The organism is Bradyrhizobium macuxiense, assembly GCF_007993935.1.
Lineage (GTDB): Bacteria > Pseudomonadota > Alphaproteobacteria > Rhizobiales > Xanthobacteraceae > Bradyrhizobium > Bradyrhizobium macuxiense_A.
Map to the genome: position 1 here is coordinate 277,720 of NZ_VITY01000009.1, position 55,323 is coordinate 333,042.

The window sequence follows — 55,323 nt, forward strand, 5'->3', positions numbered from 1 at the left end:
CGTTCTACTACGGCATCATGGCCGACCTCTCGCCGCCGGTGGCGCTTGCGGCACTCGCGGCGGCGCCGATCGCCAAGGAGAATCCGGACAAGATCGGCTGGGAGGCGATGCGGATCGCGCTCGCCGGCTACGTCATTCCCTTCATCTTCGTCTATTCGCCGGCGTTGATGTTGCAGGCGGGCGATCCGATGGCCGCGCAACTCGGCTTCTACGGCGCGGTGGCGCTCGCGACCTTCAAGGCGCTGGTGGCGATCGCCCTGTTCGGCATCGTCGCGATCGGCTTCCTGTTCACGCGGCTGAGCTTGATCGAGATCGCGGTCGCGTTCGGCGCCGCGCTCTGCCTGCTCGGCGACTTCCGCTTCTCGGATACGGCGGGCTTCGCGCTCGCTGCCGCGGTCGTGCTGTGGCAATGGCGGCAGCGCCCGCGCGATGCGGTGGCGGCGGCTTGAGCCTCTGCCTTGCATCCGCCGGTGTCGTGAAGGCGCTGCAGGTCGCGGCCTTCACGCTCGCCTGGACCCATTCGATCGAGAAGACCGCCTGGCAGGAAGACTGGCTGGTCACGCCGGCCGGGCTGACACTGCAACAGGCGCGCATCAAGGGCACCGGCGCCGGCATGGAGCCGCCGCCGGAGGCGCATCTAGTCGATGGCTGGTTTCAATGGTCGCCGCCGCCCGCACTAAGGGCGGAGGTCGTGCTCGGCAATTCCGGCGCCGCCGGCGAATGGCACCTGTGCTCGGTGGGACGCTGCCAGACGCTATCGGAGATTTTCGAACATCCGATCGGTGCTAATGTCACGACGATGAGTGTGTGTCGCGATCCGTAGCCCGGATGAAGCGTCAGCGTAATCCGGGGCCGGTGTTCCCGGATTGCGCTTCGCTTCATCCGGGCTACGGTCCAGATGCAAGAACAACAAGGGAGAAAGACCGATGGATCGGCTCAAGGGCAAGGTTGCGATGGTGGTCGGCGCGGGCTCGATCGGGCCTGGCTGGGGCAATGGCAAGGCGACCGCCGTCACCTTCGCGCGCGAGGGCGCCAGCGTGTTCTGCGTCGATCGCAACGGCGCGGCGGCCGAGGAGACGGTCAAGATCATCACCGAGGAAGGCGGCAAGGCCGCCGCCTTCACCGCCGATGTCTCGCGCGCCAGCGAAGTCGAGGCGATGGTCGCGGCTTGCCTCAAGACCTATGGCCGCATCGACGTGCTCGACAACAATGTCGGGATCGCCGAGGTCGGCAGCGTGGTGGAGGTTGCGGAAGCCGAGTGGGATCGCGTGTTCGCGGTCAATCTCAAGAGCGCCTATCTGTCGATGAAGCACGTCATTCCGGTCATGATCAAGCAGGGCGGCGGCTCGATCATCAACATCTCCTCGATCGCCTCGATCCGCCATGTCGGCATTTCCTATGTCAGCTACAATGCAAGCAAGGCGGCGATGAACCAGATGACGCGCTCGACAGCGGTCGAGTTCGCCTCCAAGCATGTCCGCGTCAACGCGATCCTGCCCGGGCTGATGAAGACGCCGATGGTCGCGCATTCGGCGGGCCTCGCGCAAAGCTACGCCAAGGGCGATGTCGAGGCGATGTGGCGGGCGCGCGACGCGCAGGTGCCGATGGGCCACATGGGCGACGCCTGGGACGTCGCCAATGCCGCGCTGTTCCTTGCCTCGGACGAATCGAAATATGTCACCGGCATCGAGCTCGTGGTCGACGGCGGCATCACCTCCAAATCTGGTGCATGAAGTCGGGTGCGTGAGCGGCTAAGCCTCGACGCTGAGCTCGGCGCGGTCGAGCTCTTCCTCGACCAGATGGAAGGCGTCGTCGCCGATGGTCTCGGTGCGGCGTAGTTTGAGCAGCGCCTGACGCGCTGCTGCGATGGCGCGGCGCCGCAGCGGATCGGCCGGCAGCTCGCGCGAGAACAGGCCGCCATCAGGGTCGCTCTCGGCGCGCACCAGCACGGCGCGGTATTCGAGCCGGAGGATTTCGGCTTCCTCCGAGGGATCGGCGTCGATCTCGTCGAGCGCGGCGCGAAACGCGACGCTGCGGGCGTGGGCGGCCTCGCGTCCGACCGGATCGTCGTCAGCGAAATTCAGCGCCAGGATCAGCGGCCGCAAGGTGAGGCCCTGGATCACCAGCGAGCCCAGCACCACGGCGAATGCCGTCAGCAGGATCAGGTCGCGATACGGAAACCATTCGGGCAGCGCGAACGCAGCCGCGAGCGTGACGATGCCGCGCATGCCGCACCACGACACGATGAAGCCGCGCTTCAAGGTCGGCACGGCGTCTACCACATGGGCGGGCAGCCAATGCCGCGCCTTCAGCGTGCGCAATAGCGCGCCGTAGGGCATCACCCAGAGGATGCGGGCGAGGATCACGACGGCGAGGATCGCAGCCGCAAAGCTGCAATATTTCCATCGCACCTCGGCGTCGAGCTCGGACCAGATCGGGCGCAATTGCAGGCCGATCAGCATGAAGGCGAGCACGTTGAGCACGAACACGACGGTCTCCCACACCGCATAGGACGACACGCGCAGCCGCGCCGAGGTGCGGGCCGGCGCGGTGCGGGCGATGGTGATCGCATAGGCGATGATGGTGAGGATGCCGGACAGGCCGAGATGCTCGGCGACGATCCACACCATGAAGGTGCCGCCGAACTGCGTGATGATCGCGCTCGGCGCCTCGGTGATGCGGCGGGTGATCATCATCCAGACTTGCGCGAACAGATAGCCGGCGGCAAGGCTCCCGACCAGCGCGATCGTGATCGACGGCACGAACTCGCGGATCTTCATGTGCTCGGCGGTGACGAGGCCGACCGCGACGCGATAGATCAACAGCGAGGTGGCATCGTTGAGCAGGCTTTCGCCTTCGAGGATCTTCTGGATCCGGTAGGGCAGGCTGACCTGGCGCAGGATCGCGGTGGCCGCCGCCGCGTCCGGCGGCGCCACGATGGCGCCGAGCGCGATCGCGACCGCCCAGGGCATGTCCGGACGCAGCCAATGCGCGACCACGGCGACCGCCGCCGTGGTGACGCCGACCGCGACCACGACCAGCGTCGAGACCGGCAGCCAGTTGTTGCGCAGATCGCGCAGCGAGGTGTCGAAGGCGGCATCGAGCAGCACTGGCGCGACGAACAGCGCCAACGCCAGCTTCGGTTCCAGTGCCCAGGTCGGCGCCCATGGCAGCAGGGTCAGCAGCACGCCGCCGAGCGCAAGAAAGGTCGGGTAGGGCACCTTGATCCGCCGCGCCAGCGCCGACAGCGCCACCGCTGCGAGCAACAGGCCGATGATCCATTCGAATGTCAGCAAGACAAACCCCCAAGGTGCGGCTTCAGATGCGGCTCAAAGTGCAGCCGATCGTCGCAATTGACGTATAATCCAGCGTGTGGTTTTGCGGCAATTGGCACCGCTCGAAATCGGAGGCCGGTGGTACAGGCGCGGGATGTCTTGTCGGTGATGGGAATGCGACGCAACTCTCGAAATCTGGCTGTGGCGCTGATCTGCGCATGCCTGTTGGTCGCATCAGGCGGTGCGCGCGCGACCAGCAGCGAACCCGGCAAGGATGTGCAGGCCGATGCCGGCCCCTGCATTGCCGCCGCTGCGGCGACGGATGACGACAAGATCATCGAGGTCTGCGGCGCGCTGATCGACAATGAGAAGGCGGCCAGGCCCGATCGCGTCAAGGCCCTGCTGGCGCGCGCGGGCGCCTATGACCGCAAGCAGATGATCGACCGCGCGATCGCAGACTACGACACCGTGCTCCGGCTCGATCCATCGCTTGCCGACGCCCACAATGCGCGCGGCGAGCTGTGGCGGCGCAAGGGCGACCGGCCGAAGGCGATCATGGATTTCGGCGCCGCCGTCAAGCTCGACCCGAACCATGCCGCGGCCAAGGCCAACTACAAATCGCTGTCGTTGGAGCTGGAGCGGATCGGCGCCATGATGGCGGTCGCCGGCAAGCCGAGCTTCGATTGCCGCAAGGCGCGTCGCTCGGTGGAGAAAGCGATCTGCGCCAATCCCGCGCTCGCCGATCTCGACCGCGAGATCGGCGCGTCGACCTTTCGCACCGTGCGCGAGGCCGGGGATCCGCGCCAGGCGCGCGAGCTGCAACGCGCGCAAGACGATTTCATCGCCCGCCGCAACGCCGAATTCGGCAAGCCGGGCTACGACCTGCAAAAGGCGATGCGCGAGCGGCTGCAGCAGATCAACGGAGCCGATGGCTACTAGTGCCAAGGTCGGTCAGTTTACGGCTTGAAACGCGGCCGCTTCCCGTGACAATGGTCGGCAAATGACGCGCGACCGCGCGAGGGAGAAACGCGATGACCATTCAGCAGGGCCGGTATCATGAGGTGTATGCCCGCTCGCTTCGGGACCCCGAGGGGTTCTGGGCGGAAGCGGCGCGCGAGATCGACTGGATCGAGCCGGCGAAGAAGATCTACGATCCCTCAATGGGCGCCTATGGACGCTGGTTCGCCGGCGCCGTGGTCAACACCTGCTACAACGCGCTGGATCGCCATGTCGCCAGCGGCAGAGCCTCCCAGGTCGCGCTGATCCACGATTCCCCGCTCACCAACGCGATCACCAAATTCACCTATTCCGAGCTTCTGAAAGAAGTGCAGACGCTCGCCGCCGTCATGCAGGATTTCGGCGTCGCCAAGGGCGATCGCGTCATCCTCTATATGCCGATGGTGCCGGAGGCCGTCGTCGCGATGCTCGCCTGCGCGCGGATCGGCGCGGTGCACAGCGTGGTGTTCGGCGGCTTTGCGGCCAAAGAGCTCGCGACCCGCATCGACGACGCCAAGCCGAAGCTGATCTTCTCGGCGAGCTGTGGCATCGAGCCCGGACGCATCGTGCAGTACAAGCCGCTGCTCGACGAGGCGATCCGCCTCGCCGGCGCCAAGCCCGAGACCTGCATCATCCTGCAGCGGCCGCAGCAGGCGTGCGAGCTCACCGCGGGCCGCGACCATGACTGGGTGGCGTTGCGCCGCTCAGCGCTCGACGCCGGCAAGACCGCGCCCTGCGTGCCGGTGGCTGCGACCGATCCGCTCTACATCCTCTACACGTCGGGCACGACCGGGATTCCGAAGGGCGTGGTGCGCGACAATGGCGGCCATCTCGTCGCGCTGAAATGGTCGATGGAAAATCTCTACGGCGTGAAGCCCGGCGAGATCTGGTGGTGCGGCTCCGACATCGGCTGGGTGGTGGGCCACTCCTACATCGTCTACGGCCCGCTGATCCACGGCGCGACCACGATCATGTATGAAGGCAAGCCGGTCGGCACACCGGATGCCGGCGCATTCTGGCGCGTGATCTCGGAGCACAAGGCGGTCGCCTTCTTCACTGCGCCGACCGCGTTCCGCGCGATCAAGAAGGAAGACCCCGAGGGCAAGTTCATCCGGAACTACGATCTCTCCAGCTTCCGCACCCTGTTCCTCGCCGGCGAGCGCGCCGATCCGCCGACGGTGGAATGGGCCGAGCAGCAGCTGAAAGTGCCGGTGATCGATCACTGGTGGCAGACCGAGACCGGCTGGTGCATTGCCGGCAATCCTGTTGGCCTGGGCCAGCTGCCGGTCAAGCACGGTTCGCCGACGGTGCCGATGCCGGGCTATCAGGTCGACATCGTCGACGAGGCGGCAAAGCCGGTCGCCGTCGGCACGATGGGCTCGATCGTGATCAAGCTGCCGATGCCGCCCGGCTGCCTGCCGACGCTGTGGCAGCAGGACGATCGCTTCAGGGACGCCTATCTCTCGGAATTCCCCGGCTACTACAAGACCTCGGATGCCGGCTACAAGGATGCGGACGGCTATGTCTGGGTGATGGGCCGCACCGACGACATCATCAATGTCGCCGGCCATCGGCTCTCCACCGGCGGCATGGAGGAGATCCTCGCCTCGCATCCGGATGTTGCCGAATGCGCCGTGCTCGGCGTCAAGGATGCGATCAAGGGCGAGGTGCCCTGCGGCTTCCTGGTGCTGAAGGCCGGCGTCACCAAGGCGCCGGAGCAAGTCGAGAAGGAAGTGGTGGCGCTGGTGCGCGACAAGCTCGGCCCGGTCGCCGCCTTCAAGCTCGCGATCACTGTGGCGCGGCTGCCGAAGACGCGCTCCGGCAAGATCCTGCGCGGCACCATCAAGAAGATCGCCGATGGCGAGCCTTGGACCATGCCGGCGACGATCGAGGACCCGAAGGTGCTCGACGAGATCGGTGAGGCGCTGAAGGGCAAGGCGTAGCACGTCGTCGTAAGCGCTTTTGCTCTGTTCGATGGAGAGAGTGCGCCGTGTGGCCACCCCTCTCCCTAACCCTCCCCCGCAAGGGGGGAGGGAACCCTTCCGCTACTGCCTCCCTCACGTAATGCGAGCTGAGGGGTATGCAGTTGACGCCACGTCGCGTGAGGTGAGCACGCGGGTCAGGCTCCCTCCCCCCTTGCGGGGGAGGGTGGGGAGAGGGGTGGCCCCGGGCGAGATGATCGATATGCGCGCCATCGCGCAATCGGGCCGCGCTCGAAACGCATCCGGAAGCAAAATGGCCTTGATTTTGATGGATTGCCGGGTCATCCCGGCCTTCCCCGTCACATGCCACGAGATACGGACCACCGGATGCGATCCATTTCCGCACGCGCGCCTCTTGCATTGCTGCTCGCACTGCCGCTGCTGGCAGGCTGCCTCGAACGCGGGCGATCGCCGATCGCGGAGAGCATGGGCGACGACGATCAATACTGCCAGGCGGGCGGCAAGGTTGCAGTCGGCTCGCCCGACTATGTCGCCTGCCGCAAGGACCGCGACGTCCAGCGCCAGAACGCCGAAGCCCGCACCGATCGGCGGCAGCGCGATCTCGGCGAATACATGATGAACAATCCGGACCGGCACTAGGGCGGTGGTGACCGCCCGGCCGGTGGAGATCAGATCCTGTGCTTGTTGAAGGCGAGCTCACGTTGGAGCGTGACAGGATCGGAGAGCTCGACGGGCTGCGCGCGATCGCGGTTCTGATCGTCATCATCTGGCACTATTTCGGCACGCCGGACGGGCCGCAGGGCTGGCCGTGGAAATTGCTGCATGTCGGCCGCTTCGGCGTCGACCTGTTCTTCATTCTGTCCGGCTATCTCATCACCGATATCCTGCTGCGCCACCGCGCGACTGAGCGATATTACTCGGCGTTCTATGGCCGGCGCGCGTTTCGCATCTGGCCGCTCTACTACCTGATGTGCGGCTGCGCGCTGATCGGTTGGTATTTCGCGCTCAGCCCTGATCTGTTCGACACCAGGGGCGTGCCCGGCTGGCTGTATCTGTTCGGCCTGCAGAATTTCGGCATGGCCAAGGCTCAGACCGACGGCGCTTACTTTCTGGCCGTCACCTGGTCACTTGCAATCGAGGAGCAGTTCTATCTGCTGTTTCCGCTGCTGGTCCGCAACATCCCGCCCGAGCGTCTGTTCGCGATCCTGCTGGTGCCGATCCTGATCTGCCCGATCGGACGGCTGATCGATAGCGCACTGCCGGACGCGTATGGCTGGTACGTGCTGCCGCAATTCAGGATCGATTCGCTTGCGATCGGCGCGCTGATCGCCTGGTGGCGCCTCTACCGCAAGCCGGATGCCGAGATCTCCAGGCTTGTGGCAAACATCCTCAAATGGTCGAGCGTCTCGCTTCCGCTGTTGTGGCTGTTCGGATGGAAGCGCTGGTCGGTGGCGCTCTCGCACACCCAGGTCGAGATCTTCTTCGGTGCCCTGCTGTTCGTCGTGCTGGAAAATCGCGGTTCGGCAAAACTTGCGATCCTGCGCAGTTGGGCCGCGACCTTCTTCGCCAGAACCTCCTACGCGGCGTATCTCACCCACCACGTCATCGTGTACCTGCTGTTCGCCGTGCTCCATGAGCCGAGAACGATCGAGAGCCTCGCCGGCATCTCGCTGACCTTCGGCGCGCTCGTGCTGACCTTCGGGCTGTGTGCCCTGAGCTATCGCTACGTCGAACGTCCGCTGCTCGATTTCGCCCATCGGCGCTTCTCGTTCGCCTGAGCGAAAGCGCGCGCGGGGATCAAGGCCATTCGTGTCCCCAAATGAAAACGCGGCGGGTTTGGCCCGCCGCGTTTGGTATTCCGTTCGCCGTGTTGCGACGTCCGCGCTTACTCTTCGTCGTCGGGCTTCTTGCCGCCGATCGTCTTCAGCTTGGCGAACACGGCATCGACATTGAGATCGTCGTGGCGCTCGATCGGCTGATCGTCGAGCTCGTCCTTGCGCGTGGTCTCGGAGGCCGGCAGCAGCGTGGCGCCGCCATAGACGGTGGTGGTCGGCTTCTCCTTGGCGGCGCGCTGCACCTCGAAATCGAGCTCGATCTGCGAGCACAGGCCGAGCGTCACCGGGTCCATCGGCGTCAGGGTCGAGGCGTTCCAGTGGGTGCGGTCGCGCACGCTCGCGATCGTGGTCTTGGTGGTGCCGACCAGCCGCATGATCTGGGCGTCCTTGAGCTCGGGATGGTTGCGCACCAGCCAGAGGATCGCGCTCGGCCGCTCATGGCGGCGCGACACCGGGGTGTAGCGCGGGCCCTTCTTCTTGGCGGCGGTCGGCAGCACCACCTTGCTCTCCTGGAGCCTGAGGCGATAGTTCTGGTCGCGCTCGCCCCGCTCGATCTCCTCGCGGGTCAGCTGGCCGTTGGAAATCGGGTCCATGCCCTTGATGCCCTGGGCGGCGTCGCCGTCGGCGATGGCACGGACCTCGAGGGGGTGCATCTTGGTAAAATCGGCCACCTGATCGAACGTCAGGGCGGTATTGTCGACCAACCACACGGCAGTCGCCTTCGGCATCAGCGGTGCGTTGCTCATGGCAAATCTCCTTTGTGCTTCGCCCACCTCTGTCGAGGCGAAGCTGGTAGTCATCGGCGATGACGGGAATTATGCCACCTATATAAGCCCTCCGGGGGGAATGGCGCAATGGGCCAGCAAAATCGCCTTGACAGCGCCCGAAAGCAGTCCCAAGTCCTTACCTTAACTGGCCGTTCCCCGCCCGCCGGCGAGGGGTGATTCGGTCCCGAAATTGCCCCGACACAGCCCCGAGACCAGCCCGATGTCAGCGAAAAAACCCGATCTTAAAATCGTGCTTTGTTCCCCCCGCGGCTTTTGCGCCGGGGTGGTCCGCGCCATCGACACGGTCGAGCGCGCCCTCACCATTTATGGCGCCCCGGTCTATGTTCGGCACGAGATCGTCCATAACAAGTACGTGGTGGACAGCCTGAAGACCAAAGGCGCCATTTTCGTCGAGGAATTGTCCGAAATCCCCGACGAAACCAACGCCCCGGTGGTGTTCTCGGCCCATGGTGTTCCGAAATCGGTTCCGGCCGAGGCAAAATCCCGCAATTTCTTCTCGCTGGACGCGACCTGCCCGCTGGTGACCAAGGTCCACCGCGAGGCGGCGATCCATTTCAAGCGCGGCCGCGAGATCCTGCTGATCGGGCATTCCCACCATCCCGAGGTGGTCGGCACGCTGGGCCAGCTGCCGGAGGGCGCCGTGACCCTGATCGAGACCGCCGAGGATGCCAAAACCTTCGTCCCGAAGGATCCCGACAATCTCGCCTTTGTGACCCAGACCACGCTGTCGATCGACGACACCGCGGAGATCGTGGCGCTGCTCAAGGAGCGCTTTCCGAACGTCAACGGTCCGCACAAGGAAGACATCTGTTACGCCACCACCAACCGCCAGCTTGCGGTCAAGAAGGTGGCGCCGGTGGTCGATGCCCTGATCGTGGTCGGTGCGCCGAACTCGTCGAACTCGCAGCGCCTGCGCGAGGTCGCCGAGCGCGAGGGCTGCCCGGTTGCGATTCTTGCCCAGCGCGCCAGCGACATCGACTGGGCGCGCTTCGAAGGCATCAGGAGCCTCGGCATCACCGCGGGCGCATCGGCGCCGGAAGTGATCGTCGAGGAGATCATGGGCGCCTTTGCCGAGCGCTATGAACTGCACGTGGAGACGGTCTCGGCCGCGGAAGAGAACGAGTTCTTCCCGCTGCCGCGCTCGCTGCGGCCCGACGCTGCCGCGGCGGAATAGACCATATGGCGGTCTACACCGACGTTGCCGCCGAAGACCTCGCGGAATTCCTCAAAAGCTACGACATCGGCGAATTGCTCTCCTACAAGGGCATCGCCGAAGGCGTCGAGAATTCGAACTTCCTGCTGCACACCAGCCAGGGCGCCTACATCCTCACGCTCTATGAGAAGCGCGTGGCGGAGGACGATCTGCCGTATTTCCTGTCGCTGATGGCGCATCTCGCCGAGCGCGGCGTGTCGTGCCCGCAGCCGGCGCGCAACCGCAAGGGCGAGGTCACGAGCCGGCTCGCCGGCCGGCCCGCGGCGATCATCAACTTCCTCGAGGGCGTGTGGCCGCGGCGGCCGAACGTCGCGCATTGCTCCGGGGTCGGCGAGGCGTTGGCGAAAATGCATCTCGCGGGTGCCGACTTTCCGCTGGTGCGCAAGAACCCGCTGTCGGTCTCCGGCTGGCGGCCGCTGTTCGATCTCGCCGCCGCGCGGGCCGACAGCGTGCAGGTGGGCTTGCACGACTTCATCGCGCGCGAGCTCGATCATCTCGAAGCAAGCTGGCCGGCGGATCTCCCGGTCGGCGTGATCCACGCCGATTTGTTTCCCGACAACGTATTCTTCCTCGGCGACAAGCTGTCGGGCCTGATCGACTTCCCGTTCGCTTGCAACGACATCCTGGCCTACGACGTCGCGATCTGCCTCAACGCCTGGTGCTTCGAGCCGGATCATTCCTTCAACGTCACCAAGGCGCGCGCGCTGCTCAACGCCTATGGCCGCGAGCGGCCGCTGTCGGCGGCGGAGGAGGCCGCGCTGCCGCTGCTCGCGCGCGGCGCCGCGATGCGCTTCCTGCTGACGCGGCTGGTCGATTTCCTCAACGTGCCCGAGGGTGCGCTGGTGCAGCCGAAGGACCCGCTGGAATATGTCCGCAAGCTGCGCTTCCAGCAGAATGTCGCGAGCCTGAACGACTACGGCATCACGCCGGCCGGATGCGCGGCGTGAGCGACAAGCCGCACGTGATTGTCTTCACCGATGGCGCCTGCTCCGGAAATCCCGGACCGGGCGGCTGGGGCGCGATCCTCAGGTTCGGCGATGTCGAGAAGGAATTGAAGGGCGGCGAGGCGCACACCACCAACAACCGCATGGAGTTGATGGCGGCGATCTCGGCGCTGGAAGCCCTGAAGAAGCCCTGCGTGGTCGACCTCACCACCGACAGCCAATATGTCCGCCAGGGCATCACCGGCTGGATTCATGGCTGGAAGCGCAATGGCTGGCGCACCGCCGACAAGAAGCCGGTCAAGAATGTCGAGCTGTGGCAGCGTCTCGACGCCGCGCTGAAGCCGCACGAGGTGCGCTGGCACTGGATCAAGGGCCATGCCGGCCACGCCGAGAACGAACGCGCCGACGAGCTGGCGCGTGAGGGTGTGGCGATGGCGAGGTTGAAGGGGTAGGGGGCGCTGACGGTAGGTAGGATGGGTGGAGCGAAGCGATACCCATCGCGTCACCGCTTGGCACGAAGGTGATGGGTATCGCTTCGCTCCACCCATCCTACAAGATCACGGGCCGCGATCCCGGTGATCGCCATGCCCAAAACCGTCATCGCCCGCGAAAGCGGGCGATCCAGTATTCCAGAGACAGTGGTGACTGAAACGAGAGGCCGCGGCGCCCTGGATCGCCCGGTCCAAGCCGGGCGATGACAGTGTGCGTGGGGCGTCGGCTCACAGCTGCCCGAGCAGCGTGTCGCCGCCGGAGACTTCGACCTTGCCCGGAGCCGGCTCCTTGTTGAGCTTCTTCACCACGCCGTCCTCGACCAGCATCGAGTAGCGGTGGGAGCGGATGCCGAGGCCGTTGCCGGAGGCGTCGAGCTCCATGCCGATCGCCTTGGCGAAGTCGGCATTGCCGTCGGCGAGGAAGACGGCCTCGTCGCGCTGGTCAGTGTCGCGCTTCCAGGCGTTCATCACGAAGGCGTCGTTGACCGAGACGATTGCGATGGTGTCGACGCCCTTGTTCTTCATGGCATAGGCGTTGAGGAAGATGCTCGGCAGATGCATCTTGTGGCACGTGCCGGTGTAGGCGCCGGGCACCGCGAACAGGGCGACCTTCTTGCCCTTGAAAATATCGTCGGTGGTTTTGACCTGCGGCCCCTCGGCGGTCATCACGCGAAACTTGGCTTCCGGCAGCTTGTCGCCAACATTGATCGTCATCGGTGTTCTCCCTCGGTGAAGCGGAATTGTCTTAAACCCGGCGGTTGGACGGCACAATACGACCTGACGGAAGAACGGCAATGCCCGAAAGCATTCACCGTTCCGTCATCAGCCGGAAAACCCGCCGCCATCGAGGAAGGCCTGTTCCTCGGCAGTCGTTTCCCGTCCCAGGACATGGTTACGGTGCGGGAAGCGGCCGAACCGGCGGATGATGTCGGCGTGGTCCTCGGCATATCTGAGGTTGTCGGGATGGCAGTCATATTGCCTAAACAGCGTCACGCAGCGCTGCTGGTCGTCGAGGTCCTCCGAATGCTCGAAGGGCAGATAGAGGAATTCGCGCAGCACCAGGTCAGTCCGCGCGTCGACGCCGCGGCCGATGGCACGGCTTGCCACCTCACGTGCCAAGGGATCGCTCGAAAAGGTCCTGGCGTCGCCTCGAAACAGGTTTCGCGGAAACTGGTCGAGCACGATGGTCAGCGCCAGCGCGCCCTCGTCGCTCGCCTCCCATGACGACAATTCACCGGCAGCCGCCTGCTGCCAGGTGGCGAGGAAGCGGCTGCGGATTTCGGCATCGAAGGCGTCGTCGTGCTTGTACCAGCGGTCGCGGCCGGCATCTCGCCAGAACGCGACGACGTCGGCAGGCGTCGCGATGCGCGCGTCAGTCATGTCTGTCCAACGCCCGCATTACGAACCTTCTGTTTGCGCATGATCTATTCGGAAAACCGCTTCGCACTTTTCCGGATCAGGCGCTACGCCGCAGCCTTCTTCTCGTCGCGCAGCTCGCGGCGCAGGATCTTGCCGACATTGGTCTTCGGCAAATCGGTCCTGAACTCGATCTGCTTCGGCACCTTGTAGGCGGTGAGTTGGGTGGCGCTGAACTTGATGATGTCCTCGGCGGTGACGTTCGGGTCCTTCTTGACCACGAAGGCCTTCACCGCCTCGCCGGACTTCGCGTCGGGCACGCCGATCACGGCGCATTCGAGCACGCCCGGATGGCTCGCGATCACTTCCTCGATCTCGTTCGGATAGACGTTGAAGCCGGAGACCAGGATCATATCCTTCTTGCGGTCGACGATCTTGGTATAACCCTTCTCGTCCATCACGCCGATGTCGCCGGTGCGGAAATAGCCGTCGGCCGTCATCACGCGCGCGGTCTCGTCGGGTCTGTTCCAGTAACCTGACATCACCTGCGGGCCCTTGGCGCAGATTTCGCCGGCCTGGCCGATCGGCAACTCATTGCCGTCGTCGTCGCGGATCGAGAGCCAGGTCGACGGCACGGGAAGGCCGATCGTTCCCGAGAACTCCTCGATCGTCGCGGGATTGCACGTCAGGGTCGGCGACGTCTCCGACAGGCCGTAGCCTTCCGACAACGAGATGCCCGTCACCTTCAGCCATTTCTCGGCGACCGGCCGTTGCGTCGCCATGCCGCCGCCATTGGCGATCTTCAGCTTGGAGAAGTCGAGCTTGTCGAACCCGGGCGTGTTCAGCAGGCCATTGTAGAGCGTGTTGACCGCCGGGAAGAAGCTGACCTGGTACTTCGACAGTTCCTTGACGAAGCCGGCCATGTCGCGCGGATTCGGAATCAGCAGATTGGTGCCGCCGGCCCGCATGCCCAGCAGGTAGCACGCGGTGAGCGCAAAGACGTGATACAGCGGCAGCGCGCAGACGATGACCATCTGTTCGACGATCGGCGGCTTCGCCAGCGCCGGCTGCAGCCAGGCGTCGTTCTGCAGCACGTTCGCCAGGATGTTGCGGTGAAGCAGGGTCGCGCCCTTGGAGACGCCGGTGGTGCCGCCGGTGTATTGCAGGAAGGCGACGTCGTCGAGCGTCAGCGTCGGCTTGTTGAGCCTGGCGGCGCGGCCGGCCGACAGCGCCTCGTTGAAAGAGACCGCGCCCGGGATCGACCAGGCCGGCACCATCTTCTTCACCCGGCGAACCACCAGGTTGACGATCACGCCCTTGAAGCCGAGCAGGTCGCCCATGCTGCCGACGATGACGTGCTTGACCGCGGTGTTGGGCAGCACCTTCTGCACTGTCGTGGCGAAGTTCTCCAGCACGATGATCGCTTCGGCGCCGGAATCCTTCAGCTGATGCTCGAGCTCGCGCGGGGTGTAGAGCGGATTGACGTTGACCACGGCGAAGCCGGCGCGCAAGACGGCTGCGGTCGCCACCGGATATTGCAGCACGTTCGGCATCATCAATGCGACCCGCGCGCCCTTCTGCAGGCCCTTGCTCTGCAGGTAGGCGCCGAGCGCCGCCGACATCTCGTCGAGCTCGCGATAGGTGATCGCCTTGTCCATGCAGATGAACGCCTTGCGATCGGCGAATTTCTTGAAGCTCTCTTCCAGCAATTCGACCAGCGACGAATATTGCGTGACGTCGATATCGGCGGGCACGCCGGCCGGATAATGCTTGAGCCAGATGCGCTCCATAATGGTCTTTCCCTCTCTCAAATTTGGCTGACGTCCCGGATTGTTTCCGGGTTTCTCGACCCTGGGTCGTATTATTCTTGGTCGCGGTATTTCAGGCAGTATTGAGCGATGCCGCGGCCAATGGCAAGCCGCTGCGCGCTATCGACGCATTGGGAGATCGGAGGGGGTGACGCTGTGCTAGCCGGCCGGCTTGGCGTCCGCCTTGGGCTTGGCGTCGGCTTTCGGCTTCGCGGCCGGCTTTGCCGCCGCCGGCTTGCCGGCAGGCTTTGCGGCGGCCGGCTTGTCCGGCTTCGCAGCTGCGGCATCCGGCTTGGCGTTGGCGTGACGCACCGGCTTGGCCGCCGGCTTGCTGTCCGGCTTGGCCGCGCTCTTGGCGTCGCCCTTCGCATCATCGGCCGTATCGGACTTCTTGCCCGCGACGCGGGTGTGCTTGCCCTTGGTGCGCTTGACCGGCTGCAGCTTCTCGGTGTCGGCCTCGACCGCGGCGATCAGCGCAGCACCGGTCTTGGTCGGCCCCGTATAAACCACGACCGGTTCGGACGCCGCCGCCGGCTGTGCCAGCATGTCGGCCGGCTTGGTCGGCATCGCGGCCTGCAGGCCCGAGGCGAAGAAGCTCACGCCGCTGTCGCCGTTGGTGCTCGCGCCGGCACTGGCGACGGTGTCTTCGCCGTCCTCGTCGCTGGCGGGCCGCTTGTGCTTGGCGCCGCACATCTCCTCGCGCAGGTTCGGCGGGGTGGAATCGATCGGCACCAGATTGTCGACGGTGCCGAGCGAGGGCCGCAGCCACGCCAGCCCGTTATTGGCAAAGCCGCGATCCAAGAGCTGCGCGGCGCGGATCGCGCGCATGCGGCCCGAGGAGGCGCCGAGCACCACGGCGATCAGCCGCTTGCCGTCGCGCGTCGCCGACGCCACGAGGTTGTAGCCGGACGCGCAGATGAAGCCGGTCTTGAAGCCGTCGGCGCCGGGATAGCGGCCGATCAGCTTGTTGAAGTTCTGGGTGATGCGGCGGCCGAAGCGGATCGAGGGGATGTGGACGAAATACTCGTATTCCGGCAGGTCGCGGATGATGGCGCGGGCGAGGATCGCCATGTCGCGCGCCGAGGTGATCTGGCCGTCGGCCGGCAGGCCGTTCGGGTTGACGTAGCTCGTTTGCGTCATGCCGAGCTTCTGCGCGGTCTGGTTCATTTCGCCGGCAAAGCCGTCGATCGAGCCGCCGATCCCCTCGGCCAGCACCACGGCCATGTCGTTGGCCGACTTCACCAGCATCATCTTCAGCGCGTTGTCGACGGTGACCTGGGTGCCGGGCCGGAAGCCCATCTTCGAGGGCGACTGCGACGATGCGGTCGGCGACACCGTGAGCAGCGTGTCGAGCGAGACGCGGCCGTCCTTGACCGCCTTCAGCGTCACATAGGCCGTCATCAGCTTGCTGAGCGAAGCCGGGTACCACGGCATCGTCGCATTGTCGGCCTGGAGCACCTTTCCGGTATCGGCCTCGACCACCAGCAGCGCCTCGGCCTGCGCCATCTGCGGCGTTGCGACGGCGAGCATCGCGACGGCCAGAATCCATTTCAACGACGGGCGCAGCGGGCGAGGAAAATGCACGAGTCCGGTTCCGGTCCTTTGAGACCCACCTTTAAAAAAAGGAGGTCTTGCGATGTGACGTACGGGTTTCAAGCGTGTCCGGCGCCGCATTGCGGCGATGCAAACCCTATACCGGCTTGCCAGCAGAGAACAGAGGCCGGCCAATTATATCGTGGACGAAATCGGCTGAATTTCGGCAGCCGCCTCAATTGGAAAGGGGAGAATTATGGTGCCTCGATGCCGGCGCGCGCCTGTTCCTGGACCATGAACTGGGCCCGCGCGAGTTCGGCAAAACGCCCGCCTTTCGCCACCAGTTCATCGAAAGTTCCGCTTTCGATCATCCGTCCCTGGTCGAACAGCAGGATGCGGGTGGCGTGGCGGATGGTCGAGAGGCGGTGCGCGATCACGAAGGTGGTGCGGCCCTTCATCACTTCATCGAGAGCGGCGTTGACCTTGGCCTCGGTGACGGCGTCGAGCGCGCTGGTCGCCTCGTCGAGGATCAGGATCGGCGGGTCCTTGAGCAGCGCACGCGCAATCGATAGTCGCTGACGTTCGCCGCCGGACAGCATGCGGCCGCGTTCGCCGGCATGGGTGTCGAACTTCTTCTCGCTGCGCTCGATGAAATCCAGCGCCTGCGCGCGCGCCGCGGCGGTGCGCAGTTCCTCGTCGGTTGCGTCGGGCTTGCCGACGCGCAGATTGTCGGCGAGCGAACGGTTGAACAGCAGCGCCTCCTGAAACACCACGCCGATGTTCCGCCGCAACGCCGTCAGCTTCAGCGCGCGGATGTCCATACCGTCGATCTCGATGATGCCGGATTGCGGATCGAACGCGCGGTGCAGCAGCGCGATCGCGGTGGATTTGCCGGCGCCGGTCGAGCCGACCAGCGCGATGGTCTGGCCGGGCAGCGCGGTGAAGCTGAGATCCTCGATCGCCGGCCGCTTGCCGTCATAGGAGAACGAGACGTCGTCGAACTCGACGAGGCCCGACAGCCGGCCGGGATCGACCGCGCCCGGACGGTCGCGCACCGCCGGCACCGCATCGAGCACGTCGAAGAATTCCTGCAGCCGCGGCGCTTCCATGAACACGTTGTTGATGAAGCTCACCACCTGCTCGAGCTTCTGGATCAGCATGGTGGCGAACGAGACGAACATCACGATCTCGCCGACCGTGGTGAGGCCCTCATTGTGGAGCGCGATGCCGACGGTGAAGATCGCGAGCACCGTGATGGTGGTCGAGGCGCGCGTGATCACGGTGACCAGCGCCCACCACGACAGCACCGGCATCTGCACCGCGAGCAGCTTGTCGGCGACGTAGCGCAGGCCCTGCACCTCGGAATCGATCCGCACGAAGCTCTGCACCAGCGCGACATTGCCGAGCGCGTCGGAGGCGCGCGCCGAGAGGTCGCTGTAATAGGCCTCGACCTCGCTCTGCATGCCGTAGGTCTTGCGCACCACCATCGTGGTCAGCACGGTGAACACGACGCAGAGCACGAACAGCAGGATGGCGAGCCGCCAGTTGATGTAGAGCGCGAGCGGCAGCAGCACGACCAGCGACATGATCGCGGCGAAATGCTCGCGGAAGAAGCCGAGCCAGAGCCGCCACAGCGCATCGGTGCCGTTCAGCATCACCTTCATCAGCCGTCCGGAATGGGTGCCGGAGTGGAAGGTCAGCGGCAGCTGCAGGATGTGCTCGAAATAATCGGTCAGCACCGCCTGGCGCTGGCGGTGCGCCAGCCGGTCGGCCTGCAAGGCGACGATCGCGCTGCAGCCGATCGTGAACAGGCCGAATGCCGCCCAGGCGACCAGCAGCGGCCATGCCGAATTCGTCGCGAACAGCCCGGTGACCGGCCGGCCCGACAGCACGTCGACGATCTTGCCGAACAGCACCGGCTCGGCGAATTGCGCGCCCGCAAGCAGCATGTTGGCGGCGGCGAGAATCCAGCCGAGCCGCGCTTCCTTGCCGAGCAGTTCGAGGACGCGGGTATAGAGGCGGAGCATGGACATGCCGGCGGGACTCTCGAACGGTGGGCGCCGGGCCATTGTAAGCCGGGATTACAACGGAGAACTACCCACTTTCCTTGTCCGGTCCACACGCTCCGACGCCCAGTCCTGAGATGCCGGTGAACAAATGCAGTCCGTCATTGCGAGGAGCGACAGCGACGAAGCAATCCATTTCTCCGCGCGTGGCGAGATGGATTGCTTCGCTTCGCTCGGAATGACGTAGCTAGGTGAGGCCTCAATTCACCAGCCGGCCGTCGATCGGCGGCAGGAATTGGTCGTCGAAGATGTCGGCGGCGTGCGGCCGCTTCTGGAATTTGAAGTCTTCCGCGAGCTGGTCGACCGATCGCTCGAAACGCTCCGGGTCGATGCCGCCGAGACCGTTGCGCTTGACCTCGGCGGTCAGGATGTTGTCGCGGATGATGGCGGATAGCCGCTCGAGCTCCAGATCGCGCGAACCGCCGTCCATCCGGCTCACCACCTCGCTTGCGGCGCGGGCCGGGTCCTTGACCGCGAGATTGGTGCCGCCGACCGCCGCGCGCACGAAGCCCTTCACCGCGTCCGGCTTGGCCGCGACAAGGTGCGGGCTGACGATCACGGCAAAGCCATAGGCCTCGCAGCCGTAGTCGGCGAAGCGCAGCACCGCAAGATCGTCGGCCGGCACGCCGCGATCCCGCAGATTGATCGCCGAGAGATAGGAGAAGCCGGTCACGGCATCGACCTGGCCGGCGGAAAGCATCGGCTCGCGCACCGCGGCGCTGATCGTGTTCTGCTTCACGCTCGATAGCTTGATGCCGTTCTGTTTGGCGACCGCGGGCCACAGCCGGATCGAGAGATCGCCCTCGGCGACGCCGAGGCCCTTGCCCTCCATGTCCGCCAGCGCCTTGATGCCGCGGCTCTTGCGGGCAATGATCGCGTAGGGCGCCTGGTTGAACAGCACGAACACCGCCTTGACGGGGGCTGCGCCAGGCTTGTCGCGAAATCGGATCAGCGAGTTGATGTCGACGAGCGCGAAATCGCTCGAGCCGTCGGCGACGCGCGCGATTGCGTCCGCCGAACTGGTGGCGACGTTGGTGCCGACGTTGAGGCCCTCGGCGCCGAACAGGCCGCCGACCGACGCCATCACGAATGGCGCCGCGGCAGCGTCAAGCGGCCGGTCGAGCGTGAACTGGATGGTGTGCGGCTGCGGCTGATCGCCGGCGTGCAGCGGCGTCAGCGCCGGCCACACGCCGCCCGAGAGGCCGATCATGCCGGCCAGTATCCAGCGGAGAACGATGGTCCGACTTACCTGCATCGTGACATCCGGGAGGCGAGACAAAGTGCCGCGCCGGCTGCGCCCCTTGTTCATGACATCGAATGCGCCAAGGCAACCGTCATTTCAAGCTGCAATTTCAGGCGTGATCTGCATTCATTGTGCCCCGGGCAAGGTGAACGGCCGATGACTGCCTCGATTTCACCTTGGGTTGTTCAGCTTGCATTCGGTTTCGGGAACCTAACCTGGAGGGAGTGGTTAGCTTACCAAGGCCCGACGGGCCGGCTTCCACAAAGGATGACTGCAATGTTTGCGCGAAAAGGTGTTTTTTCGTCTGTTGGCCGCGCAGCCACATTGGCAACGGTTGCCGCGGTGGCGTTGACGGCCGTTGAGCCGACGATGGCGTTCGCGGGCTCTGCTTCGGCGGGCAAGGCGGCCGCTGTGACCACATCGCACGGCACGAGCGGCGCGACCGACATCAGCGCGCGCCGTCGCTATTATGGCGGTGGTGGCGCGGCCGCTGCGGCTGCGTTCGCCGGAATCGTCGGCACGGGTCTTGCGATCGCCGCAGCCCAGAGCCGCCGCGACTATTACGAGTCCTACGGCTACTACGGCGGCCCCGGCTACTACGGTGGTCCGGCCTATTATGGTGGTGGCCCGGTCTATTACGGCGGCGGGCCGTATTATGGTTATCACGGCTATTACGGGCGCCGCTCGGCACTGCCCTATACGCCGTATTGACACCGTCGTCGGTTCTCGGAACTGTCACAAAGCATCGATCCACCGGCTGCGAGGCCGGTGGATTTTTCGTTGTCGGTCCGGCCGTTAACACGCTGGCGACGCGTTTCGATTAGGCTCGCAGGATGAGTGATTCGATCGAGCGGCTTTACCAGGCGGTGATCGCGGCCAGGGATCTTGATCCGGCTACGTCGCGCACGGCACGGCTGTTCCAGCGCGGGCCGGCCAAGATGGCCAAGAAGCTTGCCGAGGAAGCGGTCGAGGTCGTGATCGACGCCATCAGCGGCAAGCCGGATGCCGTCGTCCGCGAGAGTGCGGACCTGCTCTACAATCTCACGGTCCTGTGGGCGTCGGCCGGCGTGAAGCCGGAGGATGTCTGGCGCGAGATGGAGCGGCGCGAACGGCTGCTCGGGATCGCCGAGAAGCTGCCGAAGTCACCGGTCAAGGTCCCCAAGGGCCTGCCCAAGACCGCGCCTGTCCCGGTGGTGCGGCGTCGAATTGTCGCGCTGGAGAACCGGCTGCGCAAACGGCAGCCGTAAATCAACCAAATTCGGCCCATCCCCGGCATGGACAAATCCGCTCCATGATGGTTCATCGCGCCCATGTTGAAACGGATTTATGACTGGTGCGTCGAGGCGGCCGACAAGCCCTACGCACTCTGGATTCTCGCGGCCGTCGCCTTCGCCGAGAGCTCCTTCTTTCCGATCCCTCCCGACATCATGCTGCTGCCGATGTCGCTGGCGCGGCCGAAGCGGGCATGGTGGTTCGCGACGGTCTGCACCATCGCGTCGGTTGCCGGCGGCGTGCTCGGCTATGCGATCGGCGCGCTGCTCTACGACTCGCTCGGGCAGTGGCTGATCCATCTCTACGGCCTGTCCGACAAGGTCGACGCGTTCCGTGCCTCCTATGCGGAATGGGGCGCCGTCATCATCCTGGTGAAGGGGCTGACGCCGATTCCCTACAAGCTCGTGACCATCACCTCGGGCTTTGCCGGCTACAACATCTGGCTGTTCATCCTGTGCTCGATCGTCGCACGCGGCGGCCGCTTCTTCTTCGTCGCGGTGCTGCTCAACCGCTATGGCGATGTCATCCGCGCCGAGCTCGAGAAGCGGCTCGGCCTGTGGGTCGCGCTCGGCGCGATCGTGCTGGTGCTGGGCTTCGTTGCCGCATTCAAGCTGATCTGACCAAAGGTCAAGCTGTTCGCGTCTTTGCCTGAGGACGGCTTCGGACTACGCTTGCTGCGATGGCCGACGGAATCGACGACCGGTGAATCTCGCGCGACTCAATCCCGCCAGGGCGCGCGTTGCAATGGCGGGCCTTGCGCTGTCGATGGCGCTGCCTGCGATCGAGCGCGGATGGGCGCAGACTGCGTCGCACTCGCTCGGCGTGCAGTCGCCGGCGCAGCAGCCCGCTGAGTCTCAGCAGCAGATCGAGTTGCCGCCCGCGCCGGTCGAGCGTGAGAATCCCGGGCTGATCAACGAAATCGGAAAGCTGTTCGAGAAGTCGAAGTCGGCGCTGCCCCAGCTGAAGAGCCCCGGCGAGACCTTCAACGACCTGTCGAACCTGGCGCGCCCCTCGACCATGGTGACCGGGCGCGCCGCCTGCGTGGTGGCCGCGAACGGTGCGCCCGACTGCAAGATTGGCGCCGACCGGCTGTGCCAGAGCAAGGGGTTCAAGGAAGGCAAGGGCATCGATATCGACACGTCGGAGAAATGCTCGCCGCTGGTCTATTTGCCGGGCCACAAGCGCGGCCCGAACGACTGCAAGACGGAAAATTTCGTGACACGGGCGGTCTGCCAATAGATGCCGACGAACCCGCGCCTGGGATGCCAGATGCGCCCGGAAAATGCTCCCTTTAGATGAGGTTTTGTCATCCTTTTGCAGCGCCATAACGCAATCCTTGACACTGGAAAGATTGCCTTGTTGGTATGACGGTCAGCATTCGAGACCACCAAACGATCAACTTGAGGATCCGCCGCCTATGTCCATGCCTGCTCTGTTCAAGGGCCGCCTGTCTCTTCCCGTGATCGGGGCGCCGCTGTTCATCATCTCCGTGCCCGATCTCGTCATCGCCCAGTGCAAGGCCGGCGTGGTCGGCTCGTTTCCGGCGCTGAACGCGCGGCCGCCGGAGCTGCTCGACGAATGGCTGTACCGGATCAAGGAAGAGCTCGCCGCCTATGACAAGGCGCATCCGGAGCGGCCGTCGGCGCCGTTCGCGGTGAACCAGATCGTGCACAAGTCGAACAACCGGCTCGATCACGACATGGCGCTTTGCGAGAAGCACAAGGTGCCGATGATCATCTCCTCGCTCGGCGCGCGCGAGGAACTCAACCAGGCCGTCCACGGCTGGGGCGGCATCGTCTTCCACGACGTGATCAACCAGAAGTTCGCGCACAAGGCGATCGAGAAGGGCGCCGACGGCCTGATCCTGGTCGCGGCCGGCGCCGGCGGTCATGCCGGCACGCTGTCGCCGTTCCCGTTCGTGTCGGAGACGCGGCAGTGGTTCGACGGGCCGATCGCGCTGTCGGGCACCATCGCCAACGGCCGCGCCATCCGCGCCGCGCGCATCATCGGCGCCGACTTCGCCTATATCGGCTCCGCCTTCATCGCGACCAAGGAGGCGAATGCGGTCGAGGGCTACAAGAGCATGATCACCAATTCGTCGGCCGAGGACATCGTCTACTCCAATTTGTTCACCGGCGTGCACGGCAACTATTTGAAGCCGTCGATCGTCGCGGCCGGCATGGATCCGGAAAACCTGCCGACATCAGATCCCACGAAGATGAGCTTCGGCACCGATGCGTCCGGCGAGCGCGCCAAGCCGAAGGCCTGGAAGGAGATCTGGGGCTCCGGCCAGGGCGTCGGCAGCATCTCCAAGGTGGTGCCTGCGGCCGAGCTGATTGGCCGGTTCAAGAAGGAGTACGACGAAGCGGTCGATCCGGCGCTTTGATGGACCCGATCTTCCGTGTTGACGGCGACCGCGTCGTCACCAGTCCCGATGCCGCGGGTCCGTGGGACCCGCGGATGCAGCACGGCTCCGCGCCGGCGGCGCTGGTGGTTTGGGCTGCCGAAGCGCTCCCCACGCCGGTGCCGATGCGGATCGCGCGGGTCACGATCGACCTGATGCGTCCGGTGCCGGTGGCGACGCTGACGGTCTCGAGCGAGATCCTGCGCGACGGCCGCAAGATCCAGCTCTGCGGCGTCAGGCTGCTCGCCGACGGCGTCCTCGTCGTCTCGGCCACCGTGCTGAAGATCAAGCAGCAGGCGGCCGAACTGCCGCCCGACATCGCTGCGCTTCCGGTCGAGCTGCCGGGTCCCGACGAAAGCATGGTCGAGCCGGGTAATCTTGCGAACAGCCCGTTCGTCAAATGCATCTCGATGCGGGCCGCGCGCGGCCGCTTCGGCGTGATGGGACCCGGCGCGATCTGGTTCCGCGTCAACCAGCCGCTGATCGCGGGCGCCGCCGTCTCGCAGGCGATGCGCGCGGTGGTCGCCTCCGACTTCTCCAACGGCACCTCGCCGGCGCTCGACTTCAACCAGTGGACCTTCATCAACGCCGATCTCACCGTGAGCCTGGCGCGCGAGCCGGTCGGCGACTGGATCCTGCTCGATGGCGAATCCTGGATCGGGCCTGACGGCGCCGGACTTGCGATGTCGCGGCTCGCCGACCTGCAGGGCTATTTCGGCCGGGCCGTGCAGAGCTTGGTGATCGAACCGCGCTAGCCAGGGCTATCCCCCTCCGACCTCCCCTTGAAACGGGAGGTCGCTTTGCTCGCCAGGTGGGGATCCGCTCCCTCCGCATACGGCATCGCACACAGCTGACCCCATCCCGGGCATCCCCCTTCAGGTCGGGCGAGGCAGGACTTACACGATTTCGGAATATTAGAAATATATCCCTGATTTGCCCGACGCGTCAAGTTGCCGTGTCGAAGGCCGGCAGCCGCCGGCTGCTTTGCATGGGGTTGTTTTCGATATTTTTGCCGCGCGGTCGCGGCGAGCCATGCCGGCAAGCCACGAGGCGATGGCCGCAGGTCCCTATGCGGCTTGCGGCTGCTCCTTGCGGCAAAAATAAGTTTGCCGCGCCGGGAACGGTTGGCGGCAGCAGCGAGTTTCGCTCCCGTAAGGGGGTCCTATGACGCGTATCGATCCCGCCGCCGGCATCGTGGCTCTGGCCGTCCGGCGGCTTTGTGATGTTCCTGATGATGTCGGCATTCGGCCGCAGGGACAGACGCGATGAAGCCCGGCCCGTCCTCGGAACGCGCGGTCATCCTTGCCGCGAGCGAGCGGGACGCCGTCAAGACTGCCCACCTGATCAAGGAAGCCGGCTACTACGCCAATATCTGCGGCGACCTTGCCGAGCTCGAGCGCCAGGTCGCAAGCGGGGCGGGCCTTGCCATCATTGCCGACGAGGCGATCAGGACCGCCGACCTTGCCGGCCTGACCCGCTGGCTGAATGAGCAGCCGTCATGGTCGGATTTCCCCATCGTGCTGATGAGCGAGGGCGGCGGGTCCGAACGCAGTCCCGAAGCGGCGCGGCTCGGCCGCGCGCTCGGCAATGTCACCTTCATCGAGCGCCCGTTCCATCCGACCACGCTGGTGAGCCTGGTCGGGGCGGCCGTGCGCGGCCGCCGCCGCCAATACCAGACCCGCGCGATTCTCGAGGATCTCACCGAGAGCGAAAGCCTGCTGCAGACGGCGCTCAATGCCGGCCATCTCGGCGCGCTCGAACTGCACGTCCCGGATTTCGAGCTGGAGGCCTCCGCGACCTGCAAGCGCTACTTCGGGCGCGCCGCGAGCCTGCCGTTCACCTATCAGGAGCTGCTCGAGGCGGTTCATCCCGACGATCGCGCCCGCCGGCAGGAGGTCGTCGAGCACACGCTCAAGACCGGCACCGACTACAAGATCGAGTATCGCAACATCTGGCCTGACGGCAGCCAGCACTGGGTCGACGTGCGCGCCCGCGCGGTGCGCGGGCCGGACGGCGGCATCCGCTCGCTGGTCGGGGTCTGCTCCGACATCACCGCGCGCAAGACCGCGGAGATCGAGCGCGAGGCGCTGCTGGCGCAGCTCGCCGCCGAGCGCTCCGCGCTCGCCGAACTCACCGCGACGCTGGAGCAGCGGGTCGAGCAGCGCACCGCCGATTTGATGAAGGAGGTCGCGGCGCGCGAGCGGGCGCAGGAGCAGCTCCGCCATGCGCAGAAGCTGGAGGCGATCGGCCAGCTCACCGGCGGCGTGGCGCACGACTTCAACAATCTCTTGATGGCCGTGATGGGCAATCTCGATCTGCTGCGCAAGCGGATGCCGGAGGACCCGCGGCTGCAACGGCTGGTCGACGGCGCGTTGCAGGGCGCCGAGCGCGGCGCCTCGCTGACGCAGCGGCTGTTGGCGTTCGCGCGGCAGCAGGACCTGCGCGCGGTGCCGGTCGATCTCGGCGCGCTGGTGCGTGACATGAGTGAATTGCTCGAGCGCTCGCTCGGGCCGCGCATCGTGCTGCGGCTCGATATCCCCGAGGGGTTGCCGCCGGCCTGCGTCGATGCCAACCAGCTCGAGCTCGCGGTTCTCAATCTTGCGATCAATGCGCGCGATGCGATGCCGGATGGCGGCGTGATCGAGATCGGCCTCGCGGCCTGGCAGGCCAAGAACGAGCCGACCAGGAACGAGCAGACGAAGAGCGATCCGGCGCTGCATCCGGGCAACTACCTGAAACTGTCGGTGGTCGACAGCGGCACCGGCATGTCGCCGGACGTGCTGAAGCGCGCGATCGAGCCGTTCTTCTCGTCGAAGCCGGTCGGCAAGGGCACCGGGCTCGGCCTGTCGATGGTGCACGGGCTCGCGGTGCAGCTCGGCGGCGCGCTGCAGCTGTCGAGCGCGGTCGGCAAGGGCACCACGGCGGTGCTGGTGCTGCCGGTCGCGACCGCCGCGCCGGAAGCCGCAAGTCCCGTGCCCGTGGCGCAGCCGGTCAAGCGCTCGGCGGTGATCCTGCTGGTCGACGACGATCCGCTGATCGCGATGTCGACCATGGAGATGCTGGAAGACCTCGGTCATCGCGTGATCGGCGCCAATTCCGGACCGCACGCGCTCGATATTCTCAGGAGCGATCAGGAGATCGACCTGATGATGACCGATCATGTGATGCCCGGCATGACCGGCATCGAGCTCGCCGCGGCCTCCCGCGAGGTGCGGCCGCAGCTCGTCGTCCTGCTCGCCACCGGCTATGCCGAACTGCCCGACGGCACCCACGTCGACCTGCCGCGGCTTGCCAAGCCCTATCACCAGGATCAGCTCCGCGAGCGGCTCGATCAGCTATTGGGGCAGGGCGTGAAGCAGCACGCGGCCGCGGCCGGCGCCAGCGCCGATACTCTCACGGCGCAGTCCACTCTCTCACCGTCACCCTGAGGAGCCGCGAAGCGGCGTCTCGAAGGGGCGACGGCCCGGCTGTTGCCGCGATGGCCGGGACGCGTTGAATTATCGGGCCGTGCATCCATCGCACGGCATACGCGGAAGCATGGATTGCTTCGTCGCTATCGCTCCTCGCAATGACGAGTGAATAAACTTGCAGTCTTCGACGAGACGGGATCGACAACCGCCTCACCCCACCATGCGGTCGCGGCCGGTCCAGAAGCGGGCCTTCAGGACCTTCTTGTCGACCTTGCCGACGCCGGTCATCGGCAGCTCCTTAACGAACTGGATCTGCTTGGGTGCGTGCGCCGAGCCCTTCTTCGCCTTCACCAGGCCGATCAGCTCGTCGGCATTGGGTGTGGCTCCCTCGCGCGCCACGACGACGGCGGTGACGGCCTCGCCCCATTTGTCGTCGGGCACGCCGACCACGGCGACCATCGCCACATCGGCGTGCTGCGACAGCACATCCTCGACCTCGCGCGGGAAGATGTTGAAGCCGCCGGACACGATCATGTCCTTCTTGCGGTCGAGGATGAACATGTAGCCGCGCTCGTCCTTGCGCGCGATGTCGCCGGTGTGCAGCCAGCCGCTCTTCAGCGTCTCCGCGGTGATGTCGGGCCGCTTCCAGTATTCGGCCATCACATGCGTGGCCCGCACGCAGATCTCGCCGGCTTCGCCGGTTGCGACCTCCTGGTCGTCCTGATCGAGGATCTTGACCTGGCAGGCGGCGATCGGGAAGCCGCAGGACAGGAACAGCTCCGGCGTCTTCGGGTCATGGTCCGCCTTGCGCAGCACCGAGACCGGATAGCATTCGGTCTGGCCGTAGAGCTGCGAGAACACCGGGCCGATCCGCTCGATGCCTTCGACCAGCCGGCTCGGCGACATCGCGGATGCGCCGTAGAGCAACAGCTCGAGCGAGGCGAGGTCGGTCTTGGGCAGCGCGGGATGGTCCAGCATGACGTAGATCATGGTCGGCACGAACAGCGTGAAGTTGATCTTCTCGCGCTCGATGGTCTTGAACACCGCCTCCGGATCGAACCCTTTCAGCATGTGCACGGTGCCGCCGCGCATCAGCGTCGGCAGCACCTTCGTCCCCGCGACATGGCTGATGGGGGCCACGGTGAGATAGCGCGGCGTCCCCGGAATCTCGAAGTCGGCGAGGATCGCGGCGGCGAAGCCGCCATATTCGCGGTGATAGCGCAGCGCGCCCTTGGATTTGCCGGTGGTGCCGCCGGTGTAGTTCAGGGTCGAGATGTCGTCCTCGCGCGCGAAGTTCTTCGCGGTCGCGCTGCCGGCATCCTCGACCACCTGCAGCAGGTCGGCGCCGTAATCCGCAGGTCCCAGCGTGAAGATGGTCTTCAGGCCGGCTGCCTTCGCCGCGAGCTCGCCGCCGCGGTCGCGAAAGGTGATGCCGTCGACGATCAGCATCTGCGCTTCGGAGTCCTCGATCTGGAACAGCTGGTCATCGAGCGAGCCGAGCGGATGCAGCCAGGTGATGGCGAGCCGCGACAATTGCGCGGCGACACCGGCGCACCAGCTGTCGGCGCGGTTGGCGGTGAGGAAGGCGACGCGGGTGCCCGGCGCAAAGCCGAGCCGCATGATCACGCTCTGCATCCGCCCGATCAAATCGGTCGCGCCCTGATAGCTGAGCGAGCCGCCCGGCCATGCGAAGGCGGTGCGCGACGGATAACGCGCCAGCGCCCGCAAGGTCTGCTCGCACGTTGCCGGAAATGCATAGAGCGGATTGCTCATGTGGTGGTCTCCTCCCGCTTTGTGTTTGGCTTCTTGCGTGCCAATGTTGGCCGCAACGCTAACACAATGATGATGGGAAGAAACAACTTGTCCGCAGATCTTCTCGCGCGATTTCGCGATCGTCTCCGGTTGCCGCTGATCGCAGCACCGATGTTTCTGGTGTCGGGCGTCGAGCTGGTGGTAGCTGCCTGCCGCAACGGCGTGATCGGCTCGTTTCCGACGGTGAATTGCCGTGAGACGGAACAGCTCGATGCATGGCTCGGCGACATTGAGCACCGCTTGCGCGCGCATCAAGATGCGACCGGCAGGGCGGCGGCGCCGATCTGTCCGAACCTGATCGTGCACCGCTCCAACGCGCGGCTGCAGCAGGATCTTGCCGTGCTGCTGCGGCACAAGCCCGAGCTCGTGATCACCTCGGTCGGCTCGCCCGCGCCGGTGCTTGGCCCATTGCACGATGCCGGCGCGCTGGTGTTCGCCGACGTCGCCTCGATCCGCCATGCGGAACGCGCGGTCGCGGCCGGCACCGACGGGCTCGTGCTGCTCACCGCGGGCGCCGGCGGGCAGACCGGCTGGCTCAATCCGTTCGTGTTCGTCCGCGCGGTGCGCGCATTCTTCGATGGCCCGATCGTGCTGGCCGGCGGCATCAGCGATGGCCACGCGCTGCGCGCTGCGGAAGCGCTCGGCTGCGATCTCGCCTATATGGGCACCAAGTTCATCGCGACGCGCGAGAGCATGGCGGATGCGAGGTACAAGCAGATGCTGGTCGAGGCGACCGCCGACGATATCCTGCTCACCACCGCCTTCACGGGCCTGCAGACCAACATGCTGCGGCCCTCGATCGAGGCCGCCGGTCTCGATCCCGACGACCTGCCGGCACGCGGCGCGATCGACATCGGCAAGGACATCGACATCGGCGCCCGTGAAAGCCGGCCCAAACGCTGGCGCGACATCTGGAGCGGCGGTCATTCCACCTCGGGGGTGACCGGAGTGCTCGCGGTCGACGAGCTCGTGGCGCAGACTGTCGCGGAGTACGAGGCCGCGTGCGCGCGGGTGCGGCTCGCCTGATCCGGTCAAGTCCCGCCTGTCCGCTTAACGCGGCATTAACCATGCCAGTCCCAACTATGCGTCACGGGATGGTCCGCCGCCACGGCGGACCGCCCGGCAGTTGTGGGAATGCGACATGGCTTTTGAGGCGCTCTCCAAGACCCCGGCCTCGCTCAATGAGCTCCGGACCAGGGTGTTTTATGCCCTGCAGCGGCATCCGCTGTGCCGTCAGGTCGAATTCGACATCGTCAGCACGCCGCGCACCCGCCGGACCAACTGGACGGTCAGCATGCACGCGGTCCAGCCCGGCGCGCTGTGGACGGCGCATGAGATCGTGGCCGACATCCAGGAAGCCTATGAGCTTGACGCCGCGGCCTGATTTTTCGGGCCGTTTCGGGACAATTTCACCTATTTGGCGCGGTCATGGCACGCTAACGCCGCATTTGCCGCGCAGTTTGCGGTGACACCGGCCGGCAATGGAGTAATTTTTGACCAGAGCCATCACCCTCGCCGCCCTGACATGCTTCCTGCTCGCCGGCGCCGCGATCACTGCCATTTTGGGCCGCGACAGCCTGCCGGCAGCGCAGGCCGACGTCGGCCCGGTCGCCAATCGTGCCAGCAAGCAGGACAAGCTCGCGGTCACGACGCTTGCTGCTGCCTCATTTGAAGCGCCGCAGCCGGCGGAGCCTCCCGCCAGCCCGTCGCCGCTCCTGCTGCGGGCGCAAGCCGCGATCCCGGGCGCGACCGATACCGTGCGCCAGGCCTATGCGTCCGCCGAGCCTGCCGATATCGGCCTGCCGAAGCTCAACGATCCCGTCGATGCGGCCCAGCCGAAGATCGCCGAGCCTGCAGCGCCCGCGCCGGTCGCTCCCGCGGCGCCGCCGAAGCCCAAGGCTGCCGCCAAGCCGGCGCCGCAGAAGACCTACGCCCTGCTCAGCGATGCGCAGATCGCCGGCATCAAGGACCGGCTCAAGCTGTCGTCGTCGCAGGAATACTACTGGCCGGCAGTCGAGACCGCGCTGCGCGCGGTCGCGCGCAAGATCCACGCCAAGCGCCAGGGCGATCCGGCCGCCGGCACCATGCCGATCGATCCGGATTCCGAGGAAGTGCAGCAACTGAAGTCGGCGGCGATGCCGCTGCTGTTCCAGCTCCGTGAGGACCAGAAGAACGAGGTCCGTTCGCTGGCGCGCCTGATTGGCCTCGAGCGCGTCGCGTCCATGATCTGAGCGCAGGAGGCGGCCGGGCCGAACCTGCGGTCTATGGCCCCTGGTGAACTTCCAGCGGCCGCAGCTTCTCCACCTTGCCCTGGGTTTCGACGAGCAGTTGCTTCATGAAGTCCTTGTTGCGCTTCAGCCAGGGCTCCAGCGTCTGCCGTACATCGCCCGGCGACTTCTTCTCGATCGCCTGCGCGAGCCGGGTCTGAAACGTCCCCCAATCCTTGAACATCTCCTTCAGAAGCGCATCGTCGGAGATGTTGATCGTCGACTTGATGTCGCCCACGGTTTCGAGCTCACGCATGTTGCCTTGTCGCAGGATCGAATCGAGGTTTTCCAGGCATTCGTGGTAGCGCTGCAGCAGGTCGTCCCATCGCTTGGCGCTGAAGTCATCGTCGAGGTCCTCGACCGCGTTGTACAGCGGCTCGAGGAACGACCATCGGAAGCGCCGCGCCAGTCGCAGCAGGATCGACAGGAATACGATGTCCTTCGGCATGTTCTGCGCGACCATCAGCCTTGGATCCTCGCTGAACGGCGGCATCGGAACGAAGATGATGACGACCGAGAACGGCGTGTTGTCGAGATATTCGAGCCGAGCGATCACTGGTTGATACAGCTTCAGATCGCGGAAGATCGGACTGAGGACCTGCTCGCGGCTTCGCCGGCTGGCAATATCCACGTCGGAGAACGAGTTCGCGACATAGCTCGTCAGCTCGTCGAGCCAGGCGCCGCTGTCGTAGCGGTTCTGGGCGCGGAGCAGGTCCTCCCAGTCGAGGCCAGCCGCATCGGGACCGGACAGCAGCGTGGTGGTGGCGGGATCCGCCTCCAGCCGGGCATCCGTCAGGAATCCGCGCGCACGCTCCGCCGGCGGCAATGCCTTCAGCGCATCGGCCTTCTGCCGGAACGACAGCTCGTCGCTGAACACGACGCGAAGCCGAAGGCGGAACAGCTCTTCCGGGCGGGTGATCTGCATGAATTGCGCGTGCAGATCCTTCACCGCCTCGTTGAAGTCGCGGGCATGATTGGCGTTCAGCTTCGGCCGCAGCGGCACGGGACCGAAGGTCGGCCGGACGAACAGATCCTCGAGAAACCGCCGCACCTCGTCGTCGCCGATCCCGTAGAACTCGTTCTCCGCCAGCATTGGAAACGACGGCGAACTATCGACCGAGAACCACAGCACCTTCGACGTGAGCTTCAGCGCGCGCTTGTAGCCGTCGAACTGGGAAATCTCGGACGCGCACCACGTCCAATTATGCTCGGCGTTGGTGTGGATGAAGATCAGGCAGTCGGCCCTCGCCGTGTTGTCGATCATCCATTGGCGCCATTCGGCGCCGCCGGGAATTTCCTCGCACACGTAGCATTCCACCGAACGTTGTCCGTCCAGGCTGCTGAGATATTCGAGCCGAGCCTTCAAGAGACGCGCGAGAAATCTGTCTTCGGCGCGATGGCTGATAAAGACCGAGAAATCGTTTGGCATGGCAAAATCCGATCTGCATGAATCTTATGCGACGGCTGGCCGCTATTCATCGGCCGAATGCCGCGGCTGCACTCGCCGCGGACCCATGATAACCCGTCTCTGAAATTTGCGATCGCCGGCCGAGAAAAAGAAAAACCGCCTGCCAGTGAAGTACCTCACTATACCCTAGGGTGTATCATGTGCAGAATGCGCAGGGAGCCGGCGCGCGATGCTCGTCCTGCTCCGGAATGCACTGACTAAAATTTTTCGAAACATCAGCCGATGTGTCGACGTGAACGCATCGCTTCGTTTCATGCCCCGGCGCCGTGCGCGCGAGGGCGCCACCAATTGAGCCTTCGGCCGTGATCGGTCGGCCGTATCGAGATCAGCAACAGTCATAGTCGGAGGGTCAGCCATGCCGAAGACGAAGCAGCAGCATCTCGATCGTGACGCCGGGCCGAAGCGGATATTGGCGCTCGATGGTGGCGGCATTCGCGGCATTCTGACCCTTGAATATGTCAGCGCCATCGAGGCGATGCTGCGCAAGCGGTTCGGCAAAGATGACCTGCTGCTCTGCGACTATTTCGATCTGATCGGAGGCACCTCCACCGGATCGATCATCGCGGCCGGGCTTGCCTGCGGGATGACCGTGGACGCCTTGAAGAAGCTCTATCGCGGGATCGGCACGGACATCTTTCAGGAGTCGTTCTGGCGGCGGGGACTACTGGCGCCGAAATTCAATTCCGATGCCTTGCAGCACGCGCTCGATGCGCAGCTCGGCGCCGACACGGCGCTCGGCGGCGATTACGTCCGCACCGGCCTGATGATCATGACCAAGAGGCTCGATACCGGCAGTCCCTGGCCGCTGCACAATCATCCGGACGCGCCCTACGCCAGGCAGGACGGCGCGTTGCGGCTGACGCAAGTGGTTCGCGCCAGCACCGCGGCCCCAACCTATTTCAAGCCCGAGGAGATCAAGATCTCCGCGCGCGATGGTCACACGGTGAGCGGCGCCTTCGTCGACGGCGGTGTCAGCCCGTTCAACGATCCGGCGCTGCAACTGCTGATGCTCGCGTCACTTCATGGTCATGGTTTCCGGTGGCATGGCGGCAAGGACAAACTCCTGCTGATCTCGGCAGGGACCGGCGTGTTCAAGTCGACATTCTCGACCGACCAGATCGTCCACATGCCGGCGGCGGAGCAGGGTGTGCGGTCGTTGCAGTCGCTTATGGACGATTGCGGACGGCTCAATCACGGCATGCTGCAATGGCTGACCAACTGCCTGACGCCATGGTCGATCGATCGCGCGGTGGAAGACATGGCGGCGGACAGCCAGGGCGGACCGCAACTTGCGACCTATGCGCGCTACAACGTGCTGCTGGAGACGGGCTGGTTGAAGACGACGGTGGCCATCGACCGGACGCCGGAGGCGCTTGCAAAGATCGCCGCGATGGACGACCCGTCCAACATGGACGAGCTCGCCGAGATCGGAGCGCTCGCCGCGAAGGTGCAGATCAAGCCGGAACATTTCCCGCCGGCCTTCGATATCAAGTGATGTCGCGCAGCGCGGTGTCCTGAGATTCGGTTCCGGCTTCGACAGGAGATTCGCCTTCAGCTAAGTTTGTCATCGAGACACAATGATCCAACCATCAGTCGGGTGTCACGATGACCACGGACCAACGCGCCGGATCACCTAACATAGTGGTTCTCTTCAGCGGTCACATGATCGATGCGCCAGATCGAAAAACGCCTCGCTTTCCGCCGGACAAGGAGCCGGCCGCGGCCGCTGCGATCGCCGATGCGCTTGCGAAGATCGGTGTCGCCAAGGGCGACCTCGCGATATGCGGCGGCGCTTGCGGCGGCGACCTGCTGTTTGCGGAGGCTGCTCTCGCGCAGGGCATGGGGCTTGAGATCTACATTCCGTTCGACGAGCCGACCTTCCTTGCCGGCTCGGTCGATTTCGCCGGCGGCAATTGGCGCGCGCGCTATCTCGCGGCGAAATCGCGCGCGGCACTCCATGTCATGCCGGTCGAGCTCGGCCCGCTGCCGGCCGGCGAAAACGCCTATGAGCGCGACAATCAATGGATGCTGGAGCGGGCCGCCCGGTTTGGCGACAAGAAGCTCGCCTTTATCTGCCTGTGGAACGGCGAAGGCGGCGACGGGCCCGGCGGCGCCAAGCACCTGATGGATGAAGCGGAGCGCAAGACGACGTGGGTTTACTGGCTGGATACGCGAAAATTATGGGACTGAAGGGATTGCGATATGCCGTCGTGTTTCATGATCATGCCTTACGGCCGCAAGCCGACCCAGGCGGATGCCAAGCTTGGTCCGGCCGAAATCGATTTTAACGCGCTGTGGGATCGCGGCTACGTTCCGGTGATCAAGGAGCTGGGCTATGAGCCGGTTCGCGCCGACCAGGACACCGGTGCGCTGATCGTCGGCCAGATGCTGGAGCGGCTCTATTTCGCCGACCTCGTGCTGGCGGACATGACGATCCCGAACGGCAACGTCTATTACGAGGTCGGTATTCGCCATGCGGCGCAGAAGACCGGTTGTGTTCTGCTTGCCGCCGACTGGTCGAAGCAGTTGTTCGACGTCGTGCAGATGCGCACCGTGCGCTACCCGCTCCCCGAGGGCAACATCTCCGACGACACCGCAGCGGGTCTGCGGCCCAGGATCAAGGAGGGCATCGTGTCGCTGCGAGACGGGCTCTCGCCGATGCCCCAGTCGATCCCCGGCTATCCCGAAGATGTCGATCCGACGAAGGCGACGACGACCAAGGAGCAGCTCGCCGAACTCGCGGCGTTCCAGACCAAGGTGCGCGAGGTGCGTGCCGCACCGCACACCGAACGCATGCAGCGCGCGCAGGCGCTGATCGCAAGCGAGGGCACGCCGCCCGCGACCTATCCGATTGCGCTCGCATTGCTGCTGCTGCTGCGCGACAGCGTGGACAAGACCACGGACTGGAACAATGTGCTCGACTTTGCGGCGGGCCTTCCGAACAAGTTCAAGGACGTCCCTGAAATCCAGGAGATCCGTGAATTCGCCGCCGCCTATGCCGGCAACAATCTCCAGGCCATTGCGGCGCTTGAGACGCTGATCAGGACGGCGGGGCCGACACCCGAACGCCTCGGTCTGATGGGCGGTCGCTACAAGCGCCTGGCGAGAGCAGCCACATTGGCCGTAGACAAGCGGCAAGCCCAGGCGAAGGCGATCGAATATTATGAGCAGGGTATGCAGATCGACCTCAATGCCTATTATTGCTCGAGCAATTTGCCGCGTCTTTATCGCGCGCGTGCCCGGGCCGGTGACGAGGAGCGCGCGCAGACCGCGTTGCGGCTGACGATCGCCGCTTGCGAACGTGCCAGACGGCTTCAGGTCGGCGACGAATGGACGCGTCAGACGTTGCTCGCCGCGGCTTTCGACCTCGGCGATCCCGACAAGGCCGACGAGCTGGCCGACGCGGTGATCGATGAAGGCCCCGCAGCATGGAAGATCGACAGCGTGCTCGGCGACCTCGAGGCCAGCGTCACGCAGGTGACCGACGCCGCAAAGCGCGCGCGATTGTCCGCCGTCATCGACAAGATCAAGGCGGCCTGATCGCGCGCTTCTTGCATGTCGGCCTCAGCGCAGGCGCATCGACAGTTCGACGTCCTCGCCGAATGGCACCGACATGTAGCCGTTGGCCGGTGAGCGCACCCGCGCCAGATAGTCGGGGCTGTAATCGGCGTTGTCGGCGACGACAAAGGCACCCGGCTTCAGGCGGCTCTCCACGAGATCGAGGATATCGGGATAGAGCGCCTTGGCGCCGTCGAGCAGCACGAGGTCGATTGTATCGGGCAGACCCGTGCGCAGCGTCTCGAGCGCATCGCCCTCGCGGATCTCGACCAGGTCGTCGAGCCCGCCGGCGACCAGATTGTCCCGGGCCCGCGCCACCTTGGACTGCTCGAATTCGCTGGTGATTAGGCGGCCGCCGCCATTGTCGCGCAACGCGGCGGCAAGATGCAGCGTCGAGATGCCGAACGATGTCCCGAACTCGACGATGTTCCGCGCCCGCGTGCCGCGCGCCAGCATGTAGAGCAGCGCGCCGGTCTCGCGCGAGACCGCGAGCGGCGCATTCTTGAATCGCCCGTAGAGCGCACGGTAGTCGGTCCTGCTCTGCATCAGCCGCATCCGTTCCTCGTCGGAAAGGTCGGCCACCGCGAGCCGGGTGTCCTCCACCGCGGCGGAAGCCTGCGCGAACAGGCGGTCGAGCAGGCCTGCGAGCCGGGGTGAGGTGAGGGTCGTCATGTGAATCTCCGGTCAAAAAACGGCGCGTCCTTGCGTCTCGGCAGAAATACGAATAATTAGTCGCATTCGCTAATCGCATTTCCCAAGGTGTCCATAAGACGTCCATGACCGAACGGCGAACCTCTTCAATTTCCTCGCGAAAACAGCCGCAACAGGCCCGCTCGACGGAGCTCGTCGCGGCGATTCTCGATGCTGCTGTTCAGGTTTTGACCAAAGAGGGCGCGCAGCGCTTCACCACGGCGCGCGTAGCCGAGAGGGCCGGCGTCAGCGTCGGCTCGCTGTATCAGTATTTTCCGAACAAGGCCTCGATCCTGTTCCGGCTGCAGAGCGACGAGTGGCGGCAGAACATCAGCCTGCTGCGCGACATCCTCGAGGACGCCGCGCGGCCGCCATTGCACCGGCTGCGCACGCTGGTGCACGCCTTCATCCGTTCCGAATGCGAGGAGGCCGCGGTGCGCGTTGCACTCAACGACGCCGCGCCGCTCTATCGCGATGCGCCCGAGGCACGCGAAGTGCGGGCATCGGGCGAGCGCATTGTCGAGACCTTCATGCGCGAGGCGTTACCGAAGGCGTCTGATGCGGTGCGCGCGATGGCGGGCGATCTGATCACGACGACGCTCAGCACGGTGGGCAAGGATTTTTCGGAGAGCCCGCGAAGTCAGGCCGAGATCGAGAGCTATGCCGATGCCATGGCCGATATGTTCTGCGCGTATCTGAAGAGTCTCGGAAAGCGCTGACGGTTCAGAGATAGTGCCTGGCGACCAACAGGAACCCGAGCACGCCGCCGGTCACGGCGAAAACAGTCACGCCATTGCGGAAACTGACGTAAGCGGCCGACCAATAGGGCGCAGTCGTGGAGACAGAGGCGGCTTTTTTCGGTTTCTGAGGCAAGCTGGTGCATTCCTGAAAAAGCGCCGCCACCTGGTCAACTCAGGTGACGGCGCCTGTCTGAGGGCTTCAGGGCGAAACCCCGCTTGAGCGTAAGCCGCGATGATGAACGGTTCGTATACCGCTCGGCGTCGCACGCTCGGATGTCAGCGCTGAAGCGAAGTTCCCCTAGAACTGAGCGTAGGCGTTGCGGAACGCGATGGCGCCGGCAAGCGAACGCGGCCGCGTGCGCACGGCGTGTCCATCGTTGCCGCTCTGCACGATCCACTGGCCATTCTCGTGCCCCACGATCTTGCCGACGTGATGACGCCAGACGACGATCGCGCCGACCGAAGGACTGCCGGCATTGCTGCCGTATCGTGCCCAGGATCGCGCCAGATTGTATTGCGGGCCCGGATCGCTGCCGACCTGCGTGCGCATGAACCATCCGCACCACGCAGCAGGGCGACCGGAATGTGCATAATGCCGATGATGGTGATGACGGCCGCGCGCTTCAGCAGCAGACGAGGCGAAGGCCAAAAGCACGGCGACAGCCGCGAGAGTTTTACGCATTACAAAGTCCTCTTGTTGTTGGCAGACCATCCTGGTTGTGGTGGGGGAGGCGCAGCGATGATCTGCAATTTGGTTGCGAAGCGACCGCATCGGCCGGACGACGCAAAACAGAGGCGGGACATGGCCCGCCCGGGCCTTTAAGAAACGGGCTATGGCCAAAATATGACGGCATTTTCCGTCAGGCGGTCGAGATCTTGCCGAAGATGTCAGATGGGGCCATGCGACGGCTGCGATGTTCTGCGCCCGTCTCAACAGTCTCGCGCAGCGCTGAGGCCGTCGGTGCAATGTGCACTGCGCGCAACAACACGCGGTCGCATTGTCTCAAATCCCGTGCCGCTTTGGCTTCGCCGGACGCGCTTCGCGCTCGCAGCCAAAGCGCGGCGGCGCCACGCGACACAAAGCGCAGTTGTTGATCAGGCTCCGTGATCGGTTGGAGTCGATCGCATTTCGCCTTACTTTGACGAGTTGATGCGAGACGGGAGCGGGTGTTGGCCATCGCTCGTTTCAGATGACGTAAGGCGCCGCGCGCAAGGCGTTCTATTCTCGCGCTGAACGTTCAGTAAAACGCGATACTAAACATCGAGCTGAGCCTGTCCTGGTGTTTTCCATCATCCGGCGTTGCTGCGGTGCGAGCAAACGGCTCAAGCAGGCCTGCTCAATCGGCCCTTCGCGGCTCCCAAGAAATCCGCTTGACGGGTTCCTTAATTTAGTAATACGTTTAGTATTACAAGAACGATAAACATCACGCATCGAGCCGATGTGTGGGAGGAGCCCAGCCATCCGGATCCCGATTTCCGGAAGCGTTCCGTCTCGCTCTCCATCATCGCTCATCAACTCGGTTTCGGAGTGTCGGCGTCAATCCGGCAGGATGCGCCGAGCGGGTCAGGTGCTTCAACGATAGGGAGGAAATGGATTATGCGAACATTGAGATGGTTGCGTAGTACGGCGGCGTCCGCGGTCGTTGCGGCCGCTTCGCTCGGGGCTTTCGGCGGCGGAGAGGCTGCCGCCCAAGGCAAGCAGCTCACGCTGTGCTGGGCGGCATGGGATCCGGCCAACGCGCTGGTCGAGCTCGGCAAGGACTTCACCAAGCAATCCGGCATCGAGATGAAATACGAGTTCGTTCCCTGGACGAGCTACGCCGATCGCTTCCTCAACGAGCTCAATTCCCACGGCAAGCTCTGCGACCTGATCATCGGCGACAGCCAGTGGATCGGCGGCGCCGCCGAGAACAAGTGGTACGTCAAGCTCAACGACTTCTTCGACAAGGAGAAGATCTCGATGGACGACTTCGTCCCGGCGACCGTGGTCGGCTACTCGCAATGGCCGAAGAACACGCCGAACTACTGGGCGCTGCCGGCGATGGCCGATGCGGTGGGCTGGACCTATCGCAAGGACTGGTTCTCGCGGCCCGAGATTCAATCCGCGTTCAAGGCCAAGTACGGCCGCGACCTGGCGCCGCCGAAGACCTATGACGAGCTGAAGCAGGTCGCCGAGTTCTTCCAGGGCCGCGAGATCGACGGCAAGAAGGTCTATGGCGCCTACATCTTCACCGAGCGCGGCTCGGAAGGCATCACGATGGGCGTGACCAACGTGCTCTACAATTACGGCTTCGCCTACGACAATCCGAAGAAGCCGTATCAGATGCAGGCCATCGTCAATTCGGCCGACGCGGCCAAGGGGCTCGAGTTCTACAAGGAGCTCTACAAGTGCTGCACCGCGCCGGGCATGACCAACGCCTACATGCAGGAAGGGCTTGATGCCTTCAAGTCCGGCCAGGTCGCGATGCAGATGAACTGGTTCGCGTTCTTCCCCGGCCTCTACAAGGATCCGAATGTCGGTGGCGACAAGATCGGCTTCTTCGTCAATCCGGCCGGCCCGAATGGGCATTTCACCCAGCTCGGCGGCCAGGGCATCTCGGTGGTAGCAACCTCCGATCACAAGGACGACGCGCTCGCCTACATCAAGTGGTTCGCGCAGCCTGCCGTGCAGCAGAAATGGTGGCAGATCGGCGGCTACTCGGCGTTGAAGGCGGTGGTCGACGCGCCCGACTTCCCGAAGAGCGCGGCGTTCGCGCCGCAATTCCTGGAGTCGATGGGGATCGTCAAGGACTTCTGGGCCGAGCCGTCCTACGCGCAGCTGCTGCTCGACATGCAGAAGCGGGTGCATGACTACGTCGTCGCCGACAAGGGTACGTCGCAGCAGGCACTCGATCTCCTGGTCAAGGACTGGACCAAGGTCTTCAAGGAGCAGGGCAAGGAAGTCGCCTCGCAATAGAAGCGCCTGCACTCCACCTGAACTGGCTTCCCCGAGGGTCGCCCCGGGGAAGCCGAACAGCCAAGCCGATGGACACGATGACGACGATCTCGCAACCCGATCATGCTACGATGCCAGGCGTGAGCACGCCTGCCAAATCCCGCGATGCCCGGCGCGTCCGCGGCCTGTCGGACCGGACCATCGCCTGGCTGTTCGTCGCGCCGACGATCGCGCTGCTGCTTGCGATCAACATCTTTCCGTTGATCTGGATGATCCGGCTGTCGTTCACCAGCCTCAACCTCAGCATGTCCTATCTGCCGCTGCGGTTCGTTGGGCTCGACAATTTCAGGGACATCCTCAATGACGAGGACGTCTGGTTCCGCCTGCAGACCACGGCGCAGTTCGTGATCTCGTCGGTGGCGTTGCAGGTGGTCGTTGGCTTCGGCCTCGCGCTGTTGATCAATCGTCAGTTTCGCGGCCACAGTTTCTGGACCACGATCATCCTGCTGCCGATGATGCTGTCGCCGGCGGTGGTCGGCAATTTCTGGACGCTGTTGCTGCAGCCGCAGATCGGGCCGTTCAACTATTTGATCAGCCTGTTCACCGGCGTGCCGCCGAGCTCGTTCAGCATGACCGGCCAGGTGTCGCTCGCGCCGTGGACCATCGTGCTGGTCGATACCTGGATGTGGGCGCCCTACGTCATGCTGATCTGCCTCGCCGGGCTGCGCTCGATCCCCGATTACATCTATGAGGCGGCGGAAGTCGATCGCGCCTCGGCATGGCGGCAGTTCTGGTCGATCACGCTGCCGATGACGGTGCCGTTCCTGATGCTCGCGGTGCTGTTTCGCGCGATCGAGAACTTCAAGATGTTCGACATGGTCAATCTGTTGACCTCGGGCGGGCCGGGCTCGACCACCGAGCTGGTCTCGATCTCGCTGAAGCGCGCGGCGTTCGAGAAGTGGCGCACCGGCTATTCCTCGGCGCTCGCCATCATCCTGTTCGTCACCGTGTTCGGTGCCGCCAACATCTACGTCAAGACGCTCAACAAGGTGAAGCAACGATGACCGCTGCCGCCACCAGATCCACCGCGCATTCGATCGTCGAAGCCTCGCCGCGCACCAAGGCGTTCGCCGGCGGCCTCGTTATCCTCTATGCCGTGATCACGATCCTGCCGTTGCTGTGGATCGTCGCCACCGCGTTCAAGTCGCAGAGCGATGCCATCGCCTATCCACCCAAGGTGATCTTCGAGCCGACCCTCGAAGGCTATGTCAACCTGTTCACCGTGCGCACCCGCCAGACGCCGGACTTCATCGCCAAGCTGCCGCCGCCGGAGACCTGGTACGACCAGCTGGTGCGCAAGCGGGATATGGTGATCGCAGGTCCCTCGAAGGTCGTGCCGCGCTTCGTCAACTCGCTGATCATCGGCTTCGGCTCGACCTTCCTTGCGGTCTTTCTCGGCACGCTCGCGGCCTACGCATTCTCGCGCTTCCGCATTCCGCTGGCCGACGATCTGCTGTTCTTCATCCTGTCGACGCGCATGATGCCGCCGGTCGCGGTGGCAATCCCGATCTATCTGATGTACCGGCAGCTCAACCTGACCGACACGCGGCTCGGCATGATCTTGCTCTATACCGCGGTGAACGTCTCGCTCGCGGTCTGGCTGCTCAAGGGCTTCATCGACGAGATCCCGCGCGAGTATGAGGAGGCGGCGCTGGTCGACGGCTACACGCGGCTGCAGGCATTGCGCAAGGTGGTGCTGCCGCAGGCCGTCACCGGTATCGCTGCGACCGCGATCTTCTGCCTGATCTTCTCCTGGAACGAGTACGCCTTCGCAGTGCTGCTGACCAGCGGCGAGGCGCAGACCATGCCGCCCTTCATCCCCTTCATCATCGGCGAGGGTGGACAGGACTGGCCGGCGGTCGCCGCCGCGACCACGCTGTTCGTCGTCCCGATCGTCATGTTCACCGTGTTGCTCCGCAAGCATCTGCTGCGCGGCATCACCTTCGGAGCGGTGCGCAAATGAGCGGCTCTGTGATTGCCAAAAGTGGCGTAGCGCGCTGGTTTCGCCGAGGGCCGTGGGAGGCCGTCGCGATGAGCCTGATCGGAGGCGGCATCATCATGCTGGTGCAGCCCTTGTCGATCGATCTCTACAGCTACTCGTTCGTGACGATCCTGGCCGGCACGGTCGGCTTCGTCATCGTCAGCCATTTTCCGGAATAGGGCCATGGCACAGATCCGCATCGAAAACCTGCGCAAGTCGTTCGATCAGTTCACCGCGGTGGAAGGCTCGACCTTCACGATCGACGACGGCACGTTCTTCGCGATGCTCGGGCCCTCCGGCTGCGGCAAGACCACGACGTTGCGCATGATCGCCGGCCTCGAGCTGCCGACCGAAGGCAAGATCCTGCTCGACGGCGAGGACGTCACGTTCCACCGCGCCGCCGCCCGCGATATCGCGTTCGTGTTCCAGCTGTTTGCGCTCTATCCGCACATGAATGTCGGAGAGAACATCGGTTTCCCGCTGAAGTGCCAGGGCATGGCGAGGCGCGAGATCCGCGAGCGGGTGCAGGAGACCGCGCGGATGCTGCGGATCGAGCACCTGCTGTCGAGCAAGACCTCGAAACTCTCCGGCGGCGACCGGCAACGCGTCGCGCTCGGGCGCGCCATGGTGCGGCGGCCGAAGGCATTCCTGATGGACGAGCCGCTGGGCGCGCTCGACGCCGAGTTTCGCCATCTGATGTGCGGCGAGCTGCGCGACCTGCACGATCGCATCAAGGCGACCACGGTCTATGTCACGCACGACCAGCTCGAGGCGATGTCGATGGCCGACCAGATCGCCGTCATGAACAAGGGGCGCGTCGAGCAGATCGGCACACCGCAGGAGGTCTATGACCGGCCCGCCAGCATGTTCGTCGCCGACTTCATCGGCTCGCCGCCGATGAATTTCCTGCGCTTCGAGGGCGGCCTGCGAACCGGCGATCGGGCGGTCAGCTTCCACGACACCAGGCTTGTGGTGCCGGAGATCCGCGAGGACCGCGCCAGCGCGCCGCTGGCGCTCGGCGTCCGTCCGGAGCATATCCGCTTCGCCGATGCGGGCGCCGTGCGCGGCGAGGTGTTCGGCGCCGAATATCTCGGCACCACCCAGATCGTCACCGTCGACACGGCCTATGGCCGGGTCGCGGCGCGGCTGCCCTCCAGCGCGTCGGTGCGGATCGGCGAGACGATCGGGCTCGAATTCAATGCCGAGCGGCTGGCGCTGTTCGACATCGGCAGCGGCCTTGCGATCCGGACCGCCAACGGGGAGGGCCCGCGCCGTGGCTGATGTGACCTTACGCAACGTCACCAAGCGCTTCGGCGCGGTGGAGGCGGTCCGCGACCTCTCGCTGACGGTGAACGACGGCGAGTTCCTGGTGCTACTCGGACCGAGCGGCGCCGGCAAGACCACGACGCTGCGGCTGATCACCGGGCTGGAGAGCCCTGATACCGGCTCGGTCATGATCGACGGCCGCGACGTGACCCACGATCCGCCGGGCTCGCGCGACATCGCCTTCGTGTTCCAGCAATATTCGCTGTACCCGCATCTTACGGTCTACGACAATCTGGCGTTTCCGCTGCGCTCGCCGGCGCGGCGGGTGGCCGAGCCGATCATCCGCAGGCGCGTCGAGCAGACCGCCGAGCTGCTGCATATCGCAAGCAAGCTGAATAACCGCGCCACGCGGCTGTCCGGTGGCGAGATGCAGCGGGTCGCGATCGGCCGCGCCCTGGTCCGCGATCCCTCGATCTATCTGATGGACGAGCCGCTGTCCTCGCTGGACGCAAAACTCCGCAGCGAGCTTCGGCTCGAACTCAAGCGGATCCAGATCGAGCTCGGCGCGACCATCCTCTATGTCACGCACGATCAGGTCGAGGCGATGACGATGGCCTCGCGCATCGGCGTGATCAAGGACGGCCAGTTGCTTCAGCTCGGCACGCCGCGGGAGATCTACGAGAGCCCGTCCAGCAGCTACGTCGCCTCGCGGCTCGGCACGCCGCAGATCAACTTCCTGCCGGCTCGCCTGCTCGCCGATGTCGCGATGCCGCCGGGAACCGAGACGGTCGGCATTCGCACCGAGCATCTTCAGCTCGCCGCGCGCAATGGCGGGCAGATGATCGGCCGCGTGCACCGGGTCGAGCACCTCGGCGAGCAGAATCATATTCATCTGGACTATAAGGGCGAGACGCTGGTGACGCTGGCGGATCCGCATCAGCCGCTGCTGGCCGGCCAGGAGGTCGACTTGCATCTGGTGCATCCGTTGTGTTTCGACCGTGCGGGGCAGCGCATAGCTGCGGCGGTTCATTAGAGGGCGAGAGGATCGAAGAGATGTCGGTGCCATCAGAGACATTCAAGTCGTTGGTCAAGGCGGCCGCAGAGCAGGTCATCGCCAGCGCGCCGGAGCTGACGAGCCTCGATCAGGCGATCGGCGACGGCGACCACGGGACCAACATGAAGCGCGGGTGCGAGGCCGTGCTCGGCAAGCTCGATGCGATCTCGGCGCAGCCGCTCGACGAAGCGTTCAAGATGATCGGCAAGACCCTGGTGATGACGGTCGGCGGCGCCTCCGGGCCGCTCTATGGCAGCTTCTTCCTCGCCGCGGGCGAGGCGCTCTCGCACGACAAGCACCTGCCCGAGGATCTCGCCGATGTGTTCGGCAGCGCGGTGAACGCGGTGAGCGCGCGCGGCCGCTCGCACGTCGGCGAGAAGACGATGCTGGATGTGCTGGTTCCCGTGCTGGAGACGTTGAAGGCGGCGGCCGGCCAGCCGGATCTGATTGCGCGGGTGCGCACCACCGCGACCGAGGCGGTCGAACGGACCGCGCCGATGCAGGCCACCAAGGGACGCGCGTCGTTCCTCGGCGCGCGCAGCGTCGGGCATGTCGATCCCGGCGCACGGTCGAGCTGCGTGCTGGTGCAGGCAGTCTGCGCGGGCCTGGAGGCACGGGCATGACCGACACCGTAGGGATCGTGATCGTCTCGCACTCCAGCGACATCGCCAAGGGAACCGCCGACATGGTGCGGCAGATGGTCGGCAGCGAGGTCAAGGTGGCGTTCTGCGGCGGCAATCCCGATGGCGGATTGGGCACCAGCGTGCCGCTGATCATCGACGCCATCAATGCCGCCTGGTCGCCGAAGGGCGTCGCGGTGCTGGTCGATCTCGGGGGTGCCGAGACCAACAGCGAAATGGCGGTCGAGATGCTGGAGCCGGCGCGGCGCGATCTCGTTGTCGTCTGCAATGCGCCGATCGTCGAAGGCGCCGTGATGGCGGCGACCGAGGCGGCCGGCGGCAGCACGCTGGCCCAGGTCAAGGCCGTGGCCGAGGAACTCTCTGCCGACTGAGATGTCGGCGATGCGATGAATGGATGATGAGCATGCTTGATAGAGCGGACGGACAGATCTTCACCGGCAATGTGCGGCTGGTGCATGCGGTCGGCATGCACGCGCGCCCGGCGGTCAAGCTGACCAAGCTCGCCAAGAAGTTCCAGGCCCAGATCTCGGTGCGGGTCGCGGGCGCGCCGGAATGGATCAACGCCAAGAGCGTGGCCAAGATCATGGCGATGCGCGCCGCGCACGGCAGCACGATCGAGATCAAGGCTTCCGGCAGCGACGCCGAGGCCGCCGTCGCGGCCCTGGTCGATCTGATCGCCAGCGATTTCCCGGATGGAGCAGGCTAGATGCAGGGCGGCGCTGCAGGATCGGCTTACCGCGGCAGGACCGCCTCGATCGGTTTTGCCCATGGTCCGCTGGTTCGCGTCGATGCGGGCGCCGGCGGCGAGCGGGTGGCCGGCACGCTGGTCGAGGAGGCGCTCGCCTTGCGCAAGGCGATCGATCTCGCCAGCGGGCAGATCGCCGATCTTGCCGCCAGCGCCGGCGGCGAAGCCGCGCAAATCCTCGAATTCCAGGTCGCATTGCTGGAGGACGAGGATCTGATCGAACAGATCTTCGCGTCGATCGGCGAGGGGCGTCCGGCCGACGTCGCATGGCGTTCGACGCTCGACGAGCAGATCGCGGAGTACAATGCGGCGGCGGATGAGTATCTGCAGGCGCGCTCGTCGGACCTTGCGGATTTGCGCGACCGCGTGGTCCACATCCTGCGCGGCGACGCGGGCGAGCCGCTGAAGATTCCGAGCGGAGGCGTCGTCTGTGCCGACGACCTGCCGCCGTCGCGCTTCCTGGAGATCGACTGGTCCGGCGGCGGCGGCCTCGCGCTGCTGCACGGAAGTCCGACCAGCCATGTCGCGATGCTGGCGCGTGCGCGCGGCATCCCGATGGTGGTGCAGCTCGGCGCCATTCCCGATGCCGGCGCCACGGCGCTGCTCGACGGCGAAGGCGCGACGCTGGAGCTCGATCCCAGCGCCGAGCAGGTGCGCGTCTTCGAGAAGCGGCGCGAGAGCCATCGCAAGAGCCGGGCATCCGCTCGCGCGATCCTGCGGCGGCCGACCGCCTCGTGGCGCGGCGAGCACATCAAGCTCCTGATCAATATCCAGCGCGTCGACGATCTGGAGCATGCGGACGCGCAATATGCCGACGGCATCGGCCTGATGCGGACGGAATTCCTGCTCGCCGGGCACAGCGAGCTGCCGGATGAGGAGACCCAATTCCAGGCCTATGACGCGGTGTTGCGCTGGGCCGGGCAGCGCCCCGTGACGATCCGCACCTTCGATGCCGGCGGCGACAAGCCGGTGCCCGGCTTTACCTTCGACGGCGAAGCCAATCCGTTCCTCGGCGTCCGCGGCTTGCGGCTCTGCCTTGCCCGGCCCGAGATTTTTGCCGTCCAGCTCCGCGCGCTCGCCCGCGCCGCGGTGCGCGGCAATCTCAAGGTCATGTTCCCGATGGTGACGCAGGCCGACGAGCTCGAGGCGGGGCGGAAGCTGTTCGCCGACGTCGTGCAGCGCTTGCAGGCGGACGGCATTGCCGCGATGCTCCCGGAGCTCGGAATCATGGTCGAGGTTCCGGCGGCGGCCCTGGCGGTCTCGAGCTTCAGGGCGGCGTTCTTCTCGATCGGCTCGAACGATCTCGCGCAATATGTGCTGGCGTGCGATCGCTCCAACGGAGCTCTTGCCCCCCTGATGGACCCCCTGCATCCCGCAGTGCTCGAACTGATCTCGCGAACCGCGGAGCACGGGCGCCGCACTGGTGTCAGCGTCAGCCTGTGCGGCGACATGGCCGGTGATCCGCGCTGTCTTCCCGCACTGCTGAATTGCGGCCTGCGCGAATTGTCGGTGAACGCATCGGCGCTGGCGCAGATCAAGCAGACCATCGACCGGCTGAGCAGCGGAGGCGGTGTTGGCTGACTCGGCGGCCGATGAAGCGCCGGAAGCCGGCGCGGTTGCGGCCTACAAGCGCATCTTCAAGGAGGTGCTGGAGAGCCGTCCGTCGGGCATGCGGCTGCGCCTCGCCCATGCCATGGGCAAGAACCGCAGCTTCGTCAGCCAGATCAGCAATCCGGCCTATCCGGTGCCGATTCCGGTGCAGCATCTCAACACGATCTTCGATGTCTGCCACTTCCCGCCGCAGGCGAAGGCCGCCTTCTTGCGCGCCTATGCGCGGGCGCATCCGCGCCGCGTCGGGCGGCTGAGCGAAGGCTCGCACGAGCGGACGCTGACGCTGCACCTGCCGGATCTCGGCAGCGCCAAGCGCAATGCCGAGCTCGACACGCTGCTCCAGGAATTCACGCGGCGCCTGATCGGCATCATGCGGGAAAAATAGGCGAAAACGCCGGACCGACGAAGCGGGGAGGACACCATGAAGAAGTTCATCAATGCGGTCGACAACGTGCTCGGCGAAAGCCTCGACGGCTTCGCGGCCGCGCATGCCGATCTGGTCACGCTGGGCGCCGAGCGCAAATTCGTTCGCCGCCGCGAGCTGAACCGCAGCAAGGTCGCGCTGATCTCGGGCGGCGGCAGCGGGCATGAGCCGCTGCATGCCGGCTTCGTCGGTCACGGCATGCTGGATGCCGCCTGTCCCGGACAGGTGTTCACCTCGCCGACGCCGGACCAGATCGTCGAGGCCGCGCAGGCCGTCGCGGGCGATGCCGGGGTCCTGTTCATCGTCAAGAACTATGCCGGCGACCGCATGAACTTCGAGATGGCGGCCGAGATCGCCGAAGGCCGCACCGCCACCATCGTGACCGATGACGACGTCGCGGTCGAGAAATCCACCTACAGCATCGGGCGTCGCGGCGTCGCAGGCACCTTGATCGTCGAGAAGATCGTCGGCGCCGCCGCCGAGAAGGGCGCCGATCTTGCGACCTGCGTCGCACTCGGCGAGCGCGTCAATGCGCGGACCCGCTCGATGGGCGTGGCGCTGACCAGCTGCACGGTGCCTGCCGCGGGTACGCCGACCTTCGCGCTCGGCGAGGACGAGATGGAGATGGGCGTCGGCATCCACGGCGAGCCGGGCCGCCGCCGCGTCAAGCTCGCACAAGCCGACGCGATCGCATCGGAAATGACGACCGCCATCGCCGACGATCTCGCGGCCCCCGCGGGCTCCGAGGCGCTGCTGCTGGTCAACGGCTTCGGCGGCACCCCGACGATCGAGCTCTATCTGATGTACAACGCCGCGCGCCGCATGCTCGAGCAGCGCGGCCTGCGCATCGCGCGCTCGCTGGTCGGCAGCTACGTCACCTCGCTGGATATGGCCGGCTGCTCGCTCACGGTGAGCCTGCTCGATGCCGAGACGACCGCGCTGTGGGACGCCCCGGTGCGTACCGCAGCATTGAAATGGTGATCGTCGCTGCTGTCAGCGGCATGAAGGCGGCAATTCATTGCCGCAGAGCGACAACCGAGGCAGGGCGCGCTGTGGCGATCTACCGAGTATTACGGAGCGTCGTACGTCGTTTCTTGCGTGGGGACGGCGAATTCGTTGTGAGAGCCCGCTGATCCTCCTGAAATTTGAGGGTCGCCTTGACATGTTCGGCGAGCCGCACCGCGCTGTCCGCGTTCGACGCAAGACGCGATAGCAATTGAGACAGTACCTTGAACTCATCGCGCGTCAGCATCCCGAACAACGCATCGTTGACGGGGCGTTGCAGGGCGGCGAGACGGGTCAATAGACTGAGGCCGTGCTGGGTGAGCGTGAGTTGCACGCGCCGCCGGTCGTCCGGATGCGGGCTCTTCTCGAGCAGGCCGTCGGAGACCAGCTTGTTGATCTCGTTGGTGACAAAGGCGCCGCTCAGATACAGCCGTTCGGCGACCTGATTGACTCCCATCGGTTCTTCCGCCGTCGAATTCTTGATTGCGATCAGGATCAGATACTGAGTGGTCGACAGGTCGACGAAGTTCGCGAATATCTCGCGGCAGGCTTCAAGGCTGCGTCCGAAGGCGAAATAGTCGTAGAGGACGCCGCGAAGCGTTCGGTCCCCCTCCTTGTCGAGCAATTCGGGCTTCGACGCCGTCAAAAGCGCTTCGGTCACGGTCGTTCTCCCCGCGAAATCATAGGCTTGCGAATTTGCCTAAGAAGCACGCATGCGCGCGCCCATCAAGAGGGCTTGACATTTCCAAATAGCTTTGTCAGAAAGCTATCTGAAAATTATAAATCAGGGTTGAAGCAGCGAGGCAGGCGTCCCATGGAGGACCGTGCATTCAGGCGAGTGTTGGGGGAGTTCGCAACGGGCGTTGCGGTGGTCACCGCGCGCGGCCAGGGCGAAGAGCTCATCGGCATGACCATGAGCTCGTTCAACTCCGTCTCGCTCGATCCGCCGCTGGTGCTGTTCAGCGTCGACCGCAAGGCAAAGAGCCTGCCCGCGATGCTCGATGCCAGGGGCTTCGCCGTCAACATCCTCGCCCGCGATCAGGAACAGATTTCCAATCAGTTCGCGCGCGCTCTTTCCAACAAGTGGGATCAGGTCAAGACGTCGGTCGGCCACGCCGAAGCCCCCTTGATATCGGGCGCCCTGGCTCATTTCGAGTGCGCGCCGTTCGCAAGCTACGACGGCGGCGATCACGTGATCTTCGTGGTCCGCGTCGTCCGTCACTCCGCGCGCAGCGAGCCGGCCGCGCCGTTGATCTTCTTCCGGGGCCGCTATCGCGACCTCGTCGACGAAACCGAGCGCGAGCCGACCTGGCCGCTTCCCATTCATTACTAGCTTCGAACCGGAGAACCGCGATGCGTAGCGCAAAGGAATATCTGTCTGGCCTGAAGGACGGACGGACCATCTACATCAACGGGGCTGCGGTCGGCGACGTGACCGCTCATCATGCCTATCGAAATCTCGCCAGCTCGATGGCGGGGCTGTTCGACTTCGCGAACGCCAGGGAGAATGTCGATCTCATGACGTTCGAGACCGATGCCGGACGCGCCAACCGGATCTGGCAGCTGCCGACGTCCTATGCCGATCTCGTCGAGCGTCGGAAGGCGCTGGAAGCATGGGCTGCGCTGCATGCCGGCTTCATGGGCCGGGCCCCCGACCATGTCGCGTCGTGCATCTCAGGTCTCTACATGGGGCTCGACGTCTTCAAGGCATACGATCCGGCCCGCGCCGGCGCGCTCGAGAGCTACTACCGCTATGCGCGCGACAAGGATCTCTACCTGACCTACGTGATCATCAATCCGCAGGCCGATCGTTCGAAGGGGGCCGCCGAACAGGCCGATCCGTTCCTCACTGCCGGCGTCGTCGATCGCGACGCAGAAGGGATCACGATCCGCGGTGCCAAGATGCTCGCGACCGGAGGCGTGGTCGCCGACGAGGTTTTCGTCACGACCATCCAGCCGATGCGTCCGGGCGAAGAGCGCTACGCGATGTCCTTTGCGATCCCGATGAACGCGAAGGGTCTCAAGATGCTGTCGCGCAAGTCCTACGAGGATGCGGCCGGCGCGGTGTTCGACAATCCGTTGTCCAGCCGCTTCGACGAGAACGACTCGGTCCTCTACTTCGACGACGTGAAGGTTCCCTGGGATCGCGTCTTCATCGAGGGCAACGTCGAAATGTGCCAGAAGCAGTTTCATGCCACGCCCTGCCACGTCTATCAGAACTACCAGGCGATGGTGCGGCTGAGCGTGAAGCTCAAGTTCCTGGCCGGCCTCGCGCACCGGACCGCCGAAATGAACGGCGTCACCCAATTCCCGCAGGTGCGGGAGATGCTCGGTCAGCTTGCAGCCGAGACCGGCATGGTCGACGCCCTAGTGGCGGCCATGGAGGCGAAGGGCGCGCAGGTCGGGCCCTTTTTCATCCCGGACCGGCACACGCTCTATTCCGCACAAGTGCTGACGCAGCAGCTCTACGCGCACATCATCAATACGCTGCGCGAACTCGCCGGCGGCGGCATGATCATGCTGCCGTCGTCGGTCGCCGACTTCGATAACCCCGAGATTGCGGCCTTGATCGGCAAGACCCAGCAGTCGCCGAAGGCCAACTCGCACGACCGGGTGAAGTTCTACAAGCTCGCTTGGGATGCGGTCGGATCCGAGTTCGGGTCCCGCCATCAGCAATACGAGATGTTCTACGCCGGCGCGACCTTCGTCACCAAGGGACACTCCTATCGCACCTACGACTGGTCCGGCGCCGATCGCCTGGTCCAGACCATGCTCGATTCCTACGACCTCAACGGCATCTCGATCGCCAGCAAAGCCGCCTGAACCAACGGAGACGACATATGCCCGTCAACAAGAAACACGACGAATTCTACACGCTCGACATGACCACCGGTTGGGAAACGCCCGCGGGCTATCCCGCCGGCATCCAGCAGAAGATCCTCGCGGGCGCGCTCGACGAGGAGAACCGGCGCGGAACACGAACCCGGCTGCTGCGCTTTGCGCCGGGCGTCTACACCACCGCACCGTTTTCCCACGAGTATTGGGAGGAGGTCTATCTCGTCTCCGGCGACCTGATCGTCGGCAATGACGAGAAGGGCGAGGGCGGCAAGAGCTTCCCGCCGAATACCTATGCCTGCCGGCCGCCGCACGCGCCACACGGTCCGTTCAAGTCCGTCAACGGCTGCCTGCTTCTCGAAATGCACTATTTCGATCCGGTTTGAGGCCGGTCCGCCAGCACCGACAACATCGTTCGACCGCTCCAAGGGGGAAAATATGGCGTTCAAAAATATCTCGCTCGCATTCGCGCGTTGCCTGTCCTCGCTTCAACCGCGCTTCCGGTTCGATTGGGAATGGCCGCAGGCCAATCTCCGGGTGGTGGTCGATGGCCTTGCGGGCGCCCTTGTGATCGGCGTCGTGGCGGCAACTCCGGTCGCTGCGCAGGACAAGCCGAACTCTGTGGGACTTGGCGTCTTCACGTTCACGTCCGGTCCTGCCGCGGCCTATGGCATGCCCGGCAAGAACGCCGCCGATCTCATGATTGATGAGATCAATGCCAAGGGCGGGATCGGAGGCGTTCCGGTCGCAGCGACCTTCGTCGACGAAGCGCAGGGCGCGCAAGGCGTGATCGCGGAATATCGCCGGCTGGCCGGGGATGCGAAGAACCAGGTGATGGTCGCAGCCTTGTCGAGCGCGACCTGTCTTGCGCTGGCGCCGATCGCCGAGCAGCTGGAGGTTCCGACCGTCGGCTGGAACTGCGACACCCACCAGCTGCTCATGGACGGCAAGAGCAAGTACGTGTTCCGGCCCAACGGCAACACCGTGCCCGAATTCATCGCCTACGCGATCTACCTTCTGGATCGCAAGCCGGACGTGAAGACGGTGGCGATCATCAATCCGGACTATGCGTTCGGCCACGACGCGGCCAAGATCTTCACCGCGGCGCTCAAGGCACTGAAGCCGGACATCGAGGTCGTCGCCGAACTCTATCCGAAGCTCGGCTCGCCGAACTACCAGACCGAGATTTCGCGCCTCACCACCGCGCGCCCGGACGTCGTGTTCTCCAATCTCTGGGGCGCCGACCTCGAAAACTTCGTTCGCCAGGCGACGCCGCGCGGGCTGTTCACATCCAGTCAGGCGGTGCTCGCGCTCGGCGAGACCGTGCTGCAGCGCGTGCCGTTGCCGGATGGGGTTATCGTCGGGGTTCTGGGTGACGGCTGGTGGATGTCGCCGGACGCCAAGGCCAATCCCGAGACGGTGAAGTTTGCCGAGGCCTACAAGTCGCGCTTCGGCGAGTATCCGGTGTTTCCGTCGATCAAGATGGCCAATGCGCTGATCTATGTGAAGGCCGCCTACGAGGTCGCCATGCAGAAGAACGGCGGCAAGTGGCCGACGCGTGCCGAGCTCGCGGCTGCCATGAAGGGAAGCAAGGTCGCAACCTTGACCGGCATCACGCAGACGCGCGCCGACAACGACGGTCTCGTCGACCAGATCGTCGGAGTGACCGTGAAGACGTCGGCGCAGCCGTTTCCCGTGATCGGCGACATGGTCCGCTACAAGGGCGACAGCCTGATGCCGCTGGCCGGCCAGGATCCGCTGGCCTGGATTTCGACGCTCAAGCCCGAATTCGCCAAGAGCCTTCCGAAGCCGGGAAGCTACAAGATCGGCGAACGATAGCGACCACTTCCAACCCATCACGCAGGCGTTAAGCCGATGTCGAATGCAATCATTCCCCTGCTGCTGGATAGCCTGGCCAGCGCCGCGTTGATCTTTTTCGCGGCGGTTGGCCTGACGTTGGTGTTCAGCGTGCTGCGCGTGCTCAACGTGGCTCACGGCAGTCTCTACTCGATCGGAGGCTACGTCGCGGCGTCGGCCTGCCTGTTCATCGCGAGCCGGCAGCTCAACCCCTACCTGTCGTTTGTTGCGTTGCTGTTCAGTGCGATTTTCGTGGCCGCCATCTTCGGTCCGTTGATCGAGCGCAGCCTGGTCCGGTGGACATACGGCAAGTCCGAAGCGGTCCAGATCCTGATCACGTTCGGACTGTTCCTCATCCTGGAGGACTTGCAGCGGCTGGTCTTCGGCGTGCAATCTCTCTACGAGGACGCGCCGATGCGATTGCTCGGCACGTCGAGCATCGGTGGCGTAGTTTATCTCAACTACCAGATTCTGTTGGTCGGGATGGCGGTCCTCGTCGTCGTCGGGCTGCGGCTCCTGATCAACCACACCCGGCTCGGGCGCCTGATCACGGCCGTCGTGACCGACCGTGAAATGGCGCAGTCGATCGGTATCGATACCAACCGGATCTTCATCCTGGCATTCTCGCTCGGCGTGTTCCTCGCCGCGCTCGGAGGAGCCCTGTCGACGCCGACATCGGGCATTGCCCCGGGGCTTGGGGCCGACACCATGGTGCTCGCCTTTGCGGTGGCGGCGATCGGCGGGCTCGGCCAGATCGAGGGAGCCGCGGTCGCTTCGCTGATCGTCGGCCTGGCGCGGGTGCTCGCGATCTATCTCGCGCCTTCGCTGGATGCCGTTGCGCCCTATGCGGCAATGCTTGTCGTGCTTCTGATCCGCCCCTACGGCCTGTTCGGATCGGTCACGGCGCGGAGGATATGATGCGGATCATCCTGACCGCCGCCGCGGTTCTTACGCTCGCCGTCCTGCCCGTCGCCGCGCCGTGGCTGCAATTCGTGTTGACGCTTGCGATCGCCAAGGGCTTTGCGGCGCTCGGTGTCGCGGTGCTGCTGCGTGCCGGGCTGATCTCGATCGGTCACGCGATGTTCTTCGCAGCCAGCGCCTACGGCGTCGCCTTCCTGGCCCATGCCGGCATCAACGATCTCGGATTGCTGCTGGTGCTCTCGGTATTGGTCGCTGCGCTGACCGGCGCGATCGCCGGCGCGTTCCTCGTCCGGTATCGCGCGATCTTCTTCGCGATGTTGAACCTCGCGGTCTCCATGGTGTTCTACGCGCTGTGCGCCAAACTCTACGGTGTGACGGGCGGAACGGACGGCATGCCCGTTCCGATTCCGGCGGTGTTCGGCGTCGTCTTTGCCGAGCCGGTGTTCAAGAGCGTGCTGTTCTACCTCAGCCTGGCGCTGATGGTGCTCGTCGGTCTCGCGGTCCAGCGATATCTCGACAGTCCGCTGGGGCATGCGCTGTCGGCCGTCCACACCAACGAGATCAGGCTCGAATACCTGGGCATTCCGGTCTGGGCGGTGCTGCTGATCGCCTATGTGATATCGGCGGCCCTCGCCGGGCTCGGTGGCGCGATCTCCGCTTTTGCGATCGGCCGCGTGGTTCCCGACTTCGCGTTCTGGACCGCATCCGGCCATCTCGTGCTTATCGCCGTGCTTGGCGGCATCGGCGGCGTGCCGGGCGCGTTCATCGGCGCCTTGTTCCTCGAACTGCTGCACAGCGCGGCGGTGACCGTAACCGATGCCTGGAATCTGATCGTGGGCATGGCTCTGATCATCGTGATCATGTTCATGCCGCAGG

The 55,323-nt window shown here is 65.0% G+C and carries 57 protein-coding genes (2 of these 57 cut by a window edge); 42 read left to right on the forward strand and 15 right to left on the reverse strand.

The annotated features are described in order from the left end of the window. From FBZ93_RS24405 to FBZ93_RS24415, 3 genes are all read left to right on the forward strand, one after another. A protein-coding gene (locus FBZ93_RS24405; RefSeq protein ID WP_146989167.1) for a TRAP transporter permease crosses the window boundary here: on the forward strand, nucleotides 1–449 show its 3' end. 1,660 nt of this gene lie to the left of the window's left edge; only the last 449 of its 2,109 coding nucleotides appear in the window; the start codon falls outside the window, past its left edge; it ends in the stop codon at nucleotides 447–449. Next, a complete protein-coding gene (locus FBZ93_RS24410; protein ID WP_146989169.1) occupies nucleotides 410–823 on the forward strand; it encodes a DUF1850 domain-containing protein in 414 nt (137 codons plus the stop codon). The genes FBZ93_RS24405 and FBZ93_RS24410 overlap by 40 nt, the downstream gene beginning before the upstream one ends. A 103-nt stretch (nucleotides 824–926) precedes the next feature. Beyond that, nucleotides 927–1,733: an SDR family NAD(P)-dependent oxidoreductase gene (locus tag FBZ93_RS24415; RefSeq protein ID WP_146989171.1), complete on the forward strand. Its 807-nt coding sequence runs from the start codon at nucleotides 927–929 to the stop codon at nucleotides 1,731–1,733. An 18-nt stretch (nucleotides 1,734–1,751) separates the two neighbouring features. Here the strand turns inward: FBZ93_RS24415 and FBZ93_RS24420 are convergent, their stop codons facing one another. Further along, nucleotides 1,752–3,296, reverse strand: coding sequence for a cation:proton antiporter (locus FBZ93_RS24420; protein ID WP_146989173.1), 1,545 nt, complete (start codon nucleotides 3,294–3,296; stop codon nucleotides 1,752–1,754). 153 nt (nucleotides 3,297–3,449) lie between these two features. Between FBZ93_RS24420 and FBZ93_RS24425 the strand changes: the two genes are divergently transcribed. From FBZ93_RS24425 to FBZ93_RS24440, 4 genes are all read left to right on the forward strand, one after another. Beyond that, nucleotides 3,450–4,214: a DUF1311 domain-containing protein gene (locus FBZ93_RS24425; RefSeq protein ID WP_146989175.1), complete on the forward strand. Its 765-nt coding sequence runs from the start codon at nucleotides 3,450–3,452 to the stop codon at nucleotides 4,212–4,214. A gap of 92 nt (nucleotides 4,215–4,306) precedes the next feature. Further along, on the forward strand, nucleotides 4,307–6,214 hold the full coding sequence (locus FBZ93_RS24430) for a propionyl-CoA synthetase (protein WP_146989177.1): 1,908 nt from the start codon (nucleotides 4,307–4,309) through the stop codon (nucleotides 6,212–6,214). Nucleotides 6,215–6,580: 366 nt separating this feature from the next. Beyond that, nucleotides 6,581–6,853, forward strand: a complete 273-nt coding sequence (locus FBZ93_RS24435; RefSeq protein WP_063270690.1) for a hypothetical protein — start codon at nucleotides 6,581–6,583, stop codon at nucleotides 6,851–6,853. A 38-nt stretch (nucleotides 6,854–6,891) separates the two neighbouring features. Further along, nucleotides 6,892–7,992 (forward strand): acyltransferase family protein, encoded by a 1,101-nt coding sequence (locus tag FBZ93_RS24440; RefSeq protein ID WP_146989179.1) that lies wholly within the window; start codon nucleotides 6,892–6,894, stop codon nucleotides 7,990–7,992. A 107-nt stretch (nucleotides 7,993–8,099) separates the two neighbouring features. On the opposite strand, the gene FBZ93_RS24445 is transcribed toward FBZ93_RS24440, so the two are convergent. Beyond that, complete coding sequence (locus tag FBZ93_RS24445; RefSeq protein WP_167529195.1) at nucleotides 8,100–8,795, reverse strand: DUF1013 domain-containing protein; 696 nt, start codon at nucleotides 8,793–8,795, stop codon at nucleotides 8,100–8,102. Between the two features lie 241 nt (nucleotides 8,796–9,036). Here FBZ93_RS24445 and ispH point away from each other — a divergent pair, with 241 nt between their 5' ends. The 3 genes from ispH to rnhA are packed head-to-tail and all read left to right on the forward strand — an operon-like array spanning nucleotide 9,037 to nucleotide 11,446. Next, nucleotides 9,037–10,011 carry a 4-hydroxy-3-methylbut-2-enyl diphosphate reductase gene (ispH, locus tag FBZ93_RS24450; protein ID WP_146989183.1) on the forward strand — a complete coding sequence of 325 codons (975 nt, stop codon included), beginning with the start codon at nucleotides 9,037–9,039 and terminating at the stop codon, nucleotides 10,009–10,011. 5 nt (nucleotides 10,012–10,016) lie between these two features. Beyond that, nucleotides 10,017–10,997: a homoserine kinase gene (locus tag FBZ93_RS24455; RefSeq protein ID WP_146989185.1), complete on the forward strand. Its 981-nt coding sequence runs from the start codon at nucleotides 10,017–10,019 to the stop codon at nucleotides 10,995–10,997. Further along, a complete protein-coding gene (gene rnhA / locus FBZ93_RS24460) occupies nucleotides 10,985–11,446 on the forward strand; it encodes a ribonuclease HI (RefSeq protein ID WP_171947839.1) in 462 nt (153 codons plus the stop codon). Before FBZ93_RS24455 ends, rnhA begins: the two co-directional genes overlap by 13 nt. A gap of 267 nt (nucleotides 11,447–11,713) precedes the next feature. Here rnhA and FBZ93_RS24465 read toward each other — a convergent pair whose 3' ends face one another. From FBZ93_RS24465 to FBZ93_RS24490, 6 genes are all read right to left on the reverse strand, one after another. Continuing rightward, nucleotides 11,714–12,199 (reverse strand): peroxiredoxin, encoded by a 486-nt coding sequence (locus FBZ93_RS24465; protein WP_050419364.1) that lies wholly within the window; start codon nucleotides 12,197–12,199, stop codon nucleotides 11,714–11,716. 108 nt (nucleotides 12,200–12,307) lie between these two features. Next, on the reverse strand, nucleotides 12,308–12,865 hold the full coding sequence (locus FBZ93_RS24470) for a DUF924 family protein (RefSeq protein ID WP_146989187.1): 558 nt from the start codon (nucleotides 12,863–12,865) through the stop codon (nucleotides 12,308–12,310). An 83-nt stretch (nucleotides 12,866–12,948) separates the two neighbouring features. Next, nucleotides 12,949–14,631: a long-chain fatty acid--CoA ligase gene (locus FBZ93_RS24475; RefSeq protein ID WP_146989189.1), complete on the reverse strand. Its 1,683-nt coding sequence runs from the start codon at nucleotides 14,629–14,631 to the stop codon at nucleotides 12,949–12,951. Nucleotides 14,632–14,808: 177 nt separating this feature from the next. Further along, entirely contained in the window at nucleotides 14,809–16,233 is a 1,425-nt protein-coding gene (locus FBZ93_RS24480; RefSeq protein WP_146989191.1) for a D-alanyl-D-alanine carboxypeptidase family protein, read from the reverse strand. A 203-nt stretch (nucleotides 16,234–16,436) separates the two neighbouring features. Further along, on the reverse strand, nucleotides 16,437–18,215 hold the full coding sequence (locus FBZ93_RS24485) for a glucan ABC transporter ATP-binding protein/ permease (protein WP_146989193.1): 1,779 nt from the start codon (nucleotides 18,213–18,215) through the stop codon (nucleotides 16,437–16,439). 232 nt (nucleotides 18,216–18,447) lie between these two features. After that, nucleotides 18,448–19,503, reverse strand: coding sequence for an ABC transporter substrate-binding protein (locus tag FBZ93_RS24490; protein ID WP_167529196.1), 1,056 nt, complete (start codon nucleotides 19,501–19,503; stop codon nucleotides 18,448–18,450). Between the two features lie 264 nt (nucleotides 19,504–19,767). Here FBZ93_RS24490 and FBZ93_RS24495 point away from each other — a divergent pair, with 264 nt between their 5' ends. The 7 genes from FBZ93_RS24495 to FBZ93_RS24525 all read left to right on the forward strand — a co-directional run bounded on the left by FBZ93_RS24495 (nucleotide 19,768) and on the right by FBZ93_RS24525 (nucleotide 26,595). Continuing rightward, complete coding sequence (locus FBZ93_RS24495) at nucleotides 19,768–20,202, forward strand: hypothetical protein (protein WP_146989197.1); 435 nt, start codon at nucleotides 19,768–19,770, stop codon at nucleotides 20,200–20,202. 122 nt (nucleotides 20,203–20,324) lie between these two features. Further along, nucleotides 20,325–20,738, forward strand: a complete 414-nt coding sequence (gene hisE / locus FBZ93_RS24500; RefSeq protein ID WP_146989199.1) for a phosphoribosyl-ATP diphosphatase — start codon at nucleotides 20,325–20,327, stop codon at nucleotides 20,736–20,738. A 63-nt stretch (nucleotides 20,739–20,801) separates the two neighbouring features. After that, nucleotides 20,802–21,383, forward strand: coding sequence for a YqaA family protein (locus FBZ93_RS24505; protein ID WP_146989201.1), 582 nt, complete (start codon nucleotides 20,802–20,804; stop codon nucleotides 21,381–21,383). A gap of 82 nt (nucleotides 21,384–21,465) precedes the next feature. Next, nucleotides 21,466–22,002: a hypothetical protein gene (locus FBZ93_RS24510; protein ID WP_246667625.1), complete on the forward strand. Its 537-nt coding sequence runs from the start codon at nucleotides 21,466–21,468 to the stop codon at nucleotides 22,000–22,002. Nucleotides 22,003–22,180: 178 nt separating this feature from the next. Continuing rightward, a complete protein-coding gene (locus FBZ93_RS24515) occupies nucleotides 22,181–23,149 on the forward strand; it encodes an NAD(P)H-dependent flavin oxidoreductase (protein ID WP_146989202.1) in 969 nt (322 codons plus the stop codon). Then, nucleotides 23,149–23,922, forward strand: coding sequence for a thioesterase family protein (locus FBZ93_RS24520; protein ID WP_146989204.1), 774 nt, complete (start codon nucleotides 23,149–23,151; stop codon nucleotides 23,920–23,922). The genes FBZ93_RS24515 and FBZ93_RS24520 overlap by 1 nt, the downstream gene beginning before the upstream one ends. A 510-nt stretch (nucleotides 23,923–24,432) precedes the next feature. Then, nucleotides 24,433–26,595, forward strand: coding sequence for a hybrid sensor histidine kinase/response regulator (locus tag FBZ93_RS24525; protein ID WP_246667626.1), 2,163 nt, complete (start codon nucleotides 24,433–24,435; stop codon nucleotides 26,593–26,595). Nucleotides 26,596–26,787: 192 nt separating this feature from the next. Here FBZ93_RS24525 and FBZ93_RS24530 read toward each other — a convergent pair whose 3' ends face one another. Then, nucleotides 26,788–28,350 carry an AMP-binding protein gene (locus FBZ93_RS24530; protein WP_146989206.1) on the reverse strand — a complete coding sequence of 521 codons (1,563 nt, stop codon included), beginning with the start codon at nucleotides 28,348–28,350 and terminating at the stop codon, nucleotides 26,788–26,790. A 66-nt stretch (nucleotides 28,351–28,416) separates the two neighbouring features. Between FBZ93_RS24530 and FBZ93_RS24535 the strand changes: the two genes are divergently transcribed. From FBZ93_RS24535 to FBZ93_RS24545, 3 genes are all read left to right on the forward strand, one after another. After that, a complete protein-coding gene (locus tag FBZ93_RS24535) occupies nucleotides 28,417–29,415 on the forward strand; it encodes an NAD(P)H-dependent flavin oxidoreductase (RefSeq protein WP_433995438.1) in 999 nt (332 codons plus the stop codon). 115 nt (nucleotides 29,416–29,530) lie between these two features. Continuing rightward, complete coding sequence (locus FBZ93_RS24540; RefSeq protein ID WP_146989208.1) at nucleotides 29,531–29,773, forward strand: hypothetical protein; 243 nt, start codon at nucleotides 29,531–29,533, stop codon at nucleotides 29,771–29,773. A 109-nt stretch (nucleotides 29,774–29,882) separates the two neighbouring features. After that, on the forward strand, nucleotides 29,883–30,620 hold the full coding sequence (locus FBZ93_RS24545; protein WP_146989210.1) for a hypothetical protein: 738 nt from the start codon (nucleotides 29,883–29,885) through the stop codon (nucleotides 30,618–30,620). Nucleotides 30,621–30,651: 31 nt separating this feature from the next. Here the strand turns inward: FBZ93_RS24545 and FBZ93_RS24550 are convergent, their stop codons facing one another. After that, entirely contained in the window at nucleotides 30,652–32,085 is a 1,434-nt protein-coding gene (locus FBZ93_RS24550) for a toll/interleukin-1 receptor domain-containing protein (RefSeq protein ID WP_146989212.1), read from the reverse strand. Nucleotides 32,086–32,479: 394 nt separating this feature from the next. Here FBZ93_RS24550 and FBZ93_RS24555 point away from each other — a divergent pair, with 394 nt between their 5' ends. From FBZ93_RS24555 to FBZ93_RS24565, 3 genes are all read left to right on the forward strand, one after another. After that, nucleotides 32,480–33,619 carry a patatin-like phospholipase family protein gene (locus tag FBZ93_RS24555; protein WP_146989214.1) on the forward strand — a complete coding sequence of 380 codons (1,140 nt, stop codon included), beginning with the start codon at nucleotides 32,480–32,482 and terminating at the stop codon, nucleotides 33,617–33,619. Between the two features lie 167 nt (nucleotides 33,620–33,786). After that, the gene (locus FBZ93_RS24560) at nucleotides 33,787–34,314 is read left to right on the forward strand and encodes a hypothetical protein (RefSeq protein ID WP_146989216.1); all 528 of its coding nucleotides are present in this window, start codon (nucleotides 33,787–33,789) and stop codon (nucleotides 34,312–34,314) included. A 12-nt stretch (nucleotides 34,315–34,326) separates the two neighbouring features. Then, nucleotides 34,327–35,664, forward strand: a complete 1,338-nt coding sequence (locus FBZ93_RS24565; protein ID WP_146989217.1) for a tetratricopeptide repeat-containing protein — start codon at nucleotides 34,327–34,329, stop codon at nucleotides 35,662–35,664. A gap of 24 nt (nucleotides 35,665–35,688) precedes the next feature. Here FBZ93_RS24565 and FBZ93_RS24570 read toward each other — a convergent pair whose 3' ends face one another. After that, nucleotides 35,689–36,354, reverse strand: coding sequence for an O-methyltransferase (locus FBZ93_RS24570; RefSeq protein WP_146989219.1), 666 nt, complete (start codon nucleotides 36,352–36,354; stop codon nucleotides 35,689–35,691). 104 nt (nucleotides 36,355–36,458) lie between these two features. Here FBZ93_RS24570 and FBZ93_RS24575 point away from each other — a divergent pair, with 104 nt between their 5' ends. After that, nucleotides 36,459–37,091: a TetR family transcriptional regulator gene (locus FBZ93_RS24575; protein ID WP_146989221.1), complete on the forward strand. Its 633-nt coding sequence runs from the start codon at nucleotides 36,459–36,461 to the stop codon at nucleotides 37,089–37,091. A gap of 4 nt (nucleotides 37,092–37,095) precedes the next feature. Here the strand turns inward: FBZ93_RS24575 and FBZ93_RS24580 are convergent, their stop codons facing one another. The 3 genes from FBZ93_RS24580 to FBZ93_RS24590 form a co-directional block, all read right to left on the reverse strand. Then, nucleotides 37,096–37,275 carry a hypothetical protein gene (locus FBZ93_RS24580; RefSeq protein ID WP_146989223.1) on the reverse strand — a complete coding sequence of 60 codons (180 nt, stop codon included), beginning with the start codon at nucleotides 37,273–37,275 and terminating at the stop codon, nucleotides 37,096–37,098. Between the two features lie 135 nt (nucleotides 37,276–37,410). Further along, nucleotides 37,411–37,662, reverse strand: a complete 252-nt coding sequence (locus FBZ93_RS24585; RefSeq protein WP_146989225.1) for a hypothetical protein — start codon at nucleotides 37,660–37,662, stop codon at nucleotides 37,411–37,413. 310 nt (nucleotides 37,663–37,972) lie between these two features. Further along, nucleotides 37,973–38,290 (reverse strand): hypothetical protein, encoded by a 318-nt coding sequence (locus FBZ93_RS24590; RefSeq protein ID WP_146989227.1) that lies wholly within the window; start codon nucleotides 38,288–38,290, stop codon nucleotides 37,973–37,975. A 419-nt stretch (nucleotides 38,291–38,709) separates the two neighbouring features. Between FBZ93_RS24590 and FBZ93_RS24595 the strand changes: the two genes are divergently transcribed. The 12 genes from FBZ93_RS24595 (at nucleotide 38,710) to dhaK (ending at nucleotide 48,810) form a co-directional block, all read left to right on the forward strand. After that, nucleotides 38,710–40,068, forward strand: a complete 1,359-nt coding sequence (locus tag FBZ93_RS24595) for an ABC transporter substrate-binding protein (protein WP_146989228.1) — start codon at nucleotides 38,710–38,712, stop codon at nucleotides 40,066–40,068. A gap of 68 nt (nucleotides 40,069–40,136) precedes the next feature. Beyond that, a complete protein-coding gene (locus FBZ93_RS24600; RefSeq protein ID WP_146989230.1) occupies nucleotides 40,137–41,111 on the forward strand; it encodes a carbohydrate ABC transporter permease in 975 nt (324 codons plus the stop codon). Then, complete coding sequence (locus FBZ93_RS24605) at nucleotides 41,108–42,070, forward strand: carbohydrate ABC transporter permease (protein WP_021076440.1); 963 nt, start codon at nucleotides 41,108–41,110, stop codon at nucleotides 42,068–42,070. The genes FBZ93_RS24600 and FBZ93_RS24605 overlap by 4 nt, the downstream gene beginning before the upstream one ends. Further along, nucleotides 42,067–42,267 carry a hypothetical protein gene (locus FBZ93_RS24610; RefSeq protein WP_146989232.1) on the forward strand — a complete coding sequence of 67 codons (201 nt, stop codon included), beginning with the start codon at nucleotides 42,067–42,069 and terminating at the stop codon, nucleotides 42,265–42,267. Before FBZ93_RS24605 ends, FBZ93_RS24610 begins: the two co-directional genes overlap by 4 nt. Before the next feature lie 4 nt (nucleotides 42,268–42,271). Continuing rightward, nucleotides 42,272–43,369, forward strand: coding sequence for an ABC transporter ATP-binding protein (locus FBZ93_RS24615; RefSeq protein WP_146989234.1), 1,098 nt, complete (start codon nucleotides 42,272–42,274; stop codon nucleotides 43,367–43,369). Then, nucleotides 43,362–44,387: an ABC transporter ATP-binding protein gene (locus tag FBZ93_RS24620; RefSeq protein ID WP_146989236.1), complete on the forward strand. Its 1,026-nt coding sequence runs from the start codon at nucleotides 43,362–43,364 to the stop codon at nucleotides 44,385–44,387. The genes FBZ93_RS24615 and FBZ93_RS24620 overlap by 8 nt, the downstream gene beginning before the upstream one ends. Before the next feature lie 20 nt (nucleotides 44,388–44,407). Next, nucleotides 44,408–45,031: a dihydroxyacetone kinase subunit DhaL gene (dhaL, locus tag FBZ93_RS24625; protein WP_146989238.1), complete on the forward strand. Its 624-nt coding sequence runs from the start codon at nucleotides 44,408–44,410 to the stop codon at nucleotides 45,029–45,031. Next, on the forward strand, nucleotides 45,028–45,420 hold the full coding sequence (gene dhaM / locus FBZ93_RS24630; RefSeq protein ID WP_146989240.1) for a dihydroxyacetone kinase phosphoryl donor subunit DhaM: 393 nt from the start codon (nucleotides 45,028–45,030) through the stop codon (nucleotides 45,418–45,420). Before dhaL ends, dhaM begins: the two co-directional genes overlap by 4 nt. A 32-nt stretch (nucleotides 45,421–45,452) precedes the next feature. After that, entirely contained in the window at nucleotides 45,453–45,755 is a 303-nt protein-coding gene (locus FBZ93_RS24635; RefSeq protein ID WP_246667627.1) for an HPr family phosphocarrier protein, read from the forward strand. After that, on the forward strand, nucleotides 45,756–47,375 hold the full coding sequence (ptsP, locus tag FBZ93_RS24640) for a phosphoenolpyruvate--protein phosphotransferase (RefSeq protein ID WP_146989243.1): 1,620 nt from the start codon (nucleotides 45,756–45,758) through the stop codon (nucleotides 47,373–47,375). Next, the gene (locus FBZ93_RS24645; protein WP_433995439.1) at nucleotides 47,365–47,790 is read left to right on the forward strand and encodes a hypothetical protein; all 426 of its coding nucleotides are present in this window, start codon (nucleotides 47,365–47,367) and stop codon (nucleotides 47,788–47,790) included. The genes ptsP and FBZ93_RS24645 overlap by 11 nt, the downstream gene beginning before the upstream one ends. Before the next feature lie 36 nt (nucleotides 47,791–47,826). After that, the gene (gene dhaK / locus FBZ93_RS24650; protein ID WP_146989248.1) at nucleotides 47,827–48,810 is read left to right on the forward strand and encodes a dihydroxyacetone kinase subunit DhaK; all 984 of its coding nucleotides are present in this window, start codon (nucleotides 47,827–47,829) and stop codon (nucleotides 48,808–48,810) included. Nucleotides 48,811–48,889: 79 nt separating this feature from the next. On the opposite strand, the gene FBZ93_RS24655 is transcribed toward dhaK, so the two are convergent. Continuing rightward, entirely contained in the window at nucleotides 48,890–49,495 is a 606-nt protein-coding gene (locus FBZ93_RS24655) for a MarR family winged helix-turn-helix transcriptional regulator (protein ID WP_146989250.1), read from the reverse strand. 153 nt (nucleotides 49,496–49,648) lie between these two features. Between FBZ93_RS24655 and FBZ93_RS24660 the strand changes: the two genes are divergently transcribed. The 6 genes in view from FBZ93_RS24660 to FBZ93_RS24685 are tightly spaced (at most 52 nt apart) and all read left to right on the forward strand, a layout consistent with a single transcriptional unit that may run on beyond the window. Beyond that, a complete protein-coding gene (locus FBZ93_RS24660; protein ID WP_146989252.1) occupies nucleotides 49,649–50,167 on the forward strand; it encodes a flavin reductase family protein in 519 nt (172 codons plus the stop codon). A gap of 20 nt (nucleotides 50,168–50,187) precedes the next feature. Beyond that, nucleotides 50,188–51,657 (forward strand): 4-hydroxyphenylacetate 3-hydroxylase family protein, encoded by a 1,470-nt coding sequence (locus tag FBZ93_RS24665; RefSeq protein WP_146989254.1) that lies wholly within the window; start codon nucleotides 50,188–50,190, stop codon nucleotides 51,655–51,657. Between the two features lie 17 nt (nucleotides 51,658–51,674). Continuing rightward, nucleotides 51,675–52,055: a cupin gene (locus FBZ93_RS24670; RefSeq protein WP_146989256.1), complete on the forward strand. Its 381-nt coding sequence runs from the start codon at nucleotides 51,675–51,677 to the stop codon at nucleotides 52,053–52,055. 52 nt (nucleotides 52,056–52,107) lie between these two features. Beyond that, complete coding sequence (locus FBZ93_RS24675) at nucleotides 52,108–53,508, forward strand: ABC transporter substrate-binding protein (RefSeq protein WP_246667628.1); 1,401 nt, start codon at nucleotides 52,108–52,110, stop codon at nucleotides 53,506–53,508. A 36-nt stretch (nucleotides 53,509–53,544) separates the two neighbouring features. Continuing rightward, nucleotides 53,545–54,444 carry a branched-chain amino acid ABC transporter permease gene (locus FBZ93_RS24680; RefSeq protein WP_146989258.1) on the forward strand — a complete coding sequence of 300 codons (900 nt, stop codon included), beginning with the start codon at nucleotides 53,545–53,547 and terminating at the stop codon, nucleotides 54,442–54,444. Then, on the forward strand, nucleotides 54,444–55,323 hold the 5' portion of the coding sequence (locus FBZ93_RS24685; RefSeq protein WP_146989259.1) for a branched-chain amino acid ABC transporter permease. 44 nt of this gene lie beyond the right edge of the window; only the first 880 of its 924 coding nucleotides appear in the window; the start codon lies at nucleotides 54,444–54,446; its stop codon lies beyond the right edge, outside the window. The genes FBZ93_RS24680 and FBZ93_RS24685 overlap by 1 nt, the downstream gene beginning before the upstream one ends.

Bases quoted from the DNA above. Each gene is read 5' to 3' on its own strand.
- FBZ93_RS24410 (WP_146989169.1), top strand. From the start codon at position 410: ATGGCGGCAGCGCCCGCGCGATGCGGTGGCGGCGGCTTGAGCCTCTGC.
- FBZ93_RS24415 (WP_146989171.1), top strand. From the start codon at position 927: ATGGATCGGCTCAAGGGCAAGGTTGCGATGGTGGTCGGCGCGGGCTCG.
- FBZ93_RS24425 (WP_146989175.1), top strand. From the start codon at position 3,450: ATGCGACGCAACTCTCGAAATCTGGCTGTGGCGCTGATCTGCGCATGC.
- FBZ93_RS24430 (WP_146989177.1), top strand. From the start codon at position 4,307: ATGACCATTCAGCAGGGCCGGTATCATGAGGTGTATGCCCGCTCGCTT.
- FBZ93_RS24435 (WP_063270690.1), top strand. From the start codon at position 6,581: ATGCGATCCATTTCCGCACGCGCGCCTCTTGCATTGCTGCTCGCACTG.
- FBZ93_RS24445 (WP_167529195.1), bottom strand. From the start codon at position 8,795: ATGAGCAACGCACCGCTGATGCCGAAGGCGACTGCCGTGTGGTTGGTC.
- ispH (WP_146989183.1), top strand. From the start codon at position 9,037: ATGTCAGCGAAAAAACCCGATCTTAAAATCGTGCTTTGTTCCCCCCGC.
- FBZ93_RS24455 (WP_146989185.1), top strand. From the start codon at position 10,017: ATGGCGGTCTACACCGACGTTGCCGCCGAAGACCTCGCGGAATTCCTC.
- rnhA (WP_171947839.1), top strand. From the start codon at position 10,985: ATGCGCGGCGTGAGCGACAAGCCGCACGTGATTGTCTTCACCGATGGC.
- FBZ93_RS24465 (WP_050419364.1), bottom strand. From the start codon at position 12,199: ATGACGATCAATGTTGGCGACAAGCTGCCGGAAGCCAAGTTTCGCGTG.
- FBZ93_RS24470 (WP_146989187.1), bottom strand. From the start codon at position 12,865: ATGACTGACGCGCGCATCGCGACGCCTGCCGACGTCGTCGCGTTCTGG.
- FBZ93_RS24475 (WP_146989189.1), bottom strand. From the start codon at position 14,631: ATGGAGCGCATCTGGCTCAAGCATTATCCGGCCGGCGTGCCCGCCGAT.
- FBZ93_RS24485 (WP_146989193.1), bottom strand. From the start codon at position 18,215: ATGTCCATGCTCCGCCTCTATACCCGCGTCCTCGAACTGCTCGGCAAG.
- FBZ93_RS24490 (WP_167529196.1), bottom strand. From the start codon at position 19,503: ATGCAGGTAAGTCGGACCATCGTTCTCCGCTGGATACTGGCCGGCATG.
- FBZ93_RS24495 (WP_146989197.1), top strand. From the start codon at position 19,768: ATGTTTGCGCGAAAAGGTGTTTTTTCGTCTGTTGGCCGCGCAGCCACA.
- hisE (WP_146989199.1), top strand. From the start codon at position 20,325: ATGAGTGATTCGATCGAGCGGCTTTACCAGGCGGTGATCGCGGCCAGG.
- FBZ93_RS24505 (WP_146989201.1), top strand. From the start codon at position 20,802: ATGTTGAAACGGATTTATGACTGGTGCGTCGAGGCGGCCGACAAGCCC.
- FBZ93_RS24515 (WP_146989202.1), top strand. From the start codon at position 22,181: ATGTCCATGCCTGCTCTGTTCAAGGGCCGCCTGTCTCTTCCCGTGATC.
- FBZ93_RS24520 (WP_146989204.1), top strand. From the start codon at position 23,149: ATGGACCCGATCTTCCGTGTTGACGGCGACCGCGTCGTCACCAGTCCC.
- FBZ93_RS24525 (WP_246667626.1), top strand. From the start codon at position 24,433: ATGAAGCCCGGCCCGTCCTCGGAACGCGCGGTCATCCTTGCCGCGAGC.
- FBZ93_RS24530 (WP_146989206.1), bottom strand. From the start codon at position 28,350: ATGAGCAATCCGCTCTATGCATTTCCGGCAACGTGCGAGCAGACCTTG.
- FBZ93_RS24535 (WP_433995438.1), top strand. From the start codon at position 28,417: ATGATGATGGGAAGAAACAACTTGTCCGCAGATCTTCTCGCGCGATTT.
- FBZ93_RS24540 (WP_146989208.1), top strand. From the start codon at position 29,531: ATGGCTTTTGAGGCGCTCTCCAAGACCCCGGCCTCGCTCAATGAGCTC.
- FBZ93_RS24550 (WP_146989212.1), bottom strand. From the start codon at position 32,085: ATGCCAAACGATTTCTCGGTCTTTATCAGCCATCGCGCCGAAGACAGA.
- FBZ93_RS24555 (WP_146989214.1), top strand. From the start codon at position 32,480: ATGCCGAAGACGAAGCAGCAGCATCTCGATCGTGACGCCGGGCCGAAG.
- FBZ93_RS24560 (WP_146989216.1), top strand. From the start codon at position 33,787: ATGATCGATGCGCCAGATCGAAAAACGCCTCGCTTTCCGCCGGACAAG.
- FBZ93_RS24565 (WP_146989217.1), top strand. From the start codon at position 34,327: ATGCCGTCGTGTTTCATGATCATGCCTTACGGCCGCAAGCCGACCCAG.
- FBZ93_RS24570 (WP_146989219.1), bottom strand. From the start codon at position 36,354: ATGACGACCCTCACCTCACCCCGGCTCGCAGGCCTGCTCGACCGCCTG.
- FBZ93_RS24575 (WP_146989221.1), top strand. From the start codon at position 36,459: ATGACCGAACGGCGAACCTCTTCAATTTCCTCGCGAAAACAGCCGCAA.
- FBZ93_RS24585 (WP_146989225.1), bottom strand. From the start codon at position 37,662: ATGCGCACGCAGGTCGGCAGCGATCCGGGCCCGCAATACAATCTGGCG.
- FBZ93_RS24590 (WP_146989227.1), bottom strand. From the start codon at position 38,290: ATGGCCAACACCCGCTCCCGTCTCGCATCAACTCGTCAAAGTAAGGCG.
- FBZ93_RS24595 (WP_146989228.1), top strand. From the start codon at position 38,710: ATGCGAACATTGAGATGGTTGCGTAGTACGGCGGCGTCCGCGGTCGTT.
- FBZ93_RS24600 (WP_146989230.1), top strand. From the start codon at position 40,137: ATGGACACGATGACGACGATCTCGCAACCCGATCATGCTACGATGCCA.
- FBZ93_RS24605 (WP_021076440.1), top strand. From the start codon at position 41,108: ATGACCGCTGCCGCCACCAGATCCACCGCGCATTCGATCGTCGAAGCC.
- FBZ93_RS24610 (WP_146989232.1), top strand. From the start codon at position 42,067: ATGAGCGGCTCTGTGATTGCCAAAAGTGGCGTAGCGCGCTGGTTTCGC.
- FBZ93_RS24615 (WP_146989234.1), top strand. From the start codon at position 42,272: ATGGCACAGATCCGCATCGAAAACCTGCGCAAGTCGTTCGATCAGTTC.
- dhaL (WP_146989238.1), top strand. From the start codon at position 44,408: ATGTCGGTGCCATCAGAGACATTCAAGTCGTTGGTCAAGGCGGCCGCA.
- dhaM (WP_146989240.1), top strand. From the start codon at position 45,028: ATGACCGACACCGTAGGGATCGTGATCGTCTCGCACTCCAGCGACATC.
- FBZ93_RS24635 (WP_246667627.1), top strand. From the start codon at position 45,453: ATGCTTGATAGAGCGGACGGACAGATCTTCACCGGCAATGTGCGGCTG.
- ptsP (WP_146989243.1), top strand. From the start codon at position 45,756: ATGCAGGGCGGCGCTGCAGGATCGGCTTACCGCGGCAGGACCGCCTCG.
- dhaK (WP_146989248.1), top strand. From the start codon at position 47,827: ATGAAGAAGTTCATCAATGCGGTCGACAACGTGCTCGGCGAAAGCCTC.
- FBZ93_RS24660 (WP_146989252.1), top strand. From the start codon at position 49,649: ATGGAGGACCGTGCATTCAGGCGAGTGTTGGGGGAGTTCGCAACGGGC.
- FBZ93_RS24665 (WP_146989254.1), top strand. From the start codon at position 50,188: ATGCGTAGCGCAAAGGAATATCTGTCTGGCCTGAAGGACGGACGGACC.
- FBZ93_RS24670 (WP_146989256.1), top strand. From the start codon at position 51,675: ATGCCCGTCAACAAGAAACACGACGAATTCTACACGCTCGACATGACC.
- FBZ93_RS24675 (WP_246667628.1), top strand. From the start codon at position 52,108: ATGGCGTTCAAAAATATCTCGCTCGCATTCGCGCGTTGCCTGTCCTCG.
- FBZ93_RS24680 (WP_146989258.1), top strand. From the start codon at position 53,545: ATGTCGAATGCAATCATTCCCCTGCTGCTGGATAGCCTGGCCAGCGCC.